The following is a 57671-nucleotide window of genomic DNA, read 5'->3' on the forward strand; positions in this document are numbered from 1 at the left end:
CTGTTGCCGTGGCTCGTGAAGAGCCGCCGGCGCCCGACGAGGAAGGCGTATTCTACAGAAGCAGCGTGGCGTGTCAAGCCGTGGCGGGGCGCGTCATATCGATAGAACCGATCTCGTCGCGTCCTGCCAGGCGTCTTGCGACGCGCTGCCGAGTGGTGCGCATTCTACCGTCTCCGGCGGGTCTGTCAATCGCTTTCTCTTTCGTATCGACAAGAAAAAACCCAACAAAACCAACTGCTTGCACCTCTCCTCACCGCTACCAACGTATGCCCGTCGGCAGCAGCGGATGCGTACTTTACGGATTTCGAGGGTGTCACGCAAGAGCCCAAGAAAGAAAATATAGACCAGCTACCACCATCCTGCCACATCCTCTACTACTTCTTTCCCACTACACCTTGCGCGACAACAACGCAAAGCCCCTGCAGCCGATTCGGCACAAGGCATGAGACAGCGAAGAAAAGCAATGGCTCCCCGAGCAGGACTCGAACCTGCGACCCAATGATTAACAGTCATTTGCTCTACCAACTGAGCTATCGGGGAATGACGTGCGATGTGCATATTACGAGGCTGACAGCGGCGGGATGGCTCCCCGAGCAGGACTCGAACCTGCGACCCAATGATTAACAGTCATTTGCTCTACCAACTGAGCTATCGGGGAATCGCTTGGCTGTCGTGTTCCGGAGGGTTCAGGGCCGCGTGGCTCCCCGAGCAGGACTCGAACCTGCGACCCAATGATTAACAGTCATTTGCTCTACCAACTGAGCTATCGGGGAACATCCCGGAACACGCGACGTAGTATACGGATCAGATCTTTAAGGTCAAGCATCAGGCCCGTTTTCGGTTCTCAGGCACATAACGCACGACGCCCGATACCAAGGGCATCGGGCGTCGTCGAAGTGTCTTGGTGGCTACGCCCTGATTCGAACAGGGGACCCCATCATTATGAGTGATGTGCTCTAACCAGCTGAGCTACGTAGCCACGCTGTTGCCCGCCTGCTACCAGGCGGGCAACGGGGGCGAATTATGCCTATGCCAGAGGCGCCTGGCAAGCCCCCGACGCGCCCCTCACTCCTGGATGTCGAGCGCTGCGCGCACTGCAGCCAGGCCTTCGTCGCCATCACGGGTCTCGACGCCGGCCAGCCACTCATCGAGCACCGTGGGGTTGGCCTGCAGATGGGCGCGAGCCGCGTCACGCGGATCCTCGCCGTCATCCATGATCGCCGCCATCAGCTGGTTTTCCATCTCCAGGGTGAAGGCAAGATTGTCCAGCAGCGTACCGACGTTGCCACACTCCTCGGCGTAACCGCCTCGTGTATTGGTATAGACGGTAGCACCGCCCAGATCAGGACCGAAGTAGTCGTCGGCACCCGCCAGATAAGCCATGTCGAAGTTGGTGTTCATCGGATGTGGCTCCCAGCCAAGAAACACCATCCACTGCTCGTTACCGACCTTGGAGCGCAGCTCTGCCAGCATGCCCGCCTCACTGGAGTCGCGCAGCCGCCAATCGCCGAGACCGAATGCATCGTCGTCAATCATGTCTTGGATCAGCTCGTTGCCGTCGTTGCCGGCCTCGATGCCGTAGATGACGCTCTCGAACTGCTCGGCGTGGGCGTCGAGATCGGCCACCGAGGTCACGCCTGCGTCATGAACGTACTGCGGCACAGCCAAGGTGTACTTGGCGCCTTCGAGGTTGGCACTCAAGCGATCGACGTCCCCGTCCTCGATGTAGGGGTCGCTGATCGAGGCCATCGATGGCATCCAATTACCCAGGAAGACATCGAAGTCGCCGTTGCGCATGCCGCTGTAGGCGATCGGTACCGATACGGTGTCGACACGCGTCTCGTAGCCGAGCCCCTCGAGCAGTTCGCGTGTTACGGCAGTGGTTGCGGTGATATCGGTCCAGCCAACCTCGGCGAAACGCACCATGCTGCACGATTCGGGCTCATTGGCCTGAACCCCTCCAGCTGCCAGCACCCCCACTGCTAGCAGCGATCCCCTGAACAGTAGACGAGTTTGATTCGACATGAGGTTCTCCTTGCGTAGATGTGTCGGTGAACGAAGCGCGCGGCTTCTTTCTTTATGCAAAGTACTCGCCTTTCTTTTATTGATTGAACGTTCAATAAAAAAGAGGCATACTTCCTACCATAATGGGTTGGCAGCGCTATGGCCAGCCCTGGAGGCCCCGGCAGCGGGTCAGCCATTCACATCAAAACATAGCCAAAGGAGGCGACCGGTGCCCAAGGTAGGTATGGAACCCATCCGCCGCCGCCAGCTGATTCGCGCCACCATGGAAGCGATCGACGAGGCTGGCCTGGCCGATGCTACGGTGATCCGCATCGCGCGTCGTGCCGGCGTCTCGGCAGGCATCATCAGCCACTATTTCGGCGGCAAGGATGGCTTGCTCGAGGCCACCATGCGCCAGATCCTCCATGACCTGGGCGAAGCGGTTGCCGTGCGCCGTGCATCGCTGCCCGACGCCGACCCGCGTGCACACATCCGCGCGATTATCGACGGCAACTTCGACCGCAGCCAGGTCAGCCAGTCGGTGATGAAGACCTGGCTGGCATTCTGGGCCAGCAGCATGCATCGCCGCCCCTTGCAGCGCCTGCAGTACGTCAACGACCGGCGCCTCTACTCCAATCTTTGCCACCAGTTTCGACACTGCATGCCCAAGGCCGACGCACGCCGCGCCGCCGCCGGCCTTGCAGCGATGATCGATGGTTTGTGGCTGCGCGGCGCGCTGGCCCCGGAAGGCCTGGACGTCGACCGCGCTCGGTCACTCGCCTACGACTACCTCGACGAACAGCTGGGGCGTAACGCCCCACAGTGACGGGAGACACTCGATGACTCAACTGACCACACAGCAACTCTATATAGATGGCCGCCACGTCGATGCCACGTCCGGCGAGACCTTCGAGGTCGTCAACCCCTTCGACGGCAGCGTTATCGCTCAGGTCCAACAAGCCAGCGAGGCCGATGTCGACCGCGCCGTGGCTGCTGCCCGCAAAGGCCAGAAGATCTGGGCCTCGATGTCCGGCATGCAGCGCGGGCGCATCCTGCAGCGCGCCGTATCCTTGCTCAGAGAGCGTAACGACGAACTCGCCGAACTCGAGACTCGCAATACCGGCAAGCCGATCAGCGAAACCGCTGCCGTGGATATCGTCACCGGCGCCGACGCCCTCGAGTACTACGCCGGCCTCGCCGCGGCCATCGAGGGCAGCCAGATTCCGCTGCGCGACGACTCCTTCGTCTACACCCGTCGCGAGCCGCTGGGTGTAATCGGCTCCATCGGCGCCTGGAACTACCCGATCCAGATCGCCTGCTGGAAATCCGCCCCGGCGCTGGCCGCCGGCAACGCCGTGGTCTTCAAGCCCAGCGAAGTCACACCGCTGACTACCATGAAGCTGGCCGAGATCTTCACCGAGGCGGGGCTGCCCGACGGGGTATTCAATGTCGTCCACGGCGACGGCCGCGTTGGCCAGCTGCTCACCGGCCATGCCGGTATCGACAAGATCTCCTTCACCGGCGAAGTGGGTACCGGCAAGAAGGTGATGTCGGCCGCCGCCGGCTCGACCCTCAAGGACGTGACCATGGAGCTGGGCGGCAAGTCGCCGCTGATCGTATTCGACGACGCCGACCTCGACCGCGCCGCGGATGCCGCCATGATGGCCAACTTCTACTCCAGCGGGCAGATCTGCACCAACGGCACCCGCGTGTTCGTGCAGCGCAGCGTCAAGGAAGCCTTCGAAGCCAGGATCGAGGCGCGCGTGGCGCGCATCAAGGCCGGTGACCCGCTCGACCCGGCGGTCAACTTCGGTCCGCTGGTGAGCTTCGAGCATCAGGAAAAAGTGCTCTCCTACATCGCCCTCGGCAAGCAGGAAGGTGCCACCCTGCTAGCCGGCGGCGGCGACTGGAACCAGAGCGACCGCGCCGGCATCGACTGGAAAAGCGGCGCCTGGGCCGCGCCTACGGTGTTCACCGACTGCAGCGACGAGATGCGCATCGTGCGCGAGGAGATCTTCGGCCCGGTGATGTCGATCCTCGCTTTCGACAGCGACGAGGAAGTGATCCGCCGCGCCAACGACACCCACTACGGTCTGGCCGCCGGTATCTTCACCGAGCGACTCAACCGCGCCCACCAGACCATCCACCAGTTGGAAGCCGGCATCTGCTGGATCAACACCTGGGGCGAGTCACCCTCGGAGATGCCGGTGGGCGGCTACAAGCAGTCCGGCGTGGGGCGCGAGAACGGCGTCGAGACCCTGGCGCACTACACCCAGACCAAATCGATCCAGATCGAGATGGGGCCGTTCGAATCTGTTTTTTAACAGCGTCTCTCCGGGCCTGCTACCAGCAAGCCTCACCTGACAGGGGGCCCGGAGGTAGGGCGTAGCGAGGGTCTTTTTCCAGGGACGGAAAAAGTAGCGCCCATGGATGGGTTCACAGCGCCCTCGCGGAGACCTGCCTCCGGGACAAGCCAGTCTCCGTATCAGTTACCTTTCTAGGGAGATCACTATGCCCCAGCATCGCGAATTCGACTACATCATCATCGGCGCCGGCTCGGCGGGCAATGTCCTGGCCACGCGCCTCACCGAAGATCCCGACGTCAGGGTGCTGCTGCTCGAGGCCGGCGGCCCAGACTACCGCTTCGACTTCCGCACCCAGATGCCCGCCGCGCTGGCCTTCCCGCTGCAGGGCAAGCGCTACAACTGGGCCTTCGAGACCGACCCCGAGCCGCATATGAACGGCCGGCGCATGGAGTGCGGCCGCGGCAAGGGGCTCGGCGGCTCCTCGCTGATCAACGGCATGTGCTACATCCGCGGCAATGCCCTGGACTATGACAACTGGGCCAAGCAGCCCGGCCTCGAGGACTGGACCTACGCCGACTGCCTGCCCTACTTCAAGAAGTCGGAAACCCGCGATATCGGCCCCAACGATTATCACGGCGGCGACGGCCCGGTCAGCGTGACCACGCCCAAGGCGGGCAACAATCCGCTCTATCACGCCTTTATCGAGGCGGGGCAAGAAGCGGGCTACCCCAAGACCGAGGACGTCAACGGCTACCAGCAGGAAGGCTTCGGTCCCATGGACCGCTTCGTCACTCCCAACGGGCGTCGGGCGTCCACCGCGCGCGGCTATCTGGACACCGCCAAGCAGCGCAGCAACCTGACCATCGTCACCCACGCCACCACCGACCGTATCCTGTTCGAGGACAAGCGCGCGGTAGGCGTAAGCTACCTGCACAAGAAGCAGCCGGTCGAAGCCCTCGCCCGCCGCGAAGTGCTGTTGTGCGGTGGTGCCATCGCCTCGCCGCAGATCCTGCAGCGCTCCGGCATCGGCAACCCCGAGCACCTCGCCGAGCTGGGCATTCCGCTGGTCCACGATCTCAAGGGGGTCGGCGAGAACCTGCAGGATCACCTAGAGATGTACATCCAGTACGAGTGCAAGCAGCCGATTTCGCTGTACCCAGCACTGAAGTGGTACAACCAGCCCAAGATCGGCGCCGAGTGGCTGCTGTTCGGCAAGGGAATTGGCGCCAGCAACCAGTTCGAGGCAGCCGGCTTCATCCGCAGCCGTGACCAGGAGGAGTGGCCCAACCTGCAGTATCACTTCCTGCCGATCGCCATCAGCTACAACGGTAAGAGCGCAGTGCAGGCCCACGGTTTCCAGGCCCACGTCGGCTCGATGCGCTCCGAGAGCCGCGGTCGCATCCGCCTGACCTCCCGCGACCCGCGCCAGGCGCCGAGCATCCTGTTTAACTACATGAGCCAGGAGAAGGACTGGCAGGAGTTTCGTGACGCCATCCGCCTGACCCGCGAGATCATCCAGCAGCCAGCCATGGACGAGTATCGCGGCCGCGAGATATCGCCAGGGCCGGACGTGCAGAGCGATGCCGAGCTGGACGCCTTCGTCAAGGCCCACGCCGAGACCGCCTACCATCCCTGCGGTAGCTGCCGCATGGGCAATGACGAGCTGGCAGTCACCGATGGCCAGGGCCGCGTGCACGGCGTGCATGGCCTGCGCGTAGTCGATGCCTCGCTGTTCCCGGTGATTCCCACCGGCAACCTCAATGCGCCGACCATCATGCTGGCGGAGAAGATCGCCGACCGCATTCGCAGCCGCGAGCCACTGCCCAAGAGCGATGCGCCCTACTATATCGCTGGCGATACGCCAGCCCGCGGCACCCCTGCGCGCAGCTGATTTCTCCCCTCTCCCACCCGAGTGAACAAAACGCCCTGCTGAGACTCTCAGCGGGGCCGTTTGCGTGGCAAGCAGGGCTGGTAAGGGCAAGACCAATGCACTAGTCTACAAGCATTCAAACGCTTGTTAGAATTCGGTCATCTCATTGATGACTGGCACTGGAGGAGATCCCGCATGTTGCAACTGCTGTTGATCATCGTGGCCGTGGTTGGCCTACTGGTGGTGATGCGCCGCGAAGCCGGCGCCCTGCCAGCACTCGCGGTGCTTGCCGCCACCGGCATCGTTGGCGTCCTGCTCGGCTCGCCCCTGCTCGGCGTGCTGCTGCTGATCGGCGCCGCGGCGGTGGCCGTATGCGGCCTGCCGGCGCTGCGCCGCAAGTGGCTGACGCCACGCATCTTCGCCACCTTCAAGAAGGTCGCCCCCAAGGTCTCCGACACCGAGCGCACCGCCCTGGAAGCCGGCAGCGTGGCCTGGGACGGCGAGCTGTTCAGCGGCAAGCCCAACTGGGAGGCACTGATGGCCTACGGTGACGACGGTCTTACCGATGAGGAGCGCGCCTTCGTCGATCATCAATGCAGCGTTGCCTCGGGCATGACCAACGCCTGGGAGATCACCCGCGAGCGTGCCGATCTGCCCCCCGAACTGTGGGCGTACCTGAAGAAGGAAGGCTTCTTCGGCATGATCATTCCCAAGCAGTACGGCGGCCTGGGCTTCTCCGCCAAGGCGCAGTCGGCGGTGCTGCAGAAGCTCGCCGTCAACGAGACGCTGATGGTCACCGTCGGCGTGCCCAACTCGCTGGGCCCGGGCGAGCTGCTGCTCAAGTACGGCACTCAGCAGCAGAAGGATCACTACCTGCCGCGTCTGGCCGACGGCCGCGAGATCCCCTGCTTCGGCCTCACCGGCCCGCGTGCCGGCTCCGACGCCACCTCGATCCCCGACACCGGCGTGGTCTGCAAGCAGATCGTCGACGGCGAGGAAGTGCTCGGTCTGCGCCTCAACTTCGAGAAGCGCTGGATCACCCTGGCACCGATCGCCACCGTGGTCGGCCTGGCCTTCCGCATGTTCGACCCCGACGGCCTGCTCGGCGGCGAGAACGATCTCGGCATCACCTGTGCGCTGATTCCCCGCGACACCGACGGCATGGAGATCGGGCGTCGCCACCACCCCATCGGCAGCCCGTTCATGAACGGCCCGATCGTGGGCAAGGACGTGTTCGTGCCGCTGGATACCATTATCGGCGGCCCGGAAATGGCCGGCCAGGGCTGGCGCATGCTGGTCGAGTGCCTGTCGGTGGGTCGCTGCATCACCCTGCCCTCCGGCGCTACCGGCACCTCGCGCTACGCGCTGGGCTGGAGCGGTGGCTTCGCGCGCATCCGCCGCCAATTCAACCTACCGGTGGCCGAAATGGAAGGCGTTCAGGAGCCGCTGGCGCGTATCGCCGCGCTCTCCTACATCTCCCAAGCCGCGGTGATGGAAACCGCCAACATGATCGACAAGGGCGAGAAGCCCGCGGTACCGTCAGCGATCCTCAAGAGCCAGCTGACCGAGTTCCAGCGCGACCTGCTCAGCCACGCCATGGACATCCACGGCGGCAAAGCAGTGACCCTGGGGCCGCGCAACTATATCGGCATCGGCTATAGCGCCAACCCAGTGGCCATCACCGTGGAAGGCGCCAACATCATGACCCGCAACCTGATGATCTTCGGCCAGGGGGCGATCCGCTGCCACCCCTACGTGCTCGAGGAGCTGGCAGCCAAGGATGCCGATGACCTCAAGGCCTTCGACAAGGCGTTCTTCGGCCACGCCGGACTGATCTTCGGCAACACCGCCCGCGCCTTCACCCAGGGCCTGGGGCTGGGCAAGGCCAGCCCCCCCTTCGACGAGGTCGCCGCCCCATACGCCCAGGAAGTGGCACGCCTCTCCGCAGGCTTCGGGCTGTGCGCCGATGCGGCCATGGCCAGCCTCGGCTCGGCGCTCAAGTCCCGCGAGATGGTCTCGGCGCGCCTCGGCGACGTACTCTCCAACCTCTACCTGACCTCCATGGTGCTCAAGCAGTGGCACGCCTCGGACAAGGTCGAGAGCGAAGCCGCGCTACTGCATTACAGCTGCCGTCTGCTGCTGCATCGCGCCGAGCAGGCACTGATCGAGCTGTTCGACAACCTGCCCAACAGGGGGCTTGGCAAGCTGCTGTCATGGCTGGTGATGCCGCTGGGTCGCCGCTGGACGACGCCTCACGACGACCTGACCCGCGAGATCGCCCAGAAAGTGTCGCGCCACAGCGCGCTGCGCAGCAAGCTGCTCGGCAATACCTGGGACCAGCAGGAAGAGGGCCAGCAGGACAACCCGCTGGCGCGCTACAACGCTTTGCTGGTCAACTACGACCGCGCCGAGGCGCTGTATCGCACCGTCAACAAGGCCTACGCCAAGGGCGAACTGCCGGTCGAGGCGCTGCACCCGGAGCAGCGTTTCGAGGCCGCCCGCGAGGCCGAGCTGATCAGCGAGGAGGATGCCCGCTTCATGGCCGAGTACGAGGCAGAGGTCCTGGCCATGCTGACCGTCGACGACTTTGCCTTCGACGCCTTCGCCCAGCAGCAGGAGAAAGTGGTCTGGCACAACGCCGCCTGATCCCTTGCCCACGCACCGCGACACCCCGGCTTCCTGCCGGGGTGTCGCGTTTCGGGTCAACCGGGTCGCTCACCCTTGGCACTCACCCCACCCTATCCGTTATCATATTGATTCCGCTGCACTGTGCATGGCAGGTCCAGCAGGGCAAGCGCACAACACCGCGGCAAACAGCGGAAAAACAAAACAATCGCCTGCTTACAGGGTCGCTGCGGTGATCCACCCAAATGCCGCACGCAGCAATTTCGCTACGCTGCCAGGCACCATTCGCAACCGTCAGAGTGACGCACTCCCCCGCCCGCCATGCGGTTCGGTCGGTGTTCGAACGTCTCGACGCTGCCGCGTCAGGCCCGCGCCACGAACTGGGGGACGACAACAGGCAATCCAATGAATGAAGAACGCAACGTCAAGATTCGCGTACGCAACCTAAGCAAGGTGTTCGGTTCGCAGCCGAAGAAAGCCCTGGAACTACGTGACCAGGGGCTAAAGCGCCCGGAGATCCTCGACAAGACGGGCCAGACGCTTGGCCTGTCCAATATCGACTTCGATGTCCATGAGGGGGAACTGCTGGTGATCATGGGTCTCTCGGGTTCCGGGAAATCGACCCTGATACGCTGCCTTAACCGCCTGATCGAGCCCACCGAAGGCGAGATCGTGATCGATGGCGAAGACATTCCTACCCTGGGCGAGAAAGCCCTACTCGAGTGCCGGCGCCGCCACTTCTCCATGGTGTTCCAGAACTTTGCGCTGTTCCCGCACCGTACGGTGCAGAAGAACGCTGAGTTCGGCCTCGAGATTCGTGGCATCGACCCCGCCGAACGCAGCGAGATCGCCCGTACCGCGCTCAAGCAGGTCGGCCTGGATGGCTGGGAGGACGCCTACCCCAGCCAGCTCTCCGGCGGCATGCAGCAGCGCGTCGGCCTGGCACGGGCACTGGCCAACGACGCCAGCGTACTGCTGATGGACGAAGCCTTCTCGGCCCTCGACCCGCTGATCCGCGGCGACATGCAGCAGGAGCTGCTGCAGCTCCAGAGCCGCATGCAGAAGACCACGGTGTTCATCACCCACGACCTCGATGAGGCATTGACCATCGGCGACCGCATCGTGCTGCTCAAGGATGGTGAGATCGTGCAGATCGGCACCCCCGAGGAGATCCTCACCAAGCCCGCCGACGACTATGTGCGGCGCTTCATCGAAGGCGTCGACAAGGCACGCATCCTCACCGCCGAGAGCGCCATGCGCCGGGTTCGCTCCACGGTGCGCGACAGCGACGGCCCGCGCACCGCGCTGCGCAAGATGCGCGAGCACGGCCTTGACTCCATCTACATCATCGACCGCGACCAACAGCTGATTGGCCTGATCGAGGCCGAGGCGGCAAGCCAGGCATTGGAACAGGGCAAAGAGCGCGTGACCGACGTCATGACCCAGGATTTCCGCCGGGTCACGCTCGAGGAGCCGATGCACCACCTGTTTGCCATGTTCAGTGAGCACAGCTTCCCGATCGCGGTCGTCGACGACCAGCAGCGCCTACTGGGCGTGGTGGTAAAAGGCGCCGTACTCGACCAGTTGGCCCAGGCCGCCGAGCCCACGCAAATCGCTGAGCCCTCTACGACCACCACGGCAGGAGATGCATGATGGCTATCGAAATTCCCCGTATTCCCCTGGGTGGCTGGATCGAAGGTGCGCTGACCTGGCTGACCAGCGAATACTCGATGGTCACCCGTGCCATTTCCCGTGCCACCCAGACCGGTATCAACGGCCTCAACGATGCGCTGATGTGGCTGCCGCCCTGGGCGCTGCTGCTGATCATCGTGGCAATCTGCTGGAAAGTGGCCAACGCCCGGCTCGCCATCGGCGGTGCCGCCGGCCTGGCGCTGATCTGGAACCTGGGCCTGTGGAACCCGATGATCGAGACACTGACCCTGGTGGTGATCGCCACCCTGGTGGCAGTGGTCATCGCCATCCCGGTGGGTATCACCGCAGCGCTCTCCGAGCGGCTCTATCGCACCATCATGCCGGTGCTCGACTTCATGCAGACCATGCCGGCCTTCGTCTACCTGATTCCGGCGATCCCGTTCTTCGGCATCGGCTCGGTCTCGGCGATCTTCGCCACGGTGATCTTCTCCATGCCACCGGCGATCCGCTTCACCACCCTGGGCATACGCCAGGTGCCCAAGGAGCTGATCGAAGCCGCCGACGCCTACGGCGCCACCCGCGGCCAGAAACTGGTCAAGGTGCAGCTGCCGCTGTCGCTGCCGACGGTGATGGCAGGCATCAACCAGACCATCATGCTGGCGCTATCGATGGTGGTCATCGCCGCCATGATCGGCGCCGACGGCCTGGGCAGCGAAGTGTGGCGCGCCATCCAGCGGCTGCGCCCCGGCGACGGCTTCGAGGCGGGCATCGCAGTGGTCATTCTGGCCATGCTGCTCGACCGCCTGACCCAGGCGCTGAGCAAGGAACGCAAGTCGTAAGACCAGGGTGGCCCCTTGAATCCATTCGCCCGGGCCGCCATGGTGTAGTAGTGAACTACTCAGAGGGGAAGAATATGAAGAAGCAAGCGCTGAATCGCCATATCCGCACCACCAGCCTGGCGCTGGCCGCGGGCGTCGGCCTCACCGCCGCCGGCGCTGCCCAGGCCCAGGACTCGGTCAATTTGGCCTACGTCGAATGGGCTTCGGAAGTCGCTTCCACCAACGTAGTGCGCGCCGTGCTCGAACAGGCCGGCTATGAGGTCGACATGACTTCACTGTCTGCCGCCGCCATGTGGCAGGCACTCTCCACCGGCGATGCCGACGCCATCGTCGCCGCCTGGCTGCCCACCACCCACGCCGAATATCTCGAGCGGGTCGGCGATGACGTCGAAGACCTCGGTCCCAACCTGGACGGCACCAAGCTTGGCCTGGTGGTCCCCGAGTACACCGACGTCGACTCCATCGAGGACCTCAACGACAACGCCGATCTGTTCGACGGCGAGATCATCGGTATCGATCCCGGCGCCGGCCTGATGGGTCTGACCGAGGACGTGGTCGACGAGTACGACCTCGATCTGCGTCTGCGCAGTGGCAGCGATGCCACCATGGTCGCCGCGCTGAGCAGCGCCATCAACAACGAGGAAGACATCGTCGTCACCAGCTGGACACCACACTGGATGTTCGCCCGCTGGGACCTCAAGTACCTCGACGATCCGCAAGAGATCTACGGTGGCGCCGAGCAGATCCACACCGTGGTACGCCAGGGCCTCGGCGATGATATGCCCGAAGTGCATGCCATCCTCGATGCCTTCGAGTGGACGCCCGAGCAGATGGGCGAGGTCATGCTGATGAACCAGGAGGACGACTCCGACCCCTATGAAAACGCCCAGCAGTGGGTTGAAGACAACCAGGATCTGGTCGAGGAGTGGCTCTCCGCCGCAGAATAAGGCAGCCACGTAGCGCTGCGACCCCGTTCGCAGCGTCGCAATAAAAGGGGATGGCCAGGTTGGCCATCCCCTTTTTCATGGCTTCACAGCGGCCACACCAGCATGATCATCGGAATCGACACCACCAGCACCACCAGCGACAGCGGCAGGCCGAGCTTCCAGTAGTCGCTGAAGCGGTAGCCTCCCGGCCCCATCACCAGCGTATTCGACTGGTGGCCGATGGGTGTCAGGAAGGCGCAGGAGGCGCTTACCGCCACCACCATCAGGAACGGGTCGAGCGACAGCCCGAAGCCGCTCGCCAGGCTAGCGGCTATCGGCGCCATCAAAAGCGCCGCGGCGGCATTGTTGATCACGTTGGAGAGCAGCGTAGAGATCACGAACAGTGCCGCCAGGGTGGCCACCGGCGGCCAGCCGCTACCCAGCGCCAGCATCGCCTCGGCAATCAGCGCCGCGCCACCGCTGGTATCCAGCGCTTCGCCCACCGGCAGCATTGCCGCCAGCAGCACGATTACCGGCCCGTCGATGGCCTGATAGCCATCGCGTAGCGGCAATACGCCGACCAGCAGCGACACCAGCGCCGCGGTGGAGAGCGCCACCGCCGCCGGCAACAGGTCGGTGAGCATGGCGATGATCGCCAGCAGGAAGATGCCCAGCGACAGCAGCAGCATGCGCGGCTGGCCGATGGTCAGATTGCGATTGGCCAGCGGCAGGCAGCCCAGCGTCGCCAGGCTTTCGGACAGCCCGCCCTCGTCACCCTGCAGCAGCAGCACGTCGCCAGCCTTGAAGCGGATCTCGCGCAGGCGCTGCTTGAGCCGTGCGCCGTCGCGGGCCACCGCCACCAGATGCAGGCCGTGCTGGTTCTGCAAGCGCAGCTGCACCACGGTGCGGTTGACCATCATCGAGTCGTTGCGCACCACCGCCTCGACCAGCTGCAGGCCTTCGGTATCGACCCCGTTGCGCTTCTTCTTGCCCTGCTTGTCCTTGTTATCCTGCGCCTCCTCCTCTCGCCCCGTCTGCTTGGCGGTATCAGCATCCTTCTCTTCGTCCTCGGCCTCCGCCCCCAGCGACAGTCCCGCCTTGTCCTCGAGCAGCTTCATCTCCTCGGGGCCGCCCTCCACCAGCAGGATATCGCCTTCACGCAGGCTGCCGTGGAAGGCGTGGCCAGCACGCCGCTGATCATCACGCACCACTGCGACTACCGGAATAGTCTCTTCCACGGCATCATGCAGCTCGCGTAGGGTCCAGCCGATGGCCTTGGCCTCCTCGCCGACCTTGAGTTCAACCAGATAGTTGGCGGTATCGAACAGCTCTTCGGCGGACGACTGCCCCTCGCGGCGCGGTGTCAACCGCCAGCCCACCAGCACGATGAAGGCCAGCCCTACCGCCGCGACCACTACGCCAACGGGAAAGAACGAGAACATGCCGAAGTTGTCGCCGGTCTGGGCGCCGCGGTAGCTGGCAATGATGATATTGGGCGGGGTACCGATCAGCGTCATCAGGCCGCCCAGCAGCGAGCCGAAGGCCAGCGGCATCAGCAGCAGCGAGGGTGAACTGTTGTGTTCGCGGGCCATGCGCATCGCCACCGGCAGCAGCAGTGCCAGCGCCCCGACGTTGTTCATTACCGCCGAGAGCACCGTGACGGTACCGGTCAACACCAGCAGCTGCAGCACCAGCCGCTCGCCCACCTTGAGCGCCTGCTCGGCAATCACGTCGACCAGCCCCGAGCGTTCGAAGCCCTTGCTCAGCACCAGCACAGCGGCCACGGTAATCACCGCCGGATGGCCGAAGCCCATGAACGCGTCGTCGGCCTCCACCAGCCCCAGCATCACCGACGCCAGCAGCGCCGTGAGTGCTACCAGGTCGTAGCGGAAACGCCCCCAGACGAAGGCCGCCAGGGTGAGTCCCAGAACGATGAACACCAGCGTACTGTCGGCCACGGCTTTCTCACCTCCCTGTTGAGCAACACCGTCACCAGCACAACAGGACAGGCTTTCGAGCGCCAGTATTATTTAGCATAGCCCCGCCGAAGCGGGGCCTTGGCACCATCCGCTGGATACCGCCGGCAGTGACTACCTGGCCATCTTCTCCAACATGCGATTGACCGCGTCTAGATGCTCCGGCTCGTTATGGCACATGCCCTGGAAGGTCGCGCACAGATCGAGAAAGTCCTTGAGCTCCATGCGACTGCCCTGCTTCATCAGGCGCTTGGTGAGTCGCGTCGCCTTGGGCGGCTGGGCGGCAAACTGCGCCGCTAGCTCGCCTACCCGGCTAAGCAGCGCATCATGCGCGACTACCTCGAGCACAATGCCGTACTCGCGGGCCTCCTCGGCGCCGACCACCCGCCCCGAGAGGGTCAGTTCGAAGGCGCGCTGATAGCCGATCAGGCGCTGCAGGAACCAGGCGCCACCGTCGCCGGGGATGATCCCCAGGTTGAGGAAGGTCTCGCCGAACTTGGCTCTGTCCGAGGCGATACGAACATCGGCCATATTGGCCAGGTCGAAGCCCGCACCGATGGCCGGGCCGTTGACCGCGGCAATGATCGGTACTTCGACGCCCTGCAGCGCCAGCGGGATGCGCTGGATACCGCGCCGGTAGCGCTCGGCGACCTCGGCCACGTCGCCGGCGAAGTCGCCGCCGCGCTGGGCCATGTCCTTGACGTTGCCGCCGGCGCTGAACGCCGAGCCGGCGCCGGTGATCACCAGCACCGAGACCTCGTCGCAGCGGTTGACCCACTCGGCCACGGCGACGATATCGTCGACCAGCCCGGTGCCGGTCAGGGCGTTGCGCACGTCGTGACGATCCAGGGTCAGGGTCGCCACGCGCGCCTCCAGGGTCAGCCTGGCGTCAGTCAGCGAAGGCAACGGCACAGTGGTCATGACGGGGTCTCCTGGGTCGGGGAATCGAGGATGATGCGCGCATCGACCAGCGCATAGCCATCGGCGTTGGCAATCACCGGATTGAGGTCCAGCTCGGCGATCTCTGGATACGCCGAGACGATGCTCGAGACGCTCAGCAGCAGCGCCACCAGCGCCTCGCGGTCCACCGCCTGCTCGCCGCGCACGCCATCGAGAATCTTGCGCGCCTTGATCTGGTCGACCATTGAGCGCGCATCGAAGGGCGACAGCGGAATCGCCCGGAAGGCCACGTCCTCCAGCACTTCGACGAAGATACCACCAAGGCCGAACATCAGCACCGGACCGAAGATCGGGTCGCGGCTCACGCCGACGATCACCTCGACGCCCTTGGGCGCCATCGGTGCCACCAGCACCCCTTCGATCTCGGCGTCTGGGTCGTAGGCGCGACACGACGCCAGGATCGCCTCCCGCGCCGCACTGAGTGCCGCTTCGCCAACCAGGTTAAGGCGCACCCCGCCGGCATCGGACTTGTGCAGAATGTCCTTGGAGACCACCTTCATCGCCAGCGGCACTTCACCAAATTCGGCGACCACTGCGGCCAGTTGCTCGGGCCCCGTGACCAGCCGCTCCTCGAGCACCGGCACACCGTGGGCGCGTAGCAGCGCCTTGGCCTCGGGCTCGAGCAGGTCGCGGCCGGCAGCCAACGCAGCATGGATGGCTGTCGCGCTGTCGGGGTCGCGGGGCACCGCCGGCGGCAGACGATGGGCGCGGCTGGCATTCAGATAGTGGCCGCGCTCGCCAAGCGCCGCCAGCAGCCGCACGGCGTGTTCGATGGAGGCGTAGATCGGCAGCCCCGCTTCGTGCAGGCGACGCAGCGCCGGCGGCTTGACCGGGGTATAGAGGCTGTAGATCACCAGCGGCTTGGTGATCGCCTTGGCCAGATCGACCATCGCCTCGGCGCCGCGCATCTCATCGCCCAGCAGCGACTCGGCGAAGCGGATGCTGTAGCCGCCGAACATGCCGACCAGAAACACGCTGTCGACGTTATCGTCGGCGGCAACGATCTCCATGCAGGTCGCCAGCAGCGAGGGATTGGCGTCGGTGGAGCCGGCCACGTCCACCGGATTGACGGTAGACGCCTGGGGGAACAGGATCGCGCGCAGCCGGTCACGGGTCGCCTCGCTGAGCTCGGCGAGCTCCAGGCCCGCCTCGGCCAGCCGGTCGGAGGCGATAGTGGCCTGGCCGCCGCCGTCGGAAATTACCGCCACGCGCTTGCCGCTGGCCTTCTGCAGCAGCCCAAGCCCCTCGGCCACCGGCAGGATCTCGTCGGAGTACTGCACCACGCTGACCCCGGCCTGCTTGAGCAGGTCCACGGTCATGGCGTAGCTGCCGGCCAGCGCCCCGGTGTGCGAGCTGGCGGCCTTCTGGCCCTGCTCCGTGGAGCCCGACTTGTAGACCACCACCGGCTTCATGGCGGTCACCTCACGGGCCACGTCGAGGAACTTGCGACCGTCGCGAAAGCCTTCGACGTAGAGCGTCGCCACCCGGGTATGTTCGTCCTCGCCCAGGTAGCGCAGGTAGTCGTTGAAGCCGATGTCGCTCTGATTGCCGGGACCAACGTAGGTCGAGAAGCCCACCTGGCCGTTGTGCTGAGCCTCCAGCGCCAACGACAGCAGCATATTGCCCGACTGCGAGATGATGCCCACGTCGCCGGGGCGCACGTTGTCCAGCGCCAGCAGGTTGATGCGATGGTGGAGATTGAAGATCCCCGAGGTATTGGGGCCGATGATGCGTACGCCGTGGGCGCGCGCCTTGTCCATCATCGCCTGTTCCAGGGCCGCCCCCTCGCCGCCGATCTCGGCGAAGCCGCTGGCCAGTATCACCGCGCCCTTGATGCCGCGCCGCCCGCACTCGGCGATCAGCTCCGGCACGCTGGCCGCCGGCGTGCAGATCAGCGCCAGTTCGGGGCTGCCGGGGATCGCCGTCACCGTCGGCCAGGCTTTGACGCCGAGGATCATGTCGGCCTTGGGATTGACCGGATAGATGTCACCGCGGTAGCCATCCTTGATCAGGCCGACCATGGCCTTGTAGCCACGCTTGGTGGGATCGGACGAGGCGCCGATCACGGCGATGCCGGTGGGCGCCAGAATATCGTGCAGCGGGCTGCGGCTCGGCAGGTGTCCTTCGATGGGGTTCATGTTCACTGCCCCTTGAAGCGCGGCGTACGCTTCTCGGCGAAGGCATCGACGCCCTCCTGCCAGTCATCGGTAGTCGAGCAGGTGAAGACCGCATCCAGCTCCTGCTGCAGCTGGCTTTCCAGCCCGGTTTCGCTGGCCTGGTTGACCAGCCGCTTGAGCATCGCCATGGATACCGGCGCCTGCTTGGCCAGGGTCTGGGCCAGCCGCTCGGCCTCCTGGAGCAGCGACGCGGCCGGCCAGTGGTCGCTGGCCAGGCCGATGCGGGTGGCCTGCTCGCCGTCGACCCGCTTGCCGGTATAGAGCAGTTCGCGCGCCATGCCCAGGCCCACCAGCTGTGGCAGCAGCTTGGAAACGCCGCCACCCACGCAGGTACCGATGCTGGTCTCGGGAAAGCCCAGCTGCGCCTCATCGGCCATCACGATGAAATCGCAGGCCACCGCCATTTCGGCCCCAGCGCCCAGCGCATAGCCGTTGACCGCGGCGATCACCGGCTTGTCGAGGCGCAGGATCGCCTCGCACACGTCGTTGCCCAGCTGCAGGTACTGGCGGCGCTGGTAGAGGGTCCGCGCGGCACCGCCGTGCTCCTTCATGTCGGCCCCGACGCAGAAGGCCCGGCCTTCGCCGGTGAGGATCACCGCGCGCACATCGGGATCGCGCTCGGCGACTGTCAGGGCATCGAGCAGCTCGCGATAGAGCCCTTCGACGACGGCATTGAGGCGCTGGGGACGGTTGAAACGAATGATAGTGACCGGCGTGCGGTGCTCGACGATCAGGGTCTCATAGGCGGGGCGGCGCATCTGTGCTCCTTGGCGAATGCCCGAGGGATTGACAAACAGAACATAAGTGTCGCAGATAAAACATTAACGGCACGTTTGTATCACCGGCATGCTAGGGGTGAGCCTCACCACGTGTCAATACGTACGTATCACTATTTTATTAATACCGATGCATCTGTAACACTCATCGCCGCGGCAATGCGTTACAATGCCGCCCCCATCGAGCAGCCGGATAACAACGAGGTCACGATGACGAAGGATCACGCCACCGCTCACATCACCACCCTCGATGCCGTCAATCAGGCCCTTGCCGAGCGCTATTCGGAGCTCAGCCCACAGCTCAAGCTGGCCGCACGCTACGTGCTCGACCACCCCATGGAGATCGCCTTCCAGTCGATCCGCAAGTCGGCCGCCGCCGCCGAGGTGACCTCATCAACGCTGATGCGGCTGGCCAAGCGACTGGGCTTCGACAGCTACGAACAGTTCCGCGAGATCTTTCAGTCGGCGGTTCAGGCCGGTCCCATCGAGCTCTCGGGGCGCGCCTCGAGCCTCAAGGCGCTGGCCGGGAGCGACGATCAGGTGTTCGTCGACGTGGGTGATACCGCCTTCGACAATATCGGCCGGCTGTTCACCGCCGATATGCAGCCCAAGGTCCGCGATGCCGCCGAGCGCCTGCTGGCCGCAGGCAAGGTGGCGGTGGTGGGATTTCGCGACGCCTTCGCCTGTGCCTACCACTTCGCCTACGTGGGGCGCATCGCGATGCCCAACGTACAGCTGATTCGTGGCCAGGAAGGCGGATTGCTCACCGAGCTTGCCACCTTCGGCGAGGGAGACGTAGTGGTAGCCTTCGGCTTCGACCCCTACTGCGCCGAAACCGTCAGAGCCCTGGAAGTCACCCGCGCCAACGGCGTCGAGGCCATCGTGGTCACCGACACCCTGCGCTCACCGCTGGTACCCGGCGCCGCGCTGACCTTTAATATCGCCACCGCCACACCGCACTTTTTCCCGTCGATCCTCTCGGCGATCACCCTGATCGAGGCGATCCTCGCCGAGTGTGTGGCCTACGGGCCGGAAGCGCTGGTCGACAACGTCACCCGCTTCGAATCGCGGATGCGCGAGCTCGGCGCCTATGTCGATCTGGAGTAGTAAAACGACGGCGCCCGCCTGAAAAGGCGGGCGCCGTGGAGGTCTACAGCGAGCTGTTCAGGGCAGCAGAATGGTCGAACCGGTGGTCTTGCGGCTGGCCAGCGCCTGCTGGGCCTTGCCAGCCTCTTCCAGGGCGAAGCGCTGGGCGATGTCGATCTTGATCTTGCCGCTCTCGAGCATCGCAAACAGATCCTGGCACATCGCCTCGAAGCGCTCGCGGGTGTCGGCGTAGCCGTTGAGGCTGGGGCGGGTCACGAACAGCGAGCCCTTCTGGTTGAGGATACCGATATTGACCCCTTCCACGGCCCCCGAGGCGTTGCCGAAGCTGACCATCAACGAGCGCGGCTTGAGACAATCCAGCGAGGTCTCCCAGGTGTCCTTGCCCACCGAGTCGTAGACCACGTCGCACATCGCGCCGTCGGTCAATTCCTTGACCCGCTCGACGACGCTCTCCTTGGTGTAGTCGATGGTCGCCCAGGCGCCGTTCTGCTTGGCCAGCGCGGCCTTCTCCGGGGAGCTGACGGTGCCAATCAGCTTGACGCCCAGCTCACGCGCCCACTGGCAGGCGATCGAGCCGACGCCGCCGGCGGCGGCATGCCACAGGATGGTTTCGCCGCCCTTCAGTTCATAGGTCTGGCGCATCAGGTACTGCACGGTCAGGCCCTTGAGCATGCTGGCCGCGGCGGTATCGCAGTCGATGCCGTCGGGCAGCACCACGACCTTGGCGGCCGGCAGGGTGTGTACCTCGGAGTAGGCGCCCAGCGGGCCCTGGGCATAGGCGACGCGGTCGCCGACCTTGAGATGGGTGACGCCCTCGCCGACCGCCTCGACCACGCCGGCACCTTCGGTGCCGAGGCCCGAGGGCATCGACGGCGCCGGATACAGCCCGGTGCGGAAGTAGATGTCGATGAAGTTGAGGCCCACCGCCTGATTGCGGACCTGGACCTCGCCGGCGCCGGGCGCCTTGGGCTCGACGTCGACTAGCTCCAGGACCTCGGGGCCACCGGTCTTGGCAAACTCAATACGCTTGGCCATGGCATGCTTCCTTAGATTGCTAACGGGATGTCACGCTATCCAAACGCTGTTTCACGCCCTGGTCAAGTCAGCGCGGCGGGGAAGGCCTCGAGCCCTTCAACGAAGCGCTGTTTCTCCGCTTCAAAGGCCTTGGCATCGTGCTTGAAACGGCGCAGCACCTGCTGCTCATCGATCTTGATCGTGGCTGCCAGCGCCGCCAGCTGGGTGGCGGGATGCGATGCCGCCAGGCCGATGCGGCCGCCCTGCTCGCCGCCAAACCAGCGGCTGATGCCGCACGACTGGTAAAAGGCTTCCTGCTCGGCGTCGATAGCATCGACCCGCAGCGGTGCCTTGAGCGCCAGCTCGGCGATCAGGCGCCGCTTGGGCTCGTCGTCATCGCCGAGACGGCACGCCAGGCGCAGCGTCATGCCCTCGCCGGCCTCGTCGAGCACCAGCAGCGCCAGCGCCTGGGGCACGCCCTGGGCATCGACAAGCGCCAGCAGCCGCGCCGCCTCCTCGGCGAACAGCACTCGCCGGGTGCCGGCAAACACCACCAGCGGCGTCAACCCCGCCGACTGGCCGTAGTGCTCGGCGCACAGCCGCGCCAGGCAGGCGTCGCGCTGGGCGACATCGGTGACATGCATGACCTTCATTCGACCACCTCGATTACACTCTTAAGTGCGCGCTTGCCGGCGCGCCCAAAACCGCGCAGCCTAGCATATCCTGCAGGATATCACCCTGGGTTCGCAGTAGGGCTGGCGCAGCTGCTCGCAGCGAGGGCGCCGGGGCAGGGCCGTACCGCTCGAACTGATCCGTCGACCGGCCTGCAAGGCGGCGCTGTAAACCCGTCCCTGGGCGCTACCTTGCGCCCTGCTGCGCTCTCGCATCCTGCTCCGCTTGCAGGACCAGGGCTGGCCATCCATGGCCAGCCCGTTCGGAGCAATGCTCCTCACCCATGGCGCAAACCGCCTTTTCGGCCGGTCCCCGGCGTTCTTCGCTTGGCTGCAACGGCAATGGCCCTGGGGCCAGGGAGGTAAGTAATCTGGTTGTCATCATGCTGAGATAATCTCGGCCAAACACTCAGGAGGGCCTAGCGAATGTCATACGCCTATACCGCCGATGGGCTTCCCCGCACCATTGCCCACCGCGGGCTGTCGGCACATCTGCCGGAGAATACCCTGAGCGCGGTGCGCGCGGCCAAGCAGATCGGCTGCGACTGGGTAGAGATCGACGTGCAGCTGCTCGGCGACGGCACCCCGGTGATCTGGCACGACAACGGCGTGCGGCGCTGCTCCGACAGCCGCGGCAAGCTGGCCAAGCTCGACCTCGAACGCGCCCGTGCGCTGGACGTGGGCGGCTGGTTCAGCGGCCACTTCGCCGGCGAACGCATGGCCACCCTCGACGAGATGCTGGCGCTGCTCAACGAGCTGGAGATGGGCGTCAACCTCGAGCTCAAGGTCAATCGCGGCCGCGACCCGCTGGCCCTGACCCACACCGTGATCCCCCTGGCGCTGGCGGCGCTGCCCGCCGAGCGCCTGATCGTCTCGTCGTTCAACCGCACGGCGCTGGATGCCGCGCGTGACGTCCAGCGCGATCGCGACAGGCTGCGCCTGGGGCTGCTCTTGGAGAAGACGCCACGCGAGTGGCGGCGAGACGCCGAGGCCCTCGGCGCTTTCAGCCTGCACGTCGACTGGCGCAAGCTGAAAGAGAAGCGCGCACGGGAGATCAAGGAGGCCGGCTACGCGCTGTTCTGCTATACCCCCAACGATCCCGTCGCCTTCGCCCCGCAGTGGGACTGGGGCGTCGACGGCGTGATCAGCGACGATCCGGCGCTGTTCAAGCACCACCTCCCCGAGTCCGCCTCCCTAGCCGAGCGCCTGACCGAGACTTGATCCAGATCAAGGCCGGGGCCGGTAGCGTTCAAGGCCCGCGGCTGCCCTGCCGATAGTGCGAGTAACCCCGTCGCGCACTCTCGGCAAGGAATCCTGCATGAACCCTTCTACGCTAATCGGCATCCTCGCCAGCATCCTGCTGCTGGCCAGCGTACTGCTGTTCACCGCCGAGTCCCCGGCCAGCTTCCTCAACCTGCCGGGGCTTGCCATCGTCATTACCGGGACCCTGGCCGCTACCTTCATCAGCTACCCGCTGCGCGAAGTGGTCCGCGTCACACGCCTGGTCGGCATCGTCTTTCGCCGCGAGAACACCTACGCCCGCGACGACATCAAGGAGCTGGTGGATATGTCGCGGCTGTGGTTCCAGGGCAATGTGCAGGCCGTAGAGGAAGCCCTGGAGAATACCCGCAACCCGTTTCTGCGCACCGGGATCCAACTGGTAATCGCCAATACCAAGGAGCAGGAGATCATCGACCTGCTGCGCTGGCGCATCGCCCGGCTCAAGGCCCGCGAGCACGCCGAGGCGCAGATCTTCCGCACCATGGCCACCTACGCGCCGGCCTTCGGCATGATCGGTACCCTGGTCGGGCTGGTGAACATGCTGGAAGTCATGGAGGCCGGCGACGTCGGGGTGATCGGCCCGCGCATGGCGGTGGCGCTGCTCACCACCTTCTACGGCATCCTGCTCGCCAACCTGGTGTTCAAGCCCATCGCCGTCAAGCTCGAGCGACGCACCGAGGAGCGGCTGATCGCCATGAACATGGTGCTCGAAGGCATCTCGCTGATCACCAAGCGGCGCCTGCCGTCGTTCATCGAGGAGACGCTCAACTCCTTCATGGCCAACTTCCACGACGAGATCAACGACCCCAGTGTGCCGCGCCGCGGCGACGACGAGGCCGGTCAGCATGTCTGAACTGCGCAACAGCCATCAGGACCTGCTGCCCGGCGGCAGTGAGGATGAGGGCGAGAGCTGGCTGATCAGCTACCTCGACGTGCTGACGCTGCTTATCACGCTATTCGTGCTGCTGCTATCCCTGGCCGGCAACGGCCTCGGTGATCGCGGCCAGCAGTACGCTGGCCAATCGCCCACGCTCAGCGAATCGGCCATTGCGGCGGCACACGCCGCCGGCTCGCGCGGCGCCGGGCTGCAGCCGCGCCATAGCGGCCTGCTGCCGCAGCTCGAAGGGCTGATGCCCGAGGGCGTCTCGGTGACCCGCGGCAACGAAGGGGTGACCCTGCGCATCGACGACAACCTGCTGTTCGCCAGCGCCCAGGCCGACCTCACCGGCGACGGCCGCCAGGTGCTGGAGAGCTTGCTCGGTACGCTGCGGGCCTTCGATGGGCGCATCTCGGTAGAGGGTCACACCGACGACGTGCCGATCACCACGCCGCGTTTCCCCTCCAACTGGGAGCTCTCCGGCGCCCGCGCCATCGCCGTGGTGCGCTACCTGCAGGGGCAAGACATCCCCGAGTCGCGGCTGCGCGCCATCGGCTACGCCGACACCCAGCCGCTGGAGAGCAACGAGAGCGCCGAAGGCCGCGCCGCCAATCGGCGGGTCGAGCTGGTACTTCACGAAGCGGCGAGCCGCTGAGGAGTCAGCGAAATTGCGACAGGATCGCGTCCATATCCAGGTGCTGCTCCAGGGTATCGGCCAGGCGCTCGAGTTCACGCTGGCGATGGGCGGCGTAGTCCACCGCCCCGCCAGCGTGCAGCCCACAGCGCGTCAACAACGCCGCGCACGCCTCTGGCCGGTCGAACAGGCCATGCAGGTAGGTGCCCATGACCTGGCCGTCGTCGCTGACGGCACCGTCGGGCCGGCCGTCCAGCTCGCATAGCGGGCGCGCCAGCGCCGGCCCTTCGCTGACGCCGTTGTGGATCTCGTAGCCGCTGATCGCCGCGCCGTCGGGCAGCAAGCAGCCACTCACGTTACGCAGCTGCTTGCCCGCCACCATGCGTGTCTCGAGGTCGAGCAGCTTGAGGCCCGGCGTCGAACCGGCCGGCCCCTCCAGGCCATCCGGGTCGTGTATCGCCTGGCCCAGCATCTGCAAGCCGCCGCAGATGCCAAGCAGCTTGCCGCCGTAGCGCAGGTGGCGCTGGATCGCCGCCTCCCAGCCCTGATCGCGCAGCCAGGCCAGGTCGCTACGAGTACTCTTGCTACCGGGCAGGATGATCAGGTCCGCCGACGGGATCGCCTGGCCTGGCCCGATCTGGTTCGGCCCGACAAAGCTGAGCTCGACCTGCGGGTGGAGGCGCAGCGGGTCGAAGTCGTTGTGGTTACTGATCCGCGGCAGCGCCGGCACCACGACGCGAAGCGCTGCGGCATCCGACGCCACACCGTGCAGCCCCACGCTATCCTCGGCGTCCAGCAGCAGCCCCTGCAGATAGGGCAGCGTCCCATACACCGGCTTGCCGGTGCGTTCGGTCAGCCAGTCGAGGCCCGGCTCAAGCAGGCCGATATCGCCGCGAAAGCGGTTGATGACGAAGCCGCGGGTACGCGCGCGCTCGCTCTCGCTGAGCAGCTCCAGGGTGCCGACCAGCTGGGCGAAGACCCCGCCGCGGTCGATATCGCCGACCAGGATAACCGGGCAGTCGACCATCTCGGCAAAGCCCATGTTGGCGATGTCGTTGGCGCGCAGGTTGATCTCCGCTGGGCTGCCGGCCCCCTCGGCAATGATCACCTCATATCGGGAAGACAGCGCCTGCCACGCCGCCAGCACGCTCTCCTGCGCGGTGCGCTTGTAGGCGTGGTAGTCCAGCGCGTCCATATGGCCGTGCACCCGCCCGCGCAGGATCACCTGGGCGCCGCGGTCGCTCTCGGGCTTGAGCAGCACCGGGTTCATATCGCTATGCGGCTCGACGCCCGCCGCCAGCGCCTGCAGCGCCGTGGAGCGGCCGATCTCGCCGCCGTCCACCGTCACCGCACTGTTGAGCGCCATGTTCTGCGGCTTGAACGGCGCCACCGACACGCCGCGCCGCGCCAGGGCCCGGCACAGCCCCGCCACCACCGTGCTCTTGCCGGCATCCGAGGTGGTGCCCTGAATCATCAAGGTCGTCACGATCTCGCCACCTCGGCCAGCGCCTCATGTAACGCCTCATCCGCCAGCGGCTCGCCCCAGCCACTGCCGTGCACCAGCTCCGCCAGGGGCAGGCGCTGACGCCAGCCGCTGCGGGCCAGCTCGGGCTGCTCCAGGAACTCGCTGACATAGCCCAGGCACAGGTAAGCGAGGGGGTAGACCTGCTCGGGCAGGCCCAGCACCTCGGCCAATTCGTCCTGATCAAGGATACTCACCCAGCCCACGCCGATGCCCTCGGCACGGGCCGCCAACCACAGGTTCTGCACCGCCAGGCAGGTGCTGAACAGATCCGTCTCGACGATGCTGTTGCGCCCCAGCACATGCTCGCCGCCACGCGCTCGGTCGCAGGTGATGCACAGGTTGATGGGGCTCTCCAGAATCCCCTCCAGCTTGAGGCGGCGATAGGTCTCTCCGCGATCGCCGGAATAGTGCTCGGCGGCCTTGGCATTCTCGCGCTGGAAGATGCCGTGCACTCGCTCGCGGACCGCCAGGCTGTCGATCACCAGGAAATCCCAGGGCTGCATGAAGCCCACCGACGGCGCATGATGGGCAGCCTCCAGCAGGCGGGCCAGCACCTCGGGGGGAATCGGGTCCGGCAGAAACTGGGCGCGCACATCCCGACGCTCATGGATGGCGCGGTAGAGCCCCTCCCGCTGCGCCTGGGGGAAGGCGTGATCGCCTCGCCCACTCTCTTCAGCCATGCGGCTCTCTCCTGGAAGTCTCGGTAATATGTTCGTGGGTAAGGTGGTCCGATAGCCGCGATGGGTTGATTGCTATCGTTCACCCTCCAGCTCATGCCATACCCGAAGAATAATGATGGCACTGGCATGTACCGAGTAACGAACCACATACCTGCCAAAGATCATGTCGCGTACGGAGTCAGGCACCGGCGCCCTCTCAACCGGGGATCCCATCTTGGGGAAATCGGGTAACACGCCGATTTTACCGACTAACTCTGCGGCTACCCTGCCTGACGCAGCAGGATCATGGGTTGCGATAAACTCCCTGAGACGCTTCAGATCTTCAATGGCCTCAGCCGAGTAGACCAGTTTCACTTACCTGACCTCGGCGCATCCAGCTCATTTTCGGTGCCCCAGCTGTTGAGCCAGCGATGGACATCGTCGGCATCCACCACTCTCCCGTGAGCAGCGGACTCCATTGCCTCCAGCGTTTGCCTCCAGCGCTCTTGCTCACGCTGTTCCTTTTCGATGTATTCCGTTAGCGCCTGGTTGATCACCCAGCCTTTGCTGCGCTGGAGCCTGCTGGCGATCTCTTCCAGGTGGTGCTCAACCTCTGCCTGAAGCCGGACGGTGGTAACGCTCATGTCAGTACCCTCGAAGACATTGACTACAACGTATTACAGCATAGTCCCAAGGATTGGCCAAAGCGCAACGAAGGCTACAGTTCGATGCCCTTCTGCGCCTTGATGCCCTGCTCCTTGAAAGCGTGCTTGACCACGCGCATCTCTGTGACGGTGTCGGCCAGCTCGATCAGCGCCTCCGGGGCATGGCGGCCGGTGACCACGGCGTGCTGCATGGCCGGCCGCGCCTGGAGGTCGTCCAGCACCCGGTCGAGGCTCAGGTACTCATGACGCAGGGCGATATTGAGCTCGTCGAGCAGTACTAGATCGACGCTCGGATCCTGGAGCATGCCGCGGGCCACCTCCCAGGCCGCCTCGGCGGCTTGCACGTCCCTGTCGCGATCCTGGGTGTCCCAGGTGTAGCCCTCGCCCATCACGTGATACGCCACGCCCGGCACCTGGCGAAAGAACGCCTCCTCGCCGGTCTGGAACTTGCCCTTGATGAACTGCACCACGCCCACCTTCATACCGTGGCCCAGGGCGCGGGCCAGCATGCCGAAGCCGGAGCTGCTCTTGCCCTTGCCGGGGCCGGTGAGCACCAGCAGCACACCCTGCTCCTTGTTGGCCTGGGCGATGCGCTCGTTCATGATCTTCTGCTTGTGGGCCATGCGCTCGGCGTGGCGCTGCGGATCAACATGCTTCATTTCATTCTCCGTAATAGATAGACGTCCATGATCCAGCCGTGCTGCTCGCGCAGGGCGGCGCGCTGCGCGAGGATCGACGCGGCCACGTCCACCAGCCAGCCGTGGATCAGGCACTGTTTCTGCATGCCCAGGTAGGCGCCCCACCAGATATACAGGCCCTCCGGCGGCAGCGACTCGAAGGCTCCGCCGCTGTCGAGCATCACCGCGACACTTGCAGCATCGCTGGGCCAGCCGCGCTCGCGCAGCCGCCGCCCGGTGGTGATCTGCACCGGTTCGGCCAGCGCATTGAGGGGAATACGGTGCTCGGCGGTGAGGACCTGCAGGCTGGTGATGCCCGGCACCACACGTATCTCGACCTCTTGCCCCTCGGCGCTCAGCCGCCCGGCAATGCGCAGGCTGCTGTCATACAGCGACGGGTCGCCCCAGATCAGCATGCCGACTCGACCGCCCTGGGGGAGATGGGTCGCCATCAGCGCCGCCCAGACCTCGGCGATTTCTGCGTGCCAGTCGTCCACCGCGCCCAGGTAGTCGGCGCGGCCATCGCGGCGCGGCAGGTCGAACTCCACCACTCGGGCAGCTGACGAATCATCCAGCAGATTGCGGCACAGCAGCCGGCGCAGGTCGACCAGGTCCGACTTGCCCTCCCCCTTGCGCGGCAGCAGGATCAGGTCAGCTTCATTCAGCGCCCGCACGGCGGCCAGGGTGACATGCTCGGGATTGCCGGTGCCGATGCCGATCAGCGAGAGGTGGATCATGGCTCATGCCTCTTATCAGCCCTCTCGTCGCCGGGCGCGGTGCCGGCGAAGGGCGAGTCCGCCGACTGGGGCCGAAAGCGGCGGTCGTAGCCCACTGCATAGAGGCTACTCTCCTGGAAGTCCTCGCTGTCCAGCACCGGCCCTACCAGGATCAGCGCCGTGCGCTGCATGGCGTCGTCGACCTGGGAGGCCACCGTCGACAAGCGCCCCCGAACCACCCGCTCATCGGGCCAGCTGGCGCGCCAGACGATGGCCACCGGGCAGTCGGCGCCGTAGAACGGCACCAGCGCTTCCACCACCTGGGCCAGGTTGTGGATGGAGAGATGGATCGCCAGGGTGGCACCGGTCCTGGCGAAGTTGGCCAGGGTCTCGCCGTCCGGCATGGCGCTGGCCCGCCCCGGCGTGCGGGTAAGCACCACGGATTGCGCCACCCCCGGCAGCGTCAGCTCCTGGCCCAGGGTGGCGGCCGCCGCGGCGAAGGACGGCACGCCCGGAGTAATGGCGTAGGGAATGGCGAGCTCGCGCAGCCGGCGCAGCTGCTCGCCCATGGCGGACCACACCGAGAGATCCCCGGAATGCAGCCGGGCCACATCCAGACCCGCGGCGTGGGCGCTGCGCATCTCGGCGATGATCTCATCCAGGGATAGCGGCGCGGTGTTGATGATCCGGGCACCTGCCGGGCAGTGCTCGAGCAGCTGTTCAGGCACCAGCGACCCCGCATAGAGGCATACGGGAGAAGACGCGATAAGGTCCCGGCCCCGCAGCGTCAGCAGGTCCGGGGCACCGGGGCCGGCGCCAATAAAGTGTATGGTCATGCTGAGTATCCTATCAGGGCGCCTCTATAAAGCGTCGGGCGACCGCTACGGTGGCCATTCGGTCCGTCGAAATCAACCGCGGCCCGAGCAATGCCGCACCCGGCCCCGCCGCCAGCAAGGCCACCGCCTCGGCGACGCTTCCCGTGCCCCGGGCCTGCAAGCTCTGTTGGGAGTGAGTCAGTGTAGCCGCCTGCGTAAGGGCGGCATCGTCCACAGCAACCACCGCCATGCCCCGCGCACGCCCCAAGGCCTGAACCAAGGGCAGCATCGACTGAGCCGCGGCCAGCCGATCAACGGCGCCATACTCTGCCTCGATCCGCTCCAGCGCATCAATCAACGACGCCAGCTGTGCCCCGCGGCGAAAGCCGAAGCCCGCTACTGTCATCGAATCGCCCACTGCGGTTCTTCAATCATCCTAATATCGTGCCCCACGAGATTTTTAGCAGTGTGAGTTCAGGGTCGAAAAATATCATAGATCCCAGATAGAGGCGCACCACGCTGGGAGAAGTGGAATTTCCTGCAGCCTCAACGCCTGCGTAATGGGACGGCTTGGAGCGCCAGCGAAAAACCGGTCCCATTGACGCAATGGTTAGATTTCACCTTGCATTTGACCCAGACGGCTTGTTGGTCGCTTGCGCATCTATCAGAACCAATTCTTTACCTTCTTTGAGCTCTAACTCTTCCATTATTTTCTGAACCCGAAATAACTCGCTGTCGCTAAAATACAAAATCACTTTAATGGATTTCTTCGTTTGATTTGCTGCTTTATAAACTTCAACCTGCTTTGCCAGATTCTGCTTCAGCTTGGAATTGCTAGCCAGCTTGAACTCTACAATGGTGCTATCTTTCGACCCTCTGGATATCTTATAGTCGACCGGACCACGACCATTATTGACTTCAGCATTAACATCGTCTTGTGAAGCGTACCAGGTCAATCGAAACATAAGTTGAAGGTCCGACTCACGCTTGATTGGTTGGCCATTAGAATAAAAAATTCGGTAGCCATCATTATTTTCAATGACTTGCTTTAAAAACAGAACGCGACTGTACGCTTCATCATGTGTGTCGTCAAAAGTCTCGTAAAAACTGCTTTCATCCTTTAAGTTCTCAATTAAGATAGCCACTTGACGTATGAAAACCGTCTCTATTTCTTGGACCTTTTGTTCACTCAATGCGACAGCTTGATCACCTGTGTCTTCCTTGAGCCGGATGTAGCGGTCAATTAACTCAGGGAAATTCCTTAATGTCTTAGCTATTGCCTCATTGATTTCACGCTGCTTCGCTTCTTCTGGAACGCGGCGAAGAAAATATTCGTTTACTTGGTCTCTCAACTCTACGTTGGGGATAGCCGCGACAATGTCATCAAAGTCACCAATTATGTCATGCTTGTTAATCCATGCTTCATCCTTGGTAAGGATGTCTTTTGGTGTCAACAATACATAATCACCATCTATGTAAGGTAGCGTATATTTTTTTGACGTCCAACGGCGAGTTTTATAATTAAACTCCGCGTGCGGGACCATAACTGACTTAGTTCGAGACGAGTCGATATATTTTTGAGCAAAATCTTGCGTGTACTCGCACAAGTACGACTTTATAAGATTGGTAGTGAAGTCACTTATGCTATCTTTTCCAACACCCTCCTTAATAAGGCATAGTTTCTCTAAGTGACTGCTTTTCGTTATCTTCTCTGAACCAAAATCATTGAATATGTTGCTAAGGTTTTCATTTAGCGCGTTTGCAAAGTCCGGCCCTAGGCCAGACCCACCATTTCCCACTTTGCTGAAACCTAACCAATTCTGTTTTACTTCAGGAAATAGGAACCAGTGCCGGACCAATCCTTTAGAGATCGTCCCAGCCTCTGACATATCACGGAGAAATCCAATATATTTTATGATTTCATCATGCAAATGCTGATATTCCGACTTATCGCTATTAAAGAGCAAAAACGGATCTATAAATACAGGCAGGTCATTAATCAAGGAGACATTAAACGCACCACACTCTTCGAGGTCGTCCTTTGAAACAGAAAAATAGTCCGAAAAATAGACGTTCATTCAAATCTCCTTGCAAATCTAACGCCCTGCTCACCGGAATTTTAGGAGCGAAGCGAGTTAAATCTCCGCGTGCAGTGACTTGTTAGCATTATCAATCTGCACAGTATATTATTGGTATCGCATTCATATCTCTAACAGCATGAGCAAATGATGAAATAATCCAGAGCAATTGAATAATGTGTCCCGGCACTGATTCACCACGCTGTATCTTAGAAAATTCAGTTGTCACAGAAGATTTTGATATAAAAGAACAGCTTAGAATACATTTCCTGTGAAGTTTGTAATCTTTTAACAATCCCTCTAGATAGCCTTCGGCTTGCGCTGGGTCGCCTTTCCTAATTCTATCAACACTAGTATTGCAGCCACTATTTGTGTATGTATCCGAGAACTTACCATTGATTCTTTCGAGCATCTGCTCTTTAGTAAAATACATATTTCCCAGATTTTTTATTCCTTGACCAACTACATCATGAAGGTTGCTTGCTGAAGTGCTAGTACTGCCATGCTTAGAATGGATGAAGCTTATATTGGATTCGGCACGATTTAATGTAATGTGATCAGCCCATTCAATACCCAAATCATCACAAAATATATAATCGTCGTTTTGATGTAAGCTCTCAACCACACCAAACATTGAGTCAACCTCAAACGTCGTACTTGTATTATTAAAACTACCTTTTTCAGAAGTTACTGCAGGCATTTCAACTTTAGGATGCATTATCTCTAAGATACTATTTATCTCAGAAATTCCTGATGAGTCTTGGAAGCATGCGCCCATAAAGTACATGTATTTAGGATCAGTGAATGTGACGCTATAGTAACCATTTTTTACGATAAATTTTTGTAAGGTTACTTCCTTTCCGTTTTCGATTACTCGAAACTTTGTCAAAGCCTTTGATGTCAATGTTAAGCTTTTTTCATTCTTTCTAAGGCGCGTACAATTTTCTCTTCCAATAACCTTACACTCTGAGTCAAGCTCATATACTCTTTCAAGGCCTGCAAAAAGCTTGCTCTTAATCCGAGAAGAAACAACTACATTTACACCTCTAGCTGTCTTATATTTTAAAGTCAGTCCGTCCCGTTCAATCCTTTCCTGTAACGGAGTACTTTCCACTAGAATTGCATTAGGTTCACATGCGTTTAGAACATCGCTTAATTCTACTTTCTTAGCAAAAGAATCTAGGAAGTTATTATCGTTCGAAGGGTTTTCAATAAGCTCAACTTGCTCCTTCACCCAACCAGCTATCTCATCGAGGGATTTTCTTTGAGAAGACTCAACTAATCGCCCAGTTCCAGAAACTGTTTTTGTGATAGGGCCTTGACGTAACTTTAAATAAAATGGAATTGACCTTCCTGCAGCGTGAGTCGAAAGAAGTCCCTTTAAATCTGCAGCTTCATAAGACCTTGCTCTCATTGCCCTATCTGAAATTGTCATATTTCTTAAGGCAATTTTTTGAAACTCAACATCGTTATCGCCAAATGTGCTTGTCAAATCTCTACTATCAACAAGTGCGAAATGTTCTTTTAATAACTCGGATATATTTGCACAACTTTTCTTAAGAATTGCCAAATAATTCCGATATTCGATCAATATAATAAAAGCGTACACCCTATCTTCGAGCTCTTCGTCAATAAAATATACAGGTCTAACAGACGGGAATACTCTAACTGAGCATTTATATTCTAAGTCTGATTCATCAACTCTCTTATCAGCTCTGAAAAGGTCAACAACAAACTGAGCGCCCGTATCCATATTGTCGACTGCAGCAACGAGAATATCATTTATGATTGAATCATCAATGGCGTTTTTTGGTATATAGAATTGTGCATTTTTTGTGAGTTCTAGTCTTTCAGGCATGCTCAGTACCTCCTTGTAGTGCTAACGTTCAAAACAGCGACGCGTTTACGCGTCCGACTGCTTTTTCTTGTTAGATTCCGACAAATCGTCTACTATCTTGTTAATATTTACACCCAGCCCAGCAATATTTGGCTGTAAAATTAAGTACCTAGCTGTAAATCCGAACAGTTTTTTTAACGTGCTCAATAAATTGCTTTTTACTTCTAGCTCACCGGTTTTATATAGTAATGATATTTCTGAAACCAGCTTTGATTTTTGTTTTTCGAAAACTGGAGCTAACACAGTGGTTTCATTCAAGTAACCCAAAAATTTCTCGATCATGTCTTTTTGTTTAAATGCTATACCAATAGCAGCATAGGTAAATATATAATCCAACTTCTCTGATTCAGATAATCCAGAAAGATTATCCTCTACTTCCCTGATTGTGTAGATTGCATCCTCATAATTTAGCTCAATCTGCGCTTGAGACAGGAAGACCTTTACTATTTCTGAGTTCTGGATTGATAACGACTTTCTGTATTGCTCAATAGCCTCTTCAAACTTCTTAATGTGAAATAGAGACTTTCCAATTTCAAAATGGATATCAGCTATGCCTGAATCTGTCCATGAATGACTTTCTAGAAGGGATTCAAACTCTTGAATTGACTTCACCTTTAACTTGGCAGAATACTGTAAATCCGCAAGTAAACTTATTGCCCGCGCATGCTGCATGCGCCCATATGAGTTATCATTACTCCAATCGGTCAATTCATAATCATTTATAGCTTGCTCAATTAATTTCTCAGATTCTGGCTCATCTCCTATGCAAAGATATTTTATAGCCTTGACTACAGTATATTGTAGTTTTTCTGAAGGCTTTTCGATTAGAGAAATAAGCCTGTCTAGGATATCAAGATTTCTTTTAAACGGAAGGTCGTCAGAGCAAAAATGAAGATATAACTGGATAATGTCAGCATCATTCTCTTCATCTAAAGGCATTAATTTTTTTACTTCCCTTTTCCCTACTTTTTCAGACCAATTATCACCTAGCGAAGCTATTACTTGAAAATACGTAATTTTTCTTTGCCAGCGCACATCAGAAACATTACCCCTTAATCTTTCTAAGTCGTATTCAAACGATTGATAGTCATTTAAACCTCGATAACAATCGAGCAAGGATTCCGTCAATTCGGAGAGAGAGTTAATATCAATATCTAAAAGCCACATTACACCTTCATTCTTACTGGCAATATAAGGGGCAGTATTTGTCTTATGTAGAATTGTGTAATTGGTGATTCCGTGCCTTACGTATTTGAGTGCAGATCGATAATCTTTCTTAATCATCAAATCTCTAGCGGAGTCGATCATTTTCCCACACGCAACATCGTTTTCGCCGAAACAACAACGTTTGAATTTCAACCCTGATCCACACAGGCATTGAGAATTTAATGCAGGTTTATATCTAACATGCCTCACTGGCATAGCTCTCCGTTGAATCTAACGTAAAGCTGAGCGGCGGGCTTGGAGCGGAAAGCCCATCCGGCGTAGGCCCGGCCAGGGCCGGAGCGTACTCGAGCGACTTGTTAGGCCTGCTTGAGATGGAGCACCAGATTGTATTCGCCGCTCTCGGACGCATACGGATTACCCTCTCTAACGAAACCAAACTCTTCCAAGAGCGGCATTATTGGATCGTTACGCTCTCTACTTGTAGCAAACACGTTGCGGTTTGGCTCGTCTTGAAACAATGCGGCTACAAGCTTGCGAGCCAATCCCTTACGGCGATGCCCCTCAGCAACGAAAATCCAACCTAGCTCCGCCTCCCAGCTATTCGCGTCCTCGAATGATCGCGATTTGAGAAAGACTGACCTGTGATAGCCCTCGTTCGGTCTTTTTAGCGCCGCAACAGCAACGGGTTCTGACCCATCTAGCGCCCAAGCCAACCGAAACGAACGGTTAATTCGGCCGGTAAGGCCTGCTGGAGTTACTTCCCCCCCACACAGGACTAGCCTCTCGAACTGGTGAAGCTGCTCAGATGTGCAAGAGCTTGGTGTTTGAGTCTCGATCTTATAGGTCATCGTAATACGGCCTAATACCGATGAACGTGCCTGGCTGCTTTTGCTGAGATGGTTGCTGGCCGCGCCCCATCGCGACTAAAGTCGCTCCTACACGTGCTTGGGTGGAGACACAGCTGGAAGGGTATTGAGCGGCAGCGCGAGCAGGATGCCAACGGCTGAGCTGCTGATTAACGGCAGTGCTTGGCATATTCCCTACCCTCGCTGCGGCGGCTTGTATATTTGCACTGCCTTACACTGTAGTCGCTCATTCGCGACATCGCCCGCATGGGTAATAAACCTGCTGTAAACGCACCTACCCTTTCGTATGGTCTAGCGGGATGGAAGTTGCGACGATTACTGCCAGAGATGCCGATAGCGCTGCCACCACGCCATTGCCAGCCGGCGGTTGGCGGGGTTGGTGTCTTCACTCAGCACCGTGCCGAGGCGCAGGAAGACGCCGCCTGTCTCGGCCTGCAAGGTGGGGTCCTGGGAGGCCAGCATCATGGCGTAGAGTGCCAGCATCAGCTCGTAGTCGTCGTCACTATCAAGCCGCGCGACCAGCGCCGGGATGGCCGGCTTGCCTATTTCGCCGAGCGCTTCGGCAGCGGTGTACCAGGGCCGGGGGTTGTCGGCATCGCCGTAGGTCTCGACATAATCGCGATCCGGCAGTCTTGCGATGTAGTAGGCAACTGCCGCGGTCTGCTCGGTAGGCGGTTCGGCCCCATTCGATACCGGCCGTGGCTCGCTACTGGCGCAGCCTGCCACCAGCCACGCCATCACGATAATGAAGATGGCATTCGTCAGGGCCGGCATAGGCGGTACTCGCTCATTACCCACTCGATAGCGGCATCTAGGGTCTCGAATATGCCTACAGCACGAGAGAAGTCATGATGCGTCGACATCGCCGTGGGTACGGCGAGACAGGTAATACCGGCAGCAGTAGCGGCAGCCACGCCGTGCTCTGTATCCTCCACCGCAACGCACTGCTCCGCCGGCAACCCCAGGCGTTGCAGCGCAAGTTGGTAGCAGTCCGGCGCGGGCTTGCTAAGCAAGACATCGTCGCCACTTACCACGTCGTCGATATGGTCACTCAGGGCATACGATTTCAGCGTCATATCCACCCCGGCTCGGCCTGCCCCGGTCACGATGGCGGTTTGCAATCCCGCAGCGCGACTCCCAGTGACAGCGTCATAGGCCCCAGCCCTTAACGGAAACGCCCGCTGCGCAAGAAAGTCTCGGTTCAACGCCTCCTTGGCTGCGACGAGCTGGCCGGCTGACACCGGCATCGCAAAGCGGGCCACCATGTCCGAGGCGTTGGCCGAGGTAGGAATGCCGGCATAGTGAAGCTGGTAGCAAGCCTGGGTCAGCTGAACGCCATACTCCCCGAGGATGGTTTCCCACATCTCGAAGTGGGTCATTTCGGAATCCACGAGGGTGCCGTCGTGATCGAACAATATGCCCCTTAGCGACGCCATCACACCATCTCCTTGCTAGGCTTTTAACCAAAAGTGTCTGCGCAACACCATCATAAGCCAGCTACACGCTCGAGGTGCCTTCAGTGCATGTTGACGGTGCCATCGTGCCTATTACCGACTCAGCTCACTGCAGCACGGTTGGCAAAATGTGGTAAATAAACCCTCGCTAACGTACTCCGCCTGCGGCATCACCGTCGCGCGGTTTATTAGCAGCTTCTGCCTGGAGACGCTCGACCAGCCAGACCTTGATGATAGATTGCCGAGTGACACCGATACGGGCTGCCTCACGATCCAGCGACTCCACTACCCAGGCCGGAAAGTCGACATTGATGCGCTTCTGGTCCTGGTTAATGCGACGCGCGGACGACAAGTCCAGATCATCGGTGATGTCTTCGTCACTTTGATCAAATTTATCGTCGAAATCTTTAGCTTTCATATAGCTCTGCCTCATCGCCACCATGAGTATAAAGTATGCCTTTTTTACTCACCCAACCAGGCGGCTTGGCATGGAAAAGGCCTGCACTCAATGGTGGGTTCGTGTCTGCACGGTTCACCGCGTCACCCGCCACTGCACAATGGGGTAGCTGGCCTTCCAGCCCCGCCGCGTGCCAATGGGCGCGGCGGTGGACAGTTCGAGGCGCAGTAGCTCGCCGCCGGCCTGCTGCTGCCAGTGGGCCAGCAGGGCCTCGGACTCCAGGGTCACCGCATTGGCCACCAGGCGAGCGCCGGCCGGTAGCCGCTGCCACAGCGCCTCCAGCAAGGGGTGCGATAGCCCGCCGCCGATAAAGACTGCATCGGGGAGCTGTTCGCTCAGCGCCTGATCATTCAGTACGTCGAGGGCGCTGCCCTCTATTACTTCTAGCCAGTCGACGCCGAGGTTATCGGCATTGCGGCGCGCCCGCGTCGCACGCTCAGCGTCACGCTCGACGGCCACGGCTTGGTTCTCCGGGTGGGCCAGCAGCCACTCGATGGCCACCGAGCCCGACCCCGTGCCGATATCCCACAGCCGCTCACCCGCCCTCGGGGCCAGGGCCGCCAGGGTCATGGCGCGCACGGCCTGCTTGGTGATCTGGCCATCGTGGTCGAATAGTTCGTCCGGCAGGCCGGGCGTCAGCGGCAGGGCCGGCCCATCTCCGGCCACCTCCAATCCCACCGCGACCGGGTGGGCGATATCGCCTGGCATGGCATCGCCAGCTTGCACGCGACGGACGCGTTCGCGGTCGCCGCCCAGCGCTTCCAGCAGATGCAGCCGGGAGGCACCAAAACCGAAACGCTCGAGCCAGCCGGCCATCTCGATCACCGCGTCCCCATTCTTCACCAGCACCAGCAAGCGCCTACCGCGTTGCAGGTAGGGCCGGACGCGAGTCAGAGGTTTGGCATGCAGGCCCAGGCAGGTGCAATCCTGCAGCGGCCAGCCCAGGCGGGAGGCCGCCAGGCTGAACGTCGAAGGCGCGGGTATCGCCCGCCACTCATGGTCGTACAGCTGGCGCGCCAGGCTAAACCCCGCGCCGAACCAGAAGGGATCGCCGGAGACCAGCATCACCACCCGGCGGCCGCGCTCGGCCAGCAGTGGGGGGATGCCGTCGGCGAAGGGCACCGGCCATTCGCGCACCTCGGCGGCCAGGGGCGGCAGCAGGCGCAGATGGCGTTGGGCGCCGAACACCACCTCGGCGGTGTCCAGCGCCTGCCGGCTTGCCGCCGTCAGGCCCGCTGTGCCACTCTCGCCCCAGCCGAGCAGCGTCAGCCAGGGAGCGTGTTCCTCAGCCATCATTGAGCCCCGCTAAAGGAGATGAGCTGTTCCGGCGACAAGCCCCGAAGTGTCGGACCATCGCGAGGGCGCTGTAAACCCATCCCTGGGCGCTACCTACGCCATCCATGGCGTAGAACCCTCGCTGCGGCTTGTCCCCGGCGCTCATCTTGCCAACTGATTGAATGGGAACGGAGTTCAAGAAATCCCAATGAATGTCCTGATCCTGGGTGGCACCACCGAAGCCAGTGCCCTGGCCACTGCCCTGGCCGAGCGTAGGACTCCCGCTCTGTTCAGCTATGCCGGCCGGGTGGCGATACCCAAGGCGCAGCCGCTGCCGACCCGAGTCGGCGGCTTCGGTGGCGTGGAGGGCCTGGCCGCCTTCCTGGCAGACAACCGCATCACTCACCTGGTCGACGCCACCCATCCCTTCGCCGAGCAAATGAGCCGCAACGCCATCGCTGCGGCGAAACAGAGCGGCATCCCTTGCCTCGCTCTGACCCGGCCTCCCTGGGTGCCCCAGGCCGGCGACCGCTGGCAGCGGGTGGCCAACCTCGAGGCCGCGGTGGCGGCGCTTTCCGGGCCGCCCGAGCGTATCCTGCTGGCCATCGGGCGCCAGCACCTCGCCGCCTTCGCCGCCCAGCCCCAGCACCACTATCTGCTGCGCCTGGTCGATACGCCGGAGGCTCCGCCGCCGCTGCCCCGTCACCAGGTGATCCTCGACCGCGGCCCCTTTACCCTGGACGGCGACCTGGCCCTGCTTCGGGAGAACGGCATCCAGCGCCTGGTGTGCAAGAACTCCGGTGGCGACGGTGCAGTGGCCAAACTCACCGCGGCCCGCCAACTGGGGCTGCCGGTGGTGATGATCGAGCGGCCGGCGCTGCCCTCGCGTCAGGAAGTCCACTCCGTCGAGACGGTTCTCTCCTGGCTTTGTCATGCATCCGCCCCTGACACCGAGCGCGGTGTATAGACCCAAGGCGTGCTCTGACGCTCGGCGCTCTCGGCACTTTCGGCATGGCGCTGAATAAGACGTGTCTGGCTGGAACCGACTATTACCAAGGTGCGCATATCGGCCATCTCCGGTTGTGCCTCGCCGAGGGTCGTGACCCGCAGGGTTTCCTCAGGCGTGGCGACGGCCCGGGCGAACACGATCAGGCGCTGCGGCCCGCAGGCCTCTCGAAGTACTTCCAAGGTGTGTTCGAACCCCTCCGGCCGAGCCCGGGAGCGGGGGTTGTAGAAGGCCATGGCAAAATCGGCCTCGGCGGCCAGCCGCAGGCGCTTCTCGATCAGCGCCCAGGGCTTGAGGTTGTCGGAGAGGTTGATACAGCAGAAATCGTGGCCCAGCGGGGCTCCCAGGCGTGCACTGGCAGCCAGCATGGCGGAGATGCCCGGCAAGACCTGGATATCCAGCGAACGCCACGCCGGCTCGCCCGCCTCCAGCGCTTCGAAGAGGGCCGCAGCCATGGCGAACACCCCGGGATCGCCGGATGAGACCACCACCACCCGATGGCCAGTGGCGGCCAGCTGCAGCGCCTGCTCCGCGCGGCGGATCTCCTCGCGGTTGTCCGAGCCGTGGCGCGTCAGTCCCGGCCGCGGCGCCACCCGCTCCACATAGGGCACATAGCCCACCACATCGGTGGCCTCCGCCAGCGCGGCAGAGACCTCGGGGGTGATCAGCGCATCATCGCCTGGGCCGAGACCGACCACTTTCAACCAGCCACCAACCGCTTCGTCGCTCATGGCCGCCTCCCATTGCCATGAATCAGCAGAATGGAGAAGTACGGCACGCTGTCGCCCACGTCGCGCAGTGGCAGGATCCGCTGCTGGGACATGGCAGCGTATTCAATCAGCCAGGCTTCGTCTTCCCGACCAGTCTGGGCCAGGGCTCGCTTGACCTTGTCCAGGTTGCGGCCGATCTTCATCACCACCAGGGCATCGGTCTGGGCGATGCGTTCGCTCAGTACCGCCTCCGGCAGGGTGCCCATCAGCACGGTAAGAATGTCGTCGCCCCAGGTCACCGGCTGCCCGGTGGCGGTCCAGGCGGCAGACATGCCGGTAATGCCGGGTACTACCGCGACCGGCACCCGCCCCTGCAGCCGTGTATAGAGATGCATGAAGGAGCCGTAGAAGAACGGATCGCCCTCGCACAGCACCACCACATCCTGGCCGGCGTCGGCGATCTCGGTCAGCTGGGCGACGTGGCGTTCGTAGAAGGCCGCCAGCAGCTCGTTGTAGCGGGGATCGTCGAAGGCAATCTCGGTGGTGACTGGGTACTCCATCGGCAGCTCGATGGCCTCAGTTGCGAGCATGCCTTCGACGATGCTGCGGGCGTGGCCGGTGCGACCCTTCTTGCGGAAATAAGCGACGTAGGAGGCGCCGCGGATAAGCCGGTCGGCGCGCACGCTCATCAGGTCCTGGCAGCCGGGCCCAAGGCCGACCCCGTGGATGGTTCCTGGCTTCATGGTGGCGAGGCTCATTCGCTGCGATCCGCCATGGCATTGATGGCGGCCACCGTCACCGCACTGCCACCGAGTCGCCCCTGGACGACGACGCAGGGCGCCGCGGCGCTCTCCCACAGGGCCTGCTTGGATTCGGCGGCGCCCACAAAGCCCACCGGGCAGCCGATGATGGCCGCCGGGCGCGGGCAGTCCGGGTCTTCCAGCATGTTCAGCAGGTGGAACAGGGCGGTCGGCGCATTGCCGATCGCCACTACCGCGCCTTCCAGGTGAGGCCGCCACAGCTCCACCGCCGCCGCCGAGCGGGTATTGCCCAGCTCCCGGGCCAGGTCGTGCACCCGCTCGTCGTGCAGGGTGCAGATCACCGGGTTGTCACTCGGCAGGCGCTTGCGGGTAATGCCCTCGGAGACCATGCGCGCATCGCACAGGATCGGCGCGCCCCGCTCCAGCGCCGCCCGGGCCCGGTTCACCGCGTCGTCACGAAAGTGAATATGTGCGGCGAGCTCCACCAAGCCCGCGGCATGGATCATGCGCACGGCCACCGGCTCTTCTTCCGGCGCGAAGCGCGCCAACTCGGCCTCGCGCCGGATGATGGAAAAGGACTCCCGGTAGATAGCCGGGCCATCCGTTTCATAGACGTGGGGCATCGCTATTCTTCTCTATGTATTCGATAACATCGGTTTCACTAAGGCCGGTAGCGTCCGGCGTGCCATCGGCACGGCCACTGACAATCAGGTCGAAGCGCCCGTCCCGCCCGCTCAGGCAGAGATCGGCCAGCGTCTGGCGGGCACAGCCCTTGGCACAGCCGGAGACATGCACGCTGCCTTCGATCCGGCCACTCAGCCGCTCGGCCAGCGCCAGGGTCTCGACACTCGCCTGCTCACAGTGGGGAGCGCCCGGGCATACATCCACGCACAAGCGCGGGTCGCGGTCGTCGTCCAGCAGGCCCGGCACCGCCGTCGGCGCTTCGCCCTCCACCAGCAGGCGCCGCCAGGGCGTGACCCGCACGGCGCTGACCGCGGCTGAATCGACAGCGGCACGCAGCGCCGCGGCCGGCGCCCGCCCGAACGGCAGGCCAACCACCCTGCCCCATGCGCCCTCTCCTTCGAGATAGGCGCCCAAGGGCAGCCGGGGACCAGCCTCGGCGGGAGCCATGACTGCCGGCGCCCAGGCCGGCAACGGCGCTGTGTGGCGACGCATTCGCCCGGCGTCGTACCCGCCGCTGTCGACGAACCAGTTTGCCAGCCGCACCAGCAGCTCGACGGCGGCGGCGGGCGAATCCACCGGGGTACCCAGCTCTCGCCCATCGGCACGGACGATTAGGCTGCCCGGCGCAGAGCGCTCGATGCGCAGGTCCGCAGACACCTCTCCCAGTAGCGGCGCCACACCGGCATCGATGGCCAGGCCCCACTTGGCCGGCAGTGCCGGTAATTCGTCGAGGCGGGCCTCCAGCAGCCGGGCCGCCTCAAAGGTAGCGTCGTCCGCCTGCCAGTCCGGTGCCAGCAACAGCTGGGGCCTGCGCTCGCTGTCAGGGTCCGGGTCGACCAGCCCATGCTCGACGAGGTAATCCATCAGGCCGGGCCAACTAGCCTCGGATACGCCGCGCAGCTGCAGGTTGGCGCGGCTGGTGAGCTCGACCAGGCCGCTGCCGAAGGTCTCGGCGGCCTCGCACAGCGCAAGCATCTGCTGGCGAGTGAGTCGCCCCAGGCGAGGGCGCACGCGTACCAGCAGGCCGTCGCCGGTGGCCATGGGCCGCCAGGCCCCGGGGCACCAGCCCTTGATGCGCGGCTCATCCATCGGCTCATGCAACTTGCGTATCATGGCGCCGCGAGCTCCCGGGTCTCGTCGATCTCGAGCAACAGGTCCTGCAGGGCCGGGCCTTGCTCGCCGGGCTCTTGCCACAGGCCCCGCTGAACGGCCTCCAGCAGCCGCTCGGCCATCTCCTCCAGCGCCGCCGGGTTGTGCTCGCGCAGGAACTGCTGGTTGCGCGGATCCAGCACCAGCGCCTCGCTGACCTGGGCGTACTGGTAGTCGGCGACCAGATCGGTGGTGGCGTCATAGGCGAACAGGTAGTCGACGGTGGCGGCCATCTCGGAGGCGCCCTTGTAGCCGTGCTCGCGCATGGCCTCGATCCACTTGGGATTGAGCACCCGCGAGCGGATCACCCGCGCCAGTTCCTCCTTGAGGGTGCGCATGCGCGGCTGCGCCGGGTTGGCGTGATCGGCATGGTAGATGGTCGGCGCCTGTCCGCCGAGGGCGCGGCTGGCGTTGGCCATGCCGCCCTGGAATTCGTAGTAGCCGTTGGAATCGAGGATGTCGTGCTCGCGGTTGTCCTGGTTGTGCATTACCGCGTCCAGGCCCTTGATCCGCTCCTCGAAGGCCCGCCGCGCAACGGTCCCCGACGTCGGGAACTGGCCGTAGGCGTAGGCCCCGGCATCGAGATAGGCCTCGGCCAGGTCATCGGCACCGTTCCAGGCGCGACTGTCGATCATGCGGTTCAGGCCGGCGCCATACTCGCCGGGCTTGCTGCCGAAGATACGATACGCGGCCTCCTGGGCGGCGGCATCCGGGGCGAGCCCTTGGCCTTCGAGCTCCCGGCGACGCGCCAGCACCGCCGTGCGAATGGTGTTGGCGTCGCCGGGCTCGGCGTATTCGGCCACCGCCCGCACCGCACGGTCGAACAGGCGGATGACGTTGGCAAAGGCGTCGCGAAAGAAGCCGGAGACCCGCAGAGTGACGTCCACCCGGGGGCGCTGCAGCAGCATGGCGGGAATCACCTCGACATCGATCACCCGCTGGGAGCCCAGCGACCAGATAGGCCGCACCCCCATCAGGGCGAAGGCCTGGGCGATATCGTCGCCGCCGGTGCGCATGGTGGCGGTGCCCCAGATCGATAGCCCCAACTGACGTGGGTAGTCGCCGTGATCCTGCAGGTAGCGCTCGACGAAGGCCTGGGCCGACTTCTCGCCCAGCGACCAGGCCGCGGGTGAGGGTATCGCCCGGTTATCGACGCTGTAGAAGTTGCGCCCGGTGGGCAGTACGTCCAGCCGCCCGCGGCTGGGGGCGCCGCTGGGTCCGGGTGGAACGAACAGGCCGTCGAGGCCATCCAGCAGCGACTGGATCTCCATCTCGAGGCCGCGTTGCATGGCGGCCCAGAGGTGCTCGCGGGCGTAACGGCACTGCTCGGCGGTGGCCGGGTAGTCCCGGGCCAGACTCTCCAGACAACCCGGCTCCAGCACGTAGGCATCGATCAGCTGGTGCGCGAGCAGCTCCAGGCGCTCGCGGGTATCGGCAGCGGTGCGCCAGGCGGAGCTGTCCAGCTCGGCCAGGGCCAGCGGCCGCGGGCCGTGCCAGGGCTCGGCCCCGGCCATCAGCGGATCGAAGTCTGCGGCCAACCCCAGGTCGTTTGCCAGGTTGTGCAGCAGGCCGCGCTGGGCCGGCGTCTCGCCCCGCGGCAAGCGCAGGATGGCCGCCAGGGTGCCGGCCAGTTTCTCCCGCGGCGGCACGCTGCCCAGCACGTGCAGGCCATGGCGGATCTGGGCCTCCTTGATATCGCACAGGTAGGTGTCCAGCTCGTTGAGCAGGCGCTCGTCATCGCTACCCTCGGCGCTATTATTCCCGCTCTGGGCCAGCTCCTGGTCGATACCGGTGCGGCGCAGATGCTCGATGATCCGCTCGCGCAGCAGCGTCTCGCGCCGCGGATCCATGCCCAGCGCTTGATAATATTCGTCGGTCAGGGCTTCCAGTTCCGCCATGGCGCCGTAGAGTTCGGCACGCGCCAGCGGCGGCATCAGGTGGTCGATGATCACCGCCTGGCTGCGGCGCTTGGCCTGGGCGCCTTCGCCCGGGTCGTTGACGATAAACGGATAGAAGTGCGGCAGTGGCCCCAGGGCGATATCCGGCCAGCACTCGGCGGAAAGCGCCGTGCTCTTGCCCGGCAGCCACTCCAGGTTGCCGTGCTTGCCCACATGGATCACCGCATCCACCCGGTAGTGCTCGCGCAGCCAGAGATAGAAGGCCAGGTAGCTATGGGGCGGCGCCAGCTCGCTATCGTGGTAGCTCTTGGTGAGGTCAGCACCGGGCCCTTCACTGATGTCGCGCTCCGGCTGGATGCCGACGAAGGTCTCCCCCAGGCGGATCCCGGCGATCATCAGCCGGCCCTGGCGGTACTTGGGGTCCTCGCCGGGCGGCCCCCAGCGCGTCCACACCGCTTCTTGGAGGGCCTCCGGCAGGGTCCGGAACCAGGCCAGGTAGTCGTCGACGGCGAGGCTCTGCCAGCAGGGGCGCCCATCCAGGGCCTCGCGAGCATTGGTGACGCCGCCCTGCAGCCGCCGGATCAGGGCGTCGCCGTCCTCCGGCACCTCACTCACCGGATAGCCCGCCGCGGCCAGGGCCCGCAGGATGGCGACCGTCGAGGCCGGGGTATCCAGGCCGACGCCGTTGCCGATGCGCCCGTCGCGGTTGGGGTAGTTGGCCAGCACCAGTGCCAGGCGCTTGGTCCGGTTCGGCCTGTGTCGCAGGTCGCAGAAGCGCCGCGCCAGCGTGGCCACGAAGGCGGCACGCTCGGGGTGCAGCACATGACGGATCACCGACAGCTGGCAGCGCTCGCTGTAGTGCGCCTCGCTCTTGAAGCCCACCGCCCGGGTGATGACGCGGCCGTCCATCTCCGGCAGCACCACCTGCATGGCCACGTCGCGACTGTGCAGGCCTGCCGCCTTGGCCTGCCAGTCCTCCTCGGTGCTGCTCGCCAATATGGCCTGCAGCACCACCGGCCGGCCGACGAACTGCCCGGCGAAGCGCCCCTCGAACGGATTCCCTCCCAAGGCCTCCTTGTCGTCGTCACTGCGATTGACGGAAAAACTGGTGGTATTGACCACCAGCATGGCCCCGGTCTGCTCGATGAGGTGATTGACGAAGGCCACACAGGCCTCCTCCTTGAGCGACGCCACAGCCACCGCCAACGGCTCGAGCCCCTGCTCCCGCAGCGCCTCGATCAGGCCATCCAGCATGGCGGTGTTAGCGCCCTGCAGGTGGCTGCGGTAGAAGAGCAGCAGGCAGACCGGACGCTCACAAACTACTGCGCCAGTCGCTCGTGACGTTTGTCCTGTGGTTTTTGGAGAGGCTTCTTGCCCGGATGAGCGTTGGGTGGCGAGAGGAGTATAGAGCAGCGCCGCGGGAATCGCCCTGGGCTCCTGCCAGTCCAACCCATGGCCAAAGCACTCGCTGCCGACAAACCGCAGCAGCTGCTCGGCGTTGTCCACGCCGCCTTCGCGCAGGTAGCGCCACACCCGGTGAGCCGAGGCGAAAGCCACGCTGGAGTCCTCCAGCAGGGCATCGTCCGGGGCGTCGCAGCCCGGCACCAGGATCAGTTGCCGCCCGCATCCGGCGGCGGCCCAGGCCAGCAGTCGCTCGTGCCCATAGCGCCAGTAGCCGCTGCCGCCCAGCAACGAGACGATCACCAGGCGCGCCTGGTCCAGCACCCGGTCCTCGTAGAGGTCGTAGGCGGCGGGCTTGACCAGGTTCATCCAGTTGGCGAGGCGCAGCGTCGGGTAACCGCCTTCGCTCGCGTCCAGCCGCTCGACCGCCTGGGCCAGCGCCGACAGGCTGCTGTCGGCAGCGGACAGGATGACGATCTCGGCGGGGCTCTGCTGCAGGTCGACGATGCCCTCATCCTCGACGAAGCCCCCGGGTTTGGCGGCGAAGAGATGCATCAGGCGGTCGCTTCGATCTCGGCGCTCGCCAGGGCCGCGTGCAGGGCCTGCTTGTCCAGCGCCCGACCGATGATCACCAGCTGGGTCAGGCGCTCCTCGTCGGCCCGCCACAGGCGGTCGAAGTAGCCCTCCTGGCGCTCCCCCACGGCCTGGATCACCCGCCGCATGGGCTTGCCGGGAATCGCCGCGAAGCCCTTGGCGCGATAGATCTCCTGGGTTTTCACCAACTGCTGGAGGCTGTCCGCCAGGAGGTCGCCGTCGACCTCACCCAGGCGGATCACGCAGGAGTCGAAATGATCGTGGGCGTGGTCGTGGTGCGCCCCCTCGGCGTGATGACGATCGTGGTGGTTGTCGATGCGGTCGATGCCCTCCTCGCTCGCCGCGCCGATGCCCATCAGGGCTTCCAACTGGGCGCTGTCCGAAGCCAGGCTCTGGTCGATGAACAGCGTCTTGACGGATGCCGGCACCCGCTGGGCCACCAGTTCCTCCACCCGCTTGCGGTCGCCTGGCTCGAGCAGGTCGGTCTTGCTGACCAGCACCAGGTCGGCGGCACTCAGCTGGTCGTCGAGCAGTTCGCGCAGGCTGGGGTCGTGGTCCAGGGAGTCGTCGGCCAGGCGCTGGGCCTCCACCTTGCCGACGTCGCTGGCGTAGCGGCCGGCGGCCACCGCCGGGCCGTCGATCAGGGTGATGATGGCATCCACGGTGCAGTGCTGGCGCACCTCCGGCCAGTTGAAGGCCTGCACCAGCGGCTTGGGCAGGGCCAGGCCGCTGGTCTCGATGAGGATATGGTCGATGTCGTCGCGGCGCGCCATCAGCTTCTTCATCACCGGCAGGAACTCCTCCTCCACGGTGCAGCAGATGCAGCCGTTGGCCAGTTCGAAGATACCGCTCTCGGTTTCCACGGCGGTGGCGTCTTCTTCACAGCTCAATGCACAGCCGCGCAGCAGGCTGGAGTCGATGTCCTGCTCGCCGAACTCGTTGACGATAACGGCGATGCGCTTGCCGGTGACCTGGCGCAGCAGGCTGGCCAGCAGCGTGGTCTTGCCACTGCCCAGGAAGCCGGTCACCACCGTGGCGGGGATCTTGTTCAGGTTCATCCGTGAGTTTCCTGTGTGGTGAGGGAGTGAGTCTCGCTGGCCTGGCCCGGCATGAATAGGCGGGCCACGGCGGCGGGGTTGTCGGGGAAGAACAGGTGCAGATAGGTCGCCGTCAGCCGTCGCTGGCGATAGATCGCCTCGCCCGGCGCGGGGTGGCGCTGGCGCCGGCCAAAGGCGATGGGCGCCGGGGTGCCCTCTGCTAGCGAGCGGTGATGGGCATGGCCGCGCACCGGCCCCTCCGGTAGCTCGGCGGTCTGCATGCCCTGGCAGCCGCGCCGCCCGCGCATGGCGCCGTGGCCGGGCAGCAACCCCAGCATGGCGTGGGTGCTGTCGGCATGGTCGGTCAGGGTCTCGAGGCAGTAGAGCAGACCGCCGCACTCGGCGAGGATCGGCTTGTCCGCGGCAAAGAAGCGGCGAATGTCCTCGCGCATGGCGTCGTTCTCGGCCAACCGCGCGGCGTGGAGCTCCGGGTAGCCGCCGGGGAACCAGAGGGCGTCGCAGGTCGGTAGTTGGGCATCGCTGAGCGGTGAGAAGAAGCGCAGGGTCGCGCCCATCCCCTCGAGCAGGTCCAGATTGGCCTGGTAGATAAAGCTGAACGCCGCATCCCGGGCCACGCCGATGGTCTGGCCGGCGAGGGAATGAGTAAGGAACGACAAGGCCTGCGTCGCCTCCACGTCTGGCGCCGAAAACATGACCGGCGGCAGTCGCAGCAGCGCCTCCGCCAGCCCCTCGGCCTCGAGCGCCGCGGCGCCGGCTTCGAAGCGGGCCTCCAGCTCATCGTGGATCTCATCGGCCTGCACCAGCCCCAGGTGGCGCTCGGGCAGGGCCAGGGCGGGGTCCCGCGGCACCGCGGCCAGCAGGGGAATGGCGTCAGGCAGCGCCGCTTCGATCAGCTCGCGATGGCGTTGCGAGCCACAGGCGTTGGCGATCAGCCCAGCGATGCGGATATCGTCGCGGAAGCCCGCCAGGCCGGCCACCAGCGCCGCCGCCGTCTGGGCCATGCCCTTGACGTCCATGACGATGACCAGCGGCAGCTCGAACAGGGCGGCGAGATCGGCGCTCGATGGCTCGCCGTCGAACAGGCCCATGGCGCCTTCGACGAGGATCAGGTCCGCCTCGAGCGCGGCCTCGAACAGGCGCTGCCGGCAGTAGGCCTCGCCGGCCATCCACAGGTCGAGCTGGTCCACCGGCTGGCCTGAGGCCTGGGCCAGCACCAGGGGATCCAGGTAGTCCGGGCCGGTCTTGAAGACCCGCACCACCTTGCCCCGGTTGCGCAGCATCCGCGCCAGTGCGGCGGTTACCGTGGTCTTGCCCTGGCCCGAGGCGGGTGCGGCGATAAACACCGCAGGGCAGGCAGCACGCTTCCGAACACCGCCCGCCCCCGCACCTTGGCTTGAATCATTCACGGTCATGAGACCTCCACACTGGGCTGAAGGCTGCGCTCCAGACTGGACAGGGGCCGGTACAGCGCACCCAGCTGCCGTGCGATCTGCGTCCCCCTGCCCCGCTTGACCGCGGCCTGCTCGGTATCCACGACGATGCAGTCACCCAGCGGCGGCAGGCCATCCAGGGATTGGCGGGTACGCCCGTCGGTGATGAGGTAGGTCCGCACATGCAGGCCAGGATCCTGTCGCCGCCACTGACGAATCAGGCGCGCCGCGCGCAGCACGGCATCGCGCAGCGGCGTTCCGCCGCCGCCGTCGGCGGCATCGAGCCGCTCACGCAGCGCCTTGGGGGCGCGGCGGCGTAGCAGCACAGGCGTGACGCCGCCATTGCCGAAGCCCAGCACCGCCATCTGCTCCCGGGCGTCATAGGCCTGCTGCGCCAGCCGCTCGACCAGGCCCTTGGCCCGGCCCAGCAGCTGCCGGCCCAGGGTCGAGGCGGAGGTATCCAGCAGCACCAGGTGCAACACCGGCTGGCCACGGCGGGCCTGGCGATAGCGCAGCTCCCGCCAGGGCCAGCGGCCGCGGTTGGCGACCAGGGTGGCGAACCAGTCCGGTCGGGATGCTTGGCGATGCGCTCGGCGCTGGCCGGGCTGTTGTCCGCGGCGCACGGATGCCGAAGGCGCCGGGGTCGTCGGTTTCGCGGGTGTTTCCGGAGAGATTTCCGGCAGCTCCGCCGCCGGCACAGTGACGCTTTCCTGATTGACCGGCGGCATGGCGCCCCACTGCCCCTGCGCTTGCGAGGCTGGAGCGCTCTCGCTAGCACCCGGCGCCTGGCTGTCGGCAGCGGCGTTGCCGCTATCGGGAGGCGGCGGGGTCTGGTCCGGGCCTTGGCCTGGAGGCTGGTCGGGGGTCTGTTCCGAGCGCCGGCGATGCGCCAGGACCCATGGCTCGACGCTATCCAGGTCCTCCCGGCCCACCGTGGTCGCGCCGCGCCAGGCGGCATGGGCCCGGGCGGCCCGATGCCAGGTCACGTCGGCCCGCAGGCCCTCGACGGCGGCGGCCTCGCAGCGCAGCGCGATATGCTCGTAGACCCAGGGCTCGCTGGTGATCTCGGCCAGCGCCCGCTGCGCCTGCCCCAGCCGCCGGGTCAGCGCGGCCTGGGCCTCGGCCTGGCTCGACACATAGCCCTCGGGGTCACGGTCGAAGGCCTCGCGCTGCTGCAGGATGGCCACCCGCTCGCGTACGCTGATCGCCGCGCCCTGCTCGAGACACAGGCCGAAGCGATCGAGCAACTGGGGACGCAGCTCCCCTTCGTCGGGATTCATGGTACCGATCAGGCTAAAACGGGCGGGGTGGGAGTGGCTGATGCCGTCGCGCTCGACGACATTGGTGCCGCTGGCGGCCACGTCGAGCAGCAAGTCCACCAGGGGATCCGGCAGCAGGTTGACCTCGTCGACGTAGAGCACGCCGCCGTGGGCCTTGGCCAGCAGGCCCGGCTGAAAGCTCGCCTCGCGCTCGGAGAGCACCCGCTGCAGGTCCAGGCTGCCGGTCAGGCGCTCTTCGCTGGCGCCCAGCGGCAGGGTGACGAACGGCGGTCGCCGATCCTCGGCGTCAGCGGGCAGGATCGCCGCCAGCGCCCGGGCCAGGGTGGACTTCGCAGTGCCACGAGGGCCGCTGATCAGCACGCCCCCGACCCCGGGATCGATGGCGTTGAGCAGCAGCGCGGTCTTGAGCGCCTGCTGGCCGACCACGGCGACGAAGGGAAACTCACTCACGGTGGTCATCACGGCCTCGCCTCGAACCGGTCAGGGTACGTGGGGGCCATGGCACGCCGCAGGCACCGACGCCGGAAACGTCGGTGGAAAACTGGAAAATCACAAACACACGCTATCCCCGGTGCCCACCGCACCGTCACTGGATGAAACGAAATAACGGGCCGGTCTCCGGGCTCGAGGAGGACGCAATCAAGGAGATCACGCCGTTGCCTGCACCTTCCCGGCCAGTGCCAGTGGTTGTTGCAGGCGACTCACTCATTACCGTTGCGGGGGCAGCGATGGGATAGGCGCAAGCGCCGTACCATACTTCCCGATTATCCCCTGGCAGCAGGGGCACCCGTCTCGATTGGGCTCATCCTAAAGCAATTGTCGCAATAGGCGCAATTTACCCGCCTGGTGCCCAGGGAAGGGTTTACAGCGTCTCCTCGTAGGCCTGTCGACGGATCAGTCCAAGCGGCGTTGCTTTGACAAAAAGATATGTTATAACATTGTATTAAATTCTGAACCCAGCAGCTGGCAATCGCGGCTCCGACATGCAAAATGCAGTGCTATGATCGCCGCCCACCGGGGGCAGATAGACCACCACCTCCCCGCCACTTGGACATGACGTGATGAATTACGCCCGACGACTACTGGCAATCCTCGCTCTTTTTCCTGCACCATTGGTCATCGCGGATGGCACTGATTATCCCCTGACACTGACGAATTGCGGCATGGAGATCAGCTTCCAATCCGCACCGGAAAACACGGTTACCGTCGGGCAATCGGCGACGGAAATCCTCTATGCACTGGGGCTTTCCGAGCGAGTATCTGCAACGTCAGTGTGGTTCAACCCGGTGCTTCCAGAGTTCAGCGAGGTCAATGCCAAGATCGAGCGTCTTGCCGACAACGACCCCAGCTTCGAGTCCGTCGTCAGCCGCAGACCCGAGCTCGTTGCCGTCCAGTATGAGTGGCATATCGGCCCTACCGGTAGCGTGGCCAGCCGAGAGCAGTTTCATGAATTGGGCATCAACACCTATGTGATGCCAGCCGACTGCGATACCAAGGACAACAGCACCGGTGGTGACGGCACGCGTATCGCGGCGTTCTCCCCTGAGCATGTCTACAAGGGCATTCATGAGCTGGCCAGCATCTTCGACGTTGCCGAGGACGGCGATGCCCTGGTCGCCGACCTGCAGGCACGCGAGGCCGAGGCCGTCGAGACCGCCCAGCGCCTGGCGCTGCCGGAAGACCTGTCGGCGATGTTCTGGTTCTCCTCCCCCAACGAGTCGGCGGATCCTTATGCCGCCGGCCGGCTCGGCGCGCCGGGCTACATGATGGACGTTCTTGGCATTCGCAATGTGGTGGAATCCGATGAAGAGTGGCCTGTCGTTGGCTGGGAATCGATTGCCCGGGCCGACCCGGATATCATCGTTGTCGCTAGCATGGATCGTCGCCGCTTCCCGGCCGACGATGTAGAGAACAAGCTCGAATTTCTGCACAGCGACCCTGTGACTCGAGAGATGTCGGCGGTAAGAAACGGACGTATCGTTGAGATGGATGCCCATGCAATGAGCGCCACCATGCGCACGATATTCGGCCTCGAAGCGCTGGTCGAAGCGCTATCGACGATGCCCTTCGAGCAATGATTTCGACCCTGGCACTGCGCCCGGCGATACGCATTCGCTGGCACTGGACCTGGCTGACGCCATTGGTCCTATTCATGGCGATAATGGCCGGCACCGCCATCGGCGAGACGCCGATTGCGCTGGACACCATTCTCAAGGTACTGGCCAATCAGCTGTGGGGCGCGGGTTATGCCGTGGACCGGATCGATGCCGGCATCATCTGGAACTACCGCCTTAGCCGCGCGATTCTTGCCGCCTGCTGCGGAGCCGGCCTGGCGCTTGCCGGGGTGGTCCTGCAGGCACTGCTGCGCAACCCACTGGCCGATCCCTTCCTGATGGGGATCTCGGCCGGCGCCTCCACCGGTGCCGTGGCGGTGACCATCGCCGGGCTCGGCGCCGGCGCGCTGTCGCTCTCCCTCGGGGCCTTTGCCGGGGCGGGGCTGGCATTCGGTCTGGTGGTGATGCTCGCCCATGCCGCCGGCAGCGGCACCGGCGGGGGGCGCAGTACCCAGGCCGCTGGCGCCATCATCCTCGCTGGCATTGCCGGTTCGCAGCTGTTCAACGCCCTCACCGCCTTTATCATCACCAAGTCGGCGAGCGCCGAGCAGGCGCGGGGCATCATGTTCTGGCTGATGGGCAACCTCTCCGGAGTACGCTGGGAGGATGTTGGCCTGGGACTGCCCGCCGCGGTGGCCGGCCTGCTGGTCTGCCTGTGGTACCGGCGGGCACTGGATGCCTTTACCTTCGGTGCCGACAGCGCCGCCTCGCTAGGCATCTCGGTGCGCCGCGTGCGCGGCATCCTGATTGCCAGCATGGCCCTGGTCACCGCCATGATGGTCTCCATGGTCGGCGCCATTGGCTTCGTGGGGCTGGTGATTCCCCACGCCATGCGCTTTATCGTCGGCAGCCGCCACACCCGGCTGGTGCCCGCCTCGGCGCTGGCCGGCGCGGTGTTCCTGATCGCCGCAGACATCCTCTCGCGCATCATCGTGCCGGGGCAGGTGCTGCCGATCGGGGTGGTCACGGCGCTGATCGGCGCCCCGGCCTTCGCCGTGATCCTGGTGCGCGGGTCGCGGACCAAATGAGGCTGGCCGCCGAACGCATCGACTGGCGCGTCCACGGCCACCGGCTGTTGGACGACGTCAGCCTCGCGGTAGCGCCCGGCGAGACCTTTGGCCTGGTCGGCCCCAACGGTTCGGGCAAGACCACCCTGCTGCGGGTATTGGCCGGGCTGCGCAAGCCCAGGACCGGGCGCGTACTGGTAAACGACGCCTCGATGTACGCGATGCGCCAGCGCGACATCGCCCGCACCATCGCCTTCGTCGAACAGCAGGCCGAGACCCTCGACCGCATCGTGGTTCGCGAGGCGGTGGCGCTGGGCCGAACGCCCTTCCTCTCGGCGCTGCAGCCATGGTCGGAGCAGGACGATGCCATCGTCGACCAGGCCCTGGACAACGTCGGCATGGCGCATCTGGCGGATAGGCTCTGGCATACGCTGTCCGGCGGCGAACGCCAGCGTGTGCATATCGCCCGCGCCCTGGCTCAGCAGCCGAGGATCCTGCTGCTCGACGAGCCCACCAACCACCTCGATATTCGTCACCAGCTATCGATCCTGTCATTGGTTCGGCAGCTGTCGGTCACCGTGGTGATTGCCCTGCACGACCTCAATCAGGCCATGGAGTGCGACCGCATCGGCGTGATGGATGGCGGGCGCCTGGTCGATGTCGGCTCACCCAGCCAGGTGCTGACGGCCGAGAGGCTGCACCACACCTTCGGCGTGCACGTCGATTTCCTCGAGGATCCCCACGACCAGCGCCGGATCATGCGCTTTCGCAACGCCCTGTAGCGCTGCACCGACACGCCCACTCGGGGCTACCTCACGGGAACGAAAACCGGCGCACCGTCGACCTCGGCGGTGGCCAGGCGCTGGCCGTAGAGTCGCTCCAGGGCGCTGGTCTCCAGCATGGCGTCGCGCGGGCCCCAGCACGCCTCGCCGTCGGGATACAGCAGCAGCAGGTGGTCGCACCATCGCGCCGCCAGGTTGAGGTCGTGCAGGCACATCATTACCGCGCGCCCCTCGGCGGCCTGCTCGGCGAGCAGCGCCATCACCGCGGTCTGGTGGTGGAGGTCGAGATGGTTGGTCGGCTCGTCGGCGAGCCAGATCTGCGGCGTTTGGGTCAGCACGGTGGCAATCGCCAGGCGCTGCCGCTCGCCGCCGGAGAGCGTGCTCACCAGGCGCTCGGCGAGGTGGTCGACGTCGAGTCGCGCCAGCGCTGTCTCGGCCAGGCGCAGATCCTCGCCGCCCTCCATCTGCCAAGCCGACAGCCACGGGTGGCGGCCGATCAGCGCGGTTTCGCGCACCGTGGCGGGAAAACCATCCTGGCGATCCTGAAACACCAGCCCCAGGGCCCGCGCCACCTGGCGGCGACCCAGCGTGGCCAGGGCTTGGCCGTCGAGCAGTACCTGGCCGGCACGCGGCGCGCGCAACCCGGCCAGGGTGTGCAGCAGGGTCGTCTTGCCCACGCCGTTGGGACCCAGCACGCCCCACACCTGGCCCGGCTCGACGCCAAGCGACAGCGCGCGACCATCGTCGCGGCCGGGCACGTCGATGACCAGATCACCCAGCCCCAGGCGGTTCATCAGCGGCTCCGGTAGAGCAGGTAGAGGAAGGTCGGCACGCCGAGCAGCGCGGTGATCACGCCCACCGGCAGCTGCTCCGGGGCGATCATGGTGCGCGCCAGGGTGTCGGCGAGCACCAGTAGCGTGCCGCCGGCCAGGGCGCAGGCTGGCAGGATCAGGCGCTGGTCGTTGCCCAGCAGCAGGCGCAGCATATGCGGCACCACCAGGCCGACGAAGCCGATGCTGCCGGCAGTGGTCACTGCCATGGCGGTCAGGGCGCTGGCGACAAGATAGATCGTCCACTCCAGCGGGCGCACGTTGACGCCCAGCGCCGCTGCCTGCAGCGGCCCCCGCGCCATCACGTTGAGGCTGCGGCCCAGCGGCATCAGCAGCAGGCAGATGATCAATAGCAGCGCCAGCGGCGGCCAGGGGGTACGCGAATAGGAGAGATCGCCCATCAGCCAGTAGAGCATGCCCGGCAACCGCTCCGCCGGGCTCAGCGCCAGCATCAGGGTGATCACCGCGCCCCAGCCGGCGGCGACCACCACCCCGGTGAGCAGCAGCCGCGACGGTGTCCAGCTGCCGGTGCCGTGGGCCAGGCCGAAGACCAGCAGTGTCGACAGAAAGGCCCCGGCAAACGCCGAGCCGGTGATCACTGCCCCGCCCAGCCCCGCCAGCATCGCCGCCAGCGCCCCTACCGAGGCGCCGCCGGAGAGCCCCAGCACGTAGGGGTCGGCCAGCGGGTTACGCAGCAGCACCTGCATCAGGGCGCCGGCCACGGCGAGCAGCCCGCCCACCGCGAAAGCGGATAGAGAGCGCGGCAGGCGCAGCTCGAGAACCAGCGTGCGCGACAGGGCGTCACCCTCGCCGCGCAGCACCGCCCACAGCGCCTCTGGCGATACGCTGGCGCTGCCCACGGCAAGCGATAGCCCCAGCGCGGCGCAGCCAGCCAGCGCCAGTACCGCCAGCGGCAGCCATATGCCGCGGCCCGCCAGCAGCGGCCGAGCGCCCAGCTCAGCGGCGGCCACGCGCCACCTCGAGCTTCTCGCAGAGGATGCGGCTGCCCTCCAGCAAGCGCGGCGTGGGCCGCTGAATCAGCGACGGCGGCACGAAGAACAGGTTGTCACGCGCCACCGCCGTCAGGCCGGGATACTGCTGCCAGTGGGTCAACCAGTGGCGGTTCTCCTCGCCCATGCCGCCGGCAACGATCGCCTCCGGGTCGGCGGCCAGCACCGCTTCGTCGTCGATGCGCGGCACCAGCCGCGATAGCTCGCCGAACACATTGACCCCGCCGCATAGCCGTACCACCTCGCCGATCAGGTGCTCATCGTTGACGCTCATCAGCGGCTCGTCCCAGACCTGATAGAAGGTCGCCACCGGCTCGGCAGCGGCGTACTCATCGGCCAGCGCGTCCATCCCGGCGCGAAACTCCGCGGCGACGTCGTTACCCTCCGCTTCGCTGCCCGCCAGCCGCGCCAGGCGCTCGATGGTCGTGGCCACGCTGTCGATGCTGCGCGGCTCGATATAGAACACCGGCACACCCAACGCCTCGATGGTCTCGAGCTGTTCGGCGGGGTTGCCGGTGATCCAGCCGATCACCAGGTCCGGCTGCAGCGAGACCAGGGCCTCGAGATCGACCCGGGTATGGCTGCCCACCGAGGTCACTTGCCGGGCCTCCGGGGGGTAGTCGCTGTAGGCGACCACCGCGACCACCTTCCCCCCCGCCCCGGCGGCATAGACCAGCTCGGTGGCGCCGGGGGAGAGCGTGGCAATGCGGGTTGCCGGTGCCTCAAGGCACACCTCGCGGTCGCGGTCGTCGATGGCACACCGCGAATCGGCCCGCGCCTCACCAGCGCCCAGCCCCGACAGAACCAGCGCCAGCAAGGCACCGGCAGCAGCAGCGAGGCCAAGGGCCCCGCCGAACCGGCCGCTACTGGCCGAAGTGAACACTGACGAAGGCCGCACGACCGGCGTTGAGGTAGTCACGGGAAGTTTCGTACTCCTTGTCCAGGGCGTTCTCCACCGTCAGGCGAGCCGACCACAGCGGGGCGAACTGCCAGCCGGCGCGCAGGTTGACCAGCCCGAAGCCACCGATGCGATCTTCGTTCTCGGCATCATTGTAGCGATACCCCTGAACGATCCAGGAGCCGCCCAGCGACCAATCACCCAGCTCGCGATCCACGTCGAAACGCGCGCTCTGGCTGGCGCGACGCTGGATACGATTCCCCGCATTGGCACCACTGCGATTTTCCGGATCGATCCAGGTCAGGGCCGTCTGCAAGGTCCAGTGCTGGAGCTCGATACCGGTCGCGAGCTCGACACCTCGAATACGGGCCTCGTTGACATTCATGGGGGTCCAGCGGAACGGGGCGGCGGGGTCGGGCGTCCAGGCAATGAGGTCATCGATATCGCTCTGATAAACGGCCAGATCCCAGAAGCCGCTGCGATACTGGCCTCTGGCCCCCAGCTCGAAGGTACGTGAAGTCTCGGCATTGACGTTCGGATTGCCCTCGCTGCCCCACTCGTCCCGGTAGTAGAGATCATTGAACGTGGGCGCGCGGAAGGCGGTGCCGTAACTGGCACGGAGCGTATGGTGAGTATCGAGCTCGACCCCAAGTGCGAGGCCCCCGGTCAGCTCCCGGCCAAAGGCTTCGTTGTCATCGTGACGCAAACTCGCCTGGACCGAGAAGGGGCTCAAGTCGAGCAGCGCCTGGGCATACACAGCGACATTGTCGCGGCTCTCCTCGACGAAGTCGTCGGTCGCCTCGATGGCATCATGCATGTACTCGGAGCCTATCACCAGCTGATGGGGGCCGAAATCCAGGGTATTGTCCCAGCGAGCCGCCCGGCTACGCGTGTCGAAAATGCTGGTGCCGGTGGTATAGGTCGTATCCTGCTCATCGCGAGATTCACTCACTGTGAGACGGCTACGCCAGGTGTCGGTGAACGGGATTTCGCCATAGATGCCAGCGACCTGTTGGGCGAAGTCCGTATCGGACGGTGCCCCGAAGCGATCGAACTCCGTGTTGCCGCGGGCGCGCAGCGCCAGCACGCCGACCTCGCTCCCATCGTCGAAG

General features: G+C 63.8%; 50 protein-coding genes, 4 tRNA genes, 1 pseudogene and 1 riboswitch (1 of these 56 running past the window's edge). Of the genes and pseudogenes, 15 read left to right on the forward strand and 40 right to left on the reverse strand.

The genetic code is table 11. The annotated features are described in order from the left end of the window. Positions 1-464: 464 nt before the first annotated feature. The 5 genes from CK498_RS10495 to CK498_RS10515 form a co-directional block, all read right to left on the reverse strand. A tRNA-Asn gene (locus CK498_RS10495) sits at positions 465-540 on the reverse strand. Between the two features lie 42 nt (positions 541-582). Next, positions 583-658, reverse strand: a tRNA-Asn gene (locus CK498_RS10500). 39 nt (positions 659-697) lie between these two features. Then, a tRNA-Asn gene (locus CK498_RS10505) sits at positions 698-773 on the reverse strand. Between the two features lie 129 nt (positions 774-902). Beyond that, positions 903-979: transfer RNA gene (locus tag CK498_RS10510), tRNA-Met, on the reverse strand. Positions 980-1065: 86 nt separating this feature from the next. After that, positions 1066-2025 (reverse strand): choline ABC transporter substrate-binding protein, encoded by a 960-nt coding sequence (locus CK498_RS10515; protein WP_095620834.1) that lies wholly within the window; start codon positions 2023-2025, stop codon positions 1066-1068. 208 nt (positions 2026-2233) lie between these two features. On the opposite strand from CK498_RS10515, the gene betI reads away from it, so the two are divergent. The 7 genes from betI to CK498_RS10550 all read left to right on the forward strand — a co-directional run bounded on the left by betI (position 2234) and on the right by CK498_RS10550 (position 12244). Then, entirely contained in the window at positions 2234-2830 is a 597-nt protein-coding gene (gene betI, locus CK498_RS10520) for a transcriptional regulator BetI (RefSeq protein ID WP_176475772.1), read from the forward strand. A 13-nt stretch (positions 2831-2843) separates the two neighbouring features. Further along, entirely contained in the window at positions 2844-4328 is a 1485-nt protein-coding gene (gene betB / locus CK498_RS10525; RefSeq protein ID WP_095620836.1) for a betaine-aldehyde dehydrogenase, read from the forward strand. A 187-nt stretch (positions 4329-4515) separates the two neighbouring features. Beyond that, positions 4516-6201, forward strand: coding sequence for a choline dehydrogenase (gene betA / locus CK498_RS10530; RefSeq protein WP_095620837.1), 1686 nt, complete (start codon positions 4516-4518; stop codon positions 6199-6201). Between the two features lie 174 nt (positions 6202-6375). Continuing rightward, a complete protein-coding gene (locus tag CK498_RS10535) occupies positions 6376-8826 on the forward strand; it encodes an acyl-CoA dehydrogenase (RefSeq protein WP_095620838.1) in 2451 nt (816 codons plus the stop codon). 384 nt (positions 8827-9210) lie between these two features. Further along, positions 9211-10458, forward strand: coding sequence for a quaternary amine ABC transporter ATP-binding protein (locus CK498_RS10540; protein ID WP_095620839.1), 1248 nt, complete (start codon positions 9211-9213; stop codon positions 10456-10458). Between the two features lie 5 nt (positions 10459-10463). After that, positions 10464-11297: an ABC transporter permease gene (locus CK498_RS10545; RefSeq protein WP_095621295.1), complete on the forward strand. Its 834-nt coding sequence runs from the start codon at positions 10464-10466 to the stop codon at positions 11295-11297. 74 nt (positions 11298-11371) lie between these two features. After that, on the forward strand, positions 11372-12244 hold the full coding sequence (locus CK498_RS10550) for a glycine betaine ABC transporter substrate-binding protein (protein ID WP_095620840.1): 873 nt from the start codon (positions 11372-11374) through the stop codon (positions 12242-12244). A gap of 83 nt (positions 12245-12327) precedes the next feature. Here CK498_RS10550 and CK498_RS10555 read toward each other — a convergent pair whose 3' ends face one another. The 4 genes from CK498_RS10555 to CK498_RS10570 form a co-directional block, all read right to left on the reverse strand. Further along, positions 12328-14181 carry an SLC13 family permease gene (locus CK498_RS10555; RefSeq protein ID WP_095620841.1) on the reverse strand — a complete coding sequence of 618 codons (1854 nt, stop codon included), beginning with the start codon at positions 14179-14181 and terminating at the stop codon, positions 12328-12330. A 132-nt stretch (positions 14182-14313) separates the two neighbouring features. After that, positions 14314-15120, reverse strand: coding sequence for an enoyl-CoA hydratase-related protein (locus CK498_RS10560; RefSeq protein ID WP_095620842.1), 807 nt, complete (start codon positions 15118-15120; stop codon positions 14314-14316). Further along, the gene (locus CK498_RS10565; RefSeq protein WP_095620843.1) at positions 15117-17297 is read right to left on the reverse strand and encodes an acetate--CoA ligase family protein; all 2181 of its coding nucleotides are present in this window, start codon (positions 17295-17297) and stop codon (positions 15117-15119) included. Before CK498_RS10565 ends, CK498_RS10560 begins: the two co-directional genes overlap by 4 nt. 2 nt (positions 17298-17299) lie before the next feature. After that, the gene (locus CK498_RS10570; RefSeq protein WP_095620844.1) at positions 17300-18094 is read right to left on the reverse strand and encodes an enoyl-CoA hydratase/isomerase family protein; all 795 of its coding nucleotides are present in this window, start codon (positions 18092-18094) and stop codon (positions 17300-17302) included. A gap of 228 nt (positions 18095-18322) precedes the next feature. Between CK498_RS10570 and CK498_RS10575 the strand changes: the two genes are divergently transcribed. Then, positions 18323-19219, forward strand: a complete 897-nt coding sequence (locus CK498_RS10575; protein WP_095621296.1) for a MurR/RpiR family transcriptional regulator — start codon at positions 18323-18325, stop codon at positions 19217-19219. Positions 19220-19276: 57 nt separating this feature from the next. Here CK498_RS10575 and CK498_RS10580 read toward each other — a convergent pair whose 3' ends face one another. Next, positions 19277-20254, reverse strand: a complete 978-nt coding sequence (locus tag CK498_RS10580) for an NADPH:quinone reductase (protein WP_095620845.1) — start codon at positions 20252-20254, stop codon at positions 19277-19279. Between the two features lie 62 nt (positions 20255-20316). Then, positions 20317-20886: a hypothetical protein gene (locus CK498_RS10585; protein ID WP_095620846.1), complete on the reverse strand. Its 570-nt coding sequence runs from the start codon at positions 20884-20886 to the stop codon at positions 20317-20319. A gap of 444 nt (positions 20887-21330) precedes the next feature. Here CK498_RS10585 and CK498_RS10590 point away from each other — a divergent pair, with 444 nt between their 5' ends. From CK498_RS10590 to CK498_RS10600, 3 genes are all read left to right on the forward strand, one after another. After that, positions 21331-22125: a glycerophosphodiester phosphodiesterase family protein gene (locus CK498_RS10590; protein ID WP_095620847.1), complete on the forward strand. Its 795-nt coding sequence runs from the start codon at positions 21331-21333 to the stop codon at positions 22123-22125. Between the two features lie 97 nt (positions 22126-22222). After that, entirely contained in the window at positions 22223-23038 is an 816-nt protein-coding gene (locus tag CK498_RS10595; RefSeq protein ID WP_095620848.1) for a motility protein A, read from the forward strand. Beyond that, positions 23031-23717 (forward strand): OmpA/MotB family protein, encoded by a 687-nt coding sequence (locus tag CK498_RS10600; RefSeq protein WP_095620849.1) that lies wholly within the window; start codon positions 23031-23033, stop codon positions 23715-23717. The genes CK498_RS10595 and CK498_RS10600 overlap by 8 nt, the downstream gene beginning before the upstream one ends. A 4-nt stretch (positions 23718-23721) precedes the next feature. On the opposite strand, the gene CK498_RS10605 is transcribed toward CK498_RS10600, so the two are convergent. From CK498_RS10605 to cbiE, 17 genes and pseudogenes are all read right to left on the reverse strand, one after another. Next, positions 23722-25182 carry a cobyric acid synthase gene (locus CK498_RS10605; protein WP_095620850.1) on the reverse strand — a complete coding sequence of 487 codons (1461 nt, stop codon included), beginning with the start codon at positions 25180-25182 and terminating at the stop codon, positions 23722-23724. Next, entirely contained in the window at positions 25179-25901 is a 723-nt protein-coding gene (gene bluB / locus CK498_RS10610) for a 5,6-dimethylbenzimidazole synthase (protein WP_095620851.1), read from the reverse strand. Before bluB ends, CK498_RS10605 begins: the two co-directional genes overlap by 4 nt. Before the next feature lie 72 nt (positions 25902-25973). Beyond that, on the reverse strand, positions 25974-26255 hold the full coding sequence (locus CK498_RS10615; protein WP_095620852.1) for a type II toxin-antitoxin system RelE/ParE family toxin: 282 nt from the start codon (positions 26253-26255) through the stop codon (positions 25974-25976). Further along, positions 26252-26524, reverse strand: a complete 273-nt coding sequence (locus CK498_RS10620; RefSeq protein WP_095620853.1) for a CopG family ribbon-helix-helix protein — start codon at positions 26522-26524, stop codon at positions 26252-26254. The genes CK498_RS10615 and CK498_RS10620 overlap by 4 nt, the downstream gene beginning before the upstream one ends. Positions 26525-26598: 74 nt before the next feature. Then, positions 26599-27204, reverse strand: a complete 606-nt coding sequence (gene cobO / locus CK498_RS10625; RefSeq protein WP_076747314.1) for a cob(I)yrinic acid a,c-diamide adenosyltransferase — start codon at positions 27202-27204, stop codon at positions 26599-26601. Beyond that, entirely contained in the window at positions 27201-27959 is a 759-nt protein-coding gene (gene cobF / locus CK498_RS10630) for a precorrin-6A synthase (deacetylating) (RefSeq protein WP_095620854.1), read from the reverse strand. The genes cobO and cobF overlap by 4 nt, the downstream gene beginning before the upstream one ends. Then, positions 27956-28774: a precorrin-4 C(11)-methyltransferase gene (gene cobM / locus CK498_RS10635; protein WP_095620855.1), complete on the reverse strand. Its 819-nt coding sequence runs from the start codon at positions 28772-28774 to the stop codon at positions 27956-27958. Before cobM ends, cobF begins: the two co-directional genes overlap by 4 nt. A 13-nt stretch (positions 28775-28787) precedes the next feature. Further along, entirely contained in the window at positions 28788-29159 is a 372-nt protein-coding gene (locus CK498_RS10640; protein ID WP_095620856.1) for a cobalamin biosynthesis protein, read from the reverse strand. A gap of 211 nt (positions 29160-29370) precedes the next feature. Then, the gene (locus tag CK498_RS10645) at positions 29371-30831 is read right to left on the reverse strand and encodes a hypothetical protein (protein WP_095620857.1); all 1461 of its coding nucleotides are present in this window, start codon (positions 30829-30831) and stop codon (positions 29371-29373) included. A 91-nt stretch (positions 30832-30922) separates the two neighbouring features. Beyond that, positions 30923-32689 carry a hypothetical protein gene (locus CK498_RS10650; protein ID WP_095620858.1) on the reverse strand — a complete coding sequence of 589 codons (1767 nt, stop codon included), beginning with the start codon at positions 32687-32689 and terminating at the stop codon, positions 30923-30925. A 45-nt stretch (positions 32690-32734) separates the two neighbouring features. Further along, positions 32735-34012: a tetratricopeptide repeat protein gene (locus CK498_RS10655; RefSeq protein ID WP_229359040.1), complete on the reverse strand. Its 1278-nt coding sequence runs from the start codon at positions 34010-34012 to the stop codon at positions 32735-32737. A gap of 54 nt (positions 34013-34066) precedes the next feature. Next, positions 34067-34150 (reverse strand): annotated as a pseudogene (locus CK498_RS26865) (SEC-C metal-binding domain-containing protein); the annotation flags it as partial. 101 nt (positions 34151-34251) lie between these two features. Then, entirely contained in the window at positions 34252-34743 is a 492-nt protein-coding gene (locus CK498_RS26870) for a GNAT family N-acetyltransferase (protein WP_095620860.1), read from the reverse strand. A gap of 333 nt (positions 34744-35076) precedes the next feature. After that, positions 35077-35535 carry a hypothetical protein gene (locus CK498_RS10665; protein ID WP_217987751.1) on the reverse strand — a complete coding sequence of 153 codons (459 nt, stop codon included), beginning with the start codon at positions 35533-35535 and terminating at the stop codon, positions 35077-35079. Continuing rightward, positions 35523-36197: an HAD family hydrolase gene (locus tag CK498_RS10670; protein ID WP_095620861.1), complete on the reverse strand. Its 675-nt coding sequence runs from the start codon at positions 36195-36197 to the stop codon at positions 35523-35525. Before CK498_RS10670 ends, CK498_RS10665 begins: the two co-directional genes overlap by 13 nt. Before the next feature lie 166 nt (positions 36198-36363). After that, a complete protein-coding gene (gene brnA / locus CK498_RS10675; protein ID WP_095621298.1) occupies positions 36364-36633 on the reverse strand; it encodes a type II toxin-antitoxin system BrnA family antitoxin in 270 nt (89 codons plus the stop codon). Positions 36634-36747: 114 nt separating this feature from the next. Further along, on the reverse strand, positions 36748-37965 hold the full coding sequence (gene cbiE / locus CK498_RS10680; RefSeq protein ID WP_407645842.1) for a precorrin-6y C5,15-methyltransferase (decarboxylating) subunit CbiE: 1218 nt from the start codon (positions 37963-37965) through the stop codon (positions 36748-36750). A gap of 190 nt (positions 37966-38155) precedes the next feature. On the opposite strand from cbiE, the gene CK498_RS10685 reads away from it, so the two are divergent. Then, entirely contained in the window at positions 38156-38914 is a 759-nt protein-coding gene (locus CK498_RS10685; protein WP_095620863.1) for a cobalt-precorrin-6A reductase, read from the forward strand. Here the strand turns inward: CK498_RS10685 and cobJ are convergent. Genes cobJ through CK498_RS10725 form a run of 8 tightly spaced genes read right to left on the reverse strand, consistent with a single transcriptional unit; the run spans position 38878 to position 50377 of the window. Beyond that, positions 38878-39684 (reverse strand): precorrin-3B C(17)-methyltransferase, encoded by an 807-nt coding sequence (gene cobJ / locus CK498_RS10690; RefSeq protein WP_095620864.1) that lies wholly within the window; start codon positions 39682-39684, stop codon positions 38878-38880. The two genes, CK498_RS10685 and cobJ, sit on opposite strands and share 37 nt — an antisense overlap. Beyond that, positions 39681-40406 carry a precorrin-2 C(20)-methyltransferase gene (locus CK498_RS10695; RefSeq protein WP_095620865.1) on the reverse strand — a complete coding sequence of 242 codons (726 nt, stop codon included), beginning with the start codon at positions 40404-40406 and terminating at the stop codon, positions 39681-39683. The genes cobJ and CK498_RS10695 overlap by 4 nt, the downstream gene beginning before the upstream one ends. 11 nt (positions 40407-40417) lie before the next feature. Then, positions 40418-41047, reverse strand: coding sequence for a precorrin-8X methylmutase (locus CK498_RS10700; RefSeq protein WP_095620866.1), 630 nt, complete (start codon positions 41045-41047; stop codon positions 40418-40420). Then, on the reverse strand, positions 41031-42221 hold the full coding sequence (locus tag CK498_RS10705; protein ID WP_229359041.1) for a cobalamin biosynthesis protein CobG: 1191 nt from the start codon (positions 42219-42221) through the stop codon (positions 41031-41033). Before CK498_RS10705 ends, CK498_RS10700 begins: the two co-directional genes overlap by 17 nt. Continuing rightward, entirely contained in the window at positions 42218-46111 is a 3894-nt protein-coding gene (gene cobN / locus CK498_RS10710; protein ID WP_095620867.1) for a cobaltochelatase subunit CobN, read from the reverse strand. Before cobN ends, CK498_RS10705 begins: the two co-directional genes overlap by 4 nt. Then, positions 46111-47208, reverse strand: coding sequence for a cobalamin biosynthesis protein CobW (cobW, locus tag CK498_RS10715; protein ID WP_095620868.1), 1098 nt, complete (start codon positions 47206-47208; stop codon positions 46111-46113). Before cobW ends, cobN begins: the two co-directional genes overlap by 1 nt. Next, entirely contained in the window at positions 47205-48620 is a 1416-nt protein-coding gene (locus tag CK498_RS10720) for a cobyrinate a,c-diamide synthase (protein ID WP_095620869.1), read from the reverse strand. Before CK498_RS10720 ends, cobW begins: the two co-directional genes overlap by 4 nt. Next, positions 48617-50377, reverse strand: a complete 1761-nt coding sequence (locus tag CK498_RS10725) for an ATP-binding protein (protein ID WP_095620870.1) — start codon at positions 50375-50377, stop codon at positions 48617-48619. Before CK498_RS10725 ends, CK498_RS10720 begins: the two co-directional genes overlap by 4 nt. A gap of 133 nt (positions 50378-50510) precedes the next feature. Continuing rightward, a riboswitch (cobalamin riboswitch) is annotated at positions 50511-50721 on the reverse strand. Between the two features lie 360 nt (positions 50722-51081). Here CK498_RS10725 and CK498_RS10730 point away from each other — a divergent pair. From CK498_RS10730 to CK498_RS10740, 3 genes are read left to right on the forward strand one after another with little or no spacing between them, the layout of a single operon-like run. After that, the gene (locus tag CK498_RS10730; protein WP_229359042.1) at positions 51082-51996 is read left to right on the forward strand and encodes an ABC transporter substrate-binding protein; all 915 of its coding nucleotides are present in this window, start codon (positions 51082-51084) and stop codon (positions 51994-51996) included. Continuing rightward, a complete protein-coding gene (locus CK498_RS10735; RefSeq protein ID WP_095620872.1) occupies positions 51993-53060 on the forward strand; it encodes a FecCD family ABC transporter permease in 1068 nt (355 codons plus the stop codon). Before CK498_RS10730 ends, CK498_RS10735 begins: the two co-directional genes overlap by 4 nt. Beyond that, positions 53057-53821, forward strand: coding sequence for an ABC transporter ATP-binding protein (locus CK498_RS10740; protein ID WP_095620873.1), 765 nt, complete (start codon positions 53057-53059; stop codon positions 53819-53821). Before CK498_RS10735 ends, CK498_RS10740 begins: the two co-directional genes overlap by 4 nt. A 26-nt stretch (positions 53822-53847) precedes the next feature. Here the strand turns inward: CK498_RS10740 and CK498_RS10745 are convergent, their stop codons facing one another. The 4 genes in view from CK498_RS10745 to CK498_RS10760 are tightly spaced (at most 46 nt apart) and all read right to left on the reverse strand, a layout consistent with a single transcriptional unit that may run on beyond the window. Then, the gene (locus CK498_RS10745) at positions 53848-54615 is read right to left on the reverse strand and encodes an ABC transporter ATP-binding protein (RefSeq protein ID WP_095620874.1); all 768 of its coding nucleotides are present in this window, start codon (positions 54613-54615) and stop codon (positions 53848-53850) included. Next, the gene (locus CK498_RS10750; protein WP_407645843.1) at positions 54615-55622 is read right to left on the reverse strand and encodes a FecCD family ABC transporter permease; all 1008 of its coding nucleotides are present in this window, start codon (positions 55620-55622) and stop codon (positions 54615-54617) included. The genes CK498_RS10745 and CK498_RS10750 overlap by 1 nt, the downstream gene beginning before the upstream one ends. Continuing rightward, positions 55609-56478, reverse strand: coding sequence for a cobalamin-binding protein (locus CK498_RS10755; RefSeq protein WP_095621301.1), 870 nt, complete (start codon positions 56476-56478; stop codon positions 55609-55611). The genes CK498_RS10750 and CK498_RS10755 overlap by 14 nt, the downstream gene beginning before the upstream one ends. 46 nt (positions 56479-56524) lie before the next feature. Then, on the reverse strand, positions 56525-57671 hold the 3' portion of the coding sequence (locus CK498_RS10760) for a TonB-dependent receptor domain-containing protein (RefSeq protein ID WP_095620875.1). 713 nt of this gene lie beyond the right edge of the window; the window shows 1147 of its 1860 coding nt (coding positions 714-1860); its start codon lies beyond the right edge, outside the window — the gene reads right to left on this strand; the stop codon is at positions 56525-56527.

Origin of the sequence: Halomonas salipaludis, assembly GCF_002286975.1 — a bacterium.
GTDB lineage: Bacteria > Pseudomonadota > Gammaproteobacteria > Pseudomonadales > Halomonadaceae > Franzmannia > Franzmannia salipaludis.

What these genes read in the sequence shown, in the direction of transcription:
- CK498_RS10515 (WP_095620834.1), bottom strand. Translation starts at nt 2,025, where the DNA reads ATGTCGAATCAAACTCGTCTACTGTTCAGGGGATCGCTGCTAGCAGTG.
- betB (WP_095620836.1), top strand. Translation starts at nt 2,844, where the DNA reads ATGACTCAACTGACCACACAGCAACTCTATATAGATGGCCGCCACGTC.
- betA (WP_095620837.1), top strand. Translation starts at nt 4,516, where the DNA reads ATGCCCCAGCATCGCGAATTCGACTACATCATCATCGGCGCCGGCTCG.
- CK498_RS10535 (WP_095620838.1), top strand. Translation starts at nt 6,376, where the DNA reads ATGTTGCAACTGCTGTTGATCATCGTGGCCGTGGTTGGCCTACTGGTG.
- CK498_RS10540 (WP_095620839.1), top strand. Translation starts at nt 9,211, where the DNA reads ATGAATGAAGAACGCAACGTCAAGATTCGCGTACGCAACCTAAGCAAG.
- CK498_RS10550 (WP_095620840.1), top strand. Translation starts at nt 11,372, where the DNA reads ATGAAGAAGCAAGCGCTGAATCGCCATATCCGCACCACCAGCCTGGCG.
- CK498_RS10560 (WP_095620842.1), bottom strand. Translation starts at nt 15,120, where the DNA reads ATGACCACTGTGCCGTTGCCTTCGCTGACTGACGCCAGGCTGACCCTG.
- CK498_RS10565 (WP_095620843.1), bottom strand. Translation starts at nt 17,297, where the DNA reads ATGAACCCCATCGAAGGACACCTGCCGAGCCGCAGCCCGCTGCACGAT.
- CK498_RS10570 (WP_095620844.1), bottom strand. Translation starts at nt 18,094, where the DNA reads ATGCGCCGCCCCGCCTATGAGACCCTGATCGTCGAGCACCGCACGCCG.
- CK498_RS10575 (WP_095621296.1), top strand. Translation starts at nt 18,323, where the DNA reads ATGACGAAGGATCACGCCACCGCTCACATCACCACCCTCGATGCCGTC.
- CK498_RS10580 (WP_095620845.1), bottom strand. Translation starts at nt 20,254, where the DNA reads ATGGCCAAGCGTATTGAGTTTGCCAAGACCGGTGGCCCCGAGGTCCTG.
- CK498_RS10585 (WP_095620846.1), bottom strand. Translation starts at nt 20,886, where the DNA reads ATGAAGGTCATGCATGTCACCGATGTCGCCCAGCGCGACGCCTGCCTG.
- CK498_RS10590 (WP_095620847.1), top strand. Translation starts at nt 21,331, where the DNA reads ATGTCATACGCCTATACCGCCGATGGGCTTCCCCGCACCATTGCCCAC.
- CK498_RS10595 (WP_095620848.1), top strand. Translation starts at nt 22,223, where the DNA reads ATGAACCCTTCTACGCTAATCGGCATCCTCGCCAGCATCCTGCTGCTG.
- CK498_RS10600 (WP_095620849.1), top strand. Translation starts at nt 23,031, where the DNA reads ATGTCTGAACTGCGCAACAGCCATCAGGACCTGCTGCCCGGCGGCAGT.
- bluB (WP_095620851.1), bottom strand. Translation starts at nt 25,901, where the DNA reads ATGGCTGAAGAGAGTGGGCGAGGCGATCACGCCTTCCCCCAGGCGCAG.
- CK498_RS10620 (WP_095620853.1), bottom strand. Translation starts at nt 26,524, where the DNA reads ATGAGCGTTACCACCGTCCGGCTTCAGGCAGAGGTTGAGCACCACCTG.
- cobO (WP_076747314.1), bottom strand. Translation starts at nt 27,204, where the DNA reads ATGAAGCATGTTGATCCGCAGCGCCACGCCGAGCGCATGGCCCACAAG.
- cobF (WP_095620854.1), bottom strand. Translation starts at nt 27,959, where the DNA reads ATGATCCACCTCTCGCTGATCGGCATCGGCACCGGCAATCCCGAGCAT.
- cobM (WP_095620855.1), bottom strand. Translation starts at nt 28,774, where the DNA reads ATGACCATACACTTTATTGGCGCCGGCCCCGGTGCCCCGGACCTGCTG.
- CK498_RS10640 (WP_095620856.1), bottom strand. Translation starts at nt 29,159, where the DNA reads ATGACAGTAGCGGGCTTCGGCTTTCGCCGCGGGGCACAGCTGGCGTCG.
- CK498_RS10645 (WP_095620857.1), bottom strand. Translation starts at nt 30,831, where the DNA reads ATGAACGTCTATTTTTCGGACTATTTTTCTGTTTCAAAGGACGACCTC.
- CK498_RS10650 (WP_095620858.1), bottom strand. Translation starts at nt 32,689, where the DNA reads ATGCCTGAAAGACTAGAACTCACAAAAAATGCACAATTCTATATACCA.
- CK498_RS10655 (WP_229359040.1), bottom strand. Translation starts at nt 34,012, where the DNA reads ATGATTAAGAAAGATTATCGATCTGCACTCAAATACGTAAGGCACGGA.
- CK498_RS26870 (WP_095620860.1), bottom strand. Translation starts at nt 34,743, where the DNA reads ATGACCTATAAGATCGAGACTCAAACACCAAGCTCTTGCACATCTGAG.
- CK498_RS10665 (WP_217987751.1), bottom strand. Translation starts at nt 35,535, where the DNA reads ATGCCGGCCCTGACGAATGCCATCTTCATTATCGTGATGGCGTGGCTG.
- CK498_RS10670 (WP_095620861.1), bottom strand. Translation starts at nt 36,197, where the DNA reads ATGGCGTCGCTAAGGGGCATATTGTTCGATCACGACGGCACCCTCGTG.
- brnA (WP_095621298.1), bottom strand. Translation starts at nt 36,633, where the DNA reads ATGAAAGCTAAAGATTTCGACGATAAATTTGATCAAAGTGACGAAGAC.
- cbiE (WP_407645842.1), bottom strand. Translation starts at nt 37,965, where the DNA reads ATGGCTGAGGAACACGCTCCCTGGCTGACGCTGCTCGGCTGGGGCGAG.
- CK498_RS10685 (WP_095620863.1), top strand. Translation starts at nt 38,156, where the DNA reads ATGAATGTCCTGATCCTGGGTGGCACCACCGAAGCCAGTGCCCTGGCC.
- cobJ (WP_095620864.1), bottom strand. Translation starts at nt 39,684, where the DNA reads ATGAGCGACGAAGCGGTTGGTGGCTGGTTGAAAGTGGTCGGTCTCGGC.
- CK498_RS10695 (WP_095620865.1), bottom strand. Translation starts at nt 40,406, where the DNA reads ATGAAGCCAGGAACCATCCACGGGGTCGGCCTTGGGCCCGGCTGCCAG.
- CK498_RS10700 (WP_095620866.1), bottom strand. Translation starts at nt 41,047, where the DNA reads ATGCCCCACGTCTATGAAACGGATGGCCCGGCTATCTACCGGGAGTCC.
- CK498_RS10705 (WP_229359041.1), bottom strand. Translation starts at nt 42,221, where the DNA reads ATGATACGCAAGTTGCATGAGCCGATGGATGAGCCGCGCATCAAGGGC.
- cobN (WP_095620867.1), bottom strand. Translation starts at nt 46,111, where the DNA reads ATGCATCTCTTCGCCGCCAAACCCGGGGGCTTCGTCGAGGATGAGGGC.
- cobW (WP_095620868.1), bottom strand. Translation starts at nt 47,208, where the DNA reads ATGAACCTGAACAAGATCCCCGCCACGGTGGTGACCGGCTTCCTGGGC.
- CK498_RS10720 (WP_095620869.1), bottom strand. Translation starts at nt 48,620, where the DNA reads ATGACCGTGAATGATTCAAGCCAAGGTGCGGGGGCGGGCGGTGTTCGG.
- CK498_RS10725 (WP_095620870.1), bottom strand. Translation starts at nt 50,377, where the DNA reads ATGACCACCGTGAGTGAGTTTCCCTTCGTCGCCGTGGTCGGCCAGCAG.
- CK498_RS10730 (WP_229359042.1), top strand. Translation starts at nt 51,082, where the DNA reads ATGGAGATCAGCTTCCAATCCGCACCGGAAAACACGGTTACCGTCGGG.
- CK498_RS10735 (WP_095620872.1), top strand. Translation starts at nt 51,993, where the DNA reads ATGATTTCGACCCTGGCACTGCGCCCGGCGATACGCATTCGCTGGCAC.
- CK498_RS10740 (WP_095620873.1), top strand. Translation starts at nt 53,057, where the DNA reads ATGAGGCTGGCCGCCGAACGCATCGACTGGCGCGTCCACGGCCACCGG.
- CK498_RS10745 (WP_095620874.1), bottom strand. Translation starts at nt 54,615, where the DNA reads ATGAACCGCCTGGGGCTGGGTGATCTGGTCATCGACGTGCCCGGCCGC.